The 46,352-nt window shown below is 65.6% G+C and carries 38 protein-coding genes; 21 read left to right on the top strand and 17 right to left on the bottom strand.

The genetic code is table 11. The features are described 5' to 3' along the window. The first annotated feature begins 163 nt into the window (after positions 1–163). Positions 164–2,413 (top strand): Orn/Lys/Arg decarboxylase N-terminal domain-containing protein, encoded by a 2,250-nt coding sequence (locus F6X61_RS20315; RefSeq protein ID WP_153788153.1) that lies wholly within the window; start codon positions 164–166, stop codon positions 2,411–2,413. Here F6X61_RS20315 and F6X61_RS20310 read toward each other — a convergent pair. After that, positions 2,397–2,615 carry a hypothetical protein gene (locus tag F6X61_RS20310; RefSeq protein WP_110994558.1) on the bottom strand — a complete coding sequence of 73 codons (219 nt, stop codon included), beginning with the start codon at positions 2,613–2,615 and terminating at the stop codon, positions 2,397–2,399. The genes F6X61_RS20315 and F6X61_RS20310 overlap by 17 nt on opposite strands. A gap of 158 nt (positions 2,616–2,773) precedes the next feature. On the opposite strand from F6X61_RS20310, the gene F6X61_RS20305 reads away from it, so the two are divergent. Then, a complete protein-coding gene (locus F6X61_RS20305; protein ID WP_153788151.1) occupies positions 2,774–3,334 on the top strand; it encodes an NADPH-dependent FMN reductase in 561 nt (186 codons plus the stop codon). A gap of 104 nt (positions 3,335–3,438) precedes the next feature. Here F6X61_RS20305 and phnX read toward each other — a convergent pair whose 3' ends face one another. Next, positions 3,439–4,266 (bottom strand): phosphonoacetaldehyde hydrolase, encoded by an 828-nt coding sequence (phnX, locus tag F6X61_RS20300; RefSeq protein ID WP_153788149.1) that lies wholly within the window; start codon positions 4,264–4,266, stop codon positions 3,439–3,441. A gap of 34 nt (positions 4,267–4,300) precedes the next feature. Further along, positions 4,301–5,407: a 2-aminoethylphosphonate--pyruvate transaminase gene (locus F6X61_RS20295; RefSeq protein WP_153788147.1), complete on the bottom strand. Its 1,107-nt coding sequence runs from the start codon at positions 5,405–5,407 to the stop codon at positions 4,301–4,303. Positions 5,408–5,521: 114 nt separating this feature from the next. Between F6X61_RS20295 and F6X61_RS20290 the strand changes: the two genes are divergently transcribed. The 10 genes from F6X61_RS20290 (at position 5,522) to F6X61_RS20250 (ending at position 22,395) form a co-directional block, all read left to right on the top strand. Next, positions 5,522–6,385: a LysR substrate-binding domain-containing protein gene (locus F6X61_RS20290; RefSeq protein WP_153788145.1), complete on the top strand. Its 864-nt coding sequence runs from the start codon at positions 5,522–5,524 to the stop codon at positions 6,383–6,385. A gap of 41 nt (positions 6,386–6,426) precedes the next feature. Continuing rightward, positions 6,427–7,449 carry an AraC family transcriptional regulator gene (locus F6X61_RS20285; RefSeq protein WP_153788144.1) on the top strand — a complete coding sequence of 341 codons (1,023 nt, stop codon included), beginning with the start codon at positions 6,427–6,429 and terminating at the stop codon, positions 7,447–7,449. A 76-nt stretch (positions 7,450–7,525) separates the two neighbouring features. Then, positions 7,526–9,406, top strand: a complete 1,881-nt coding sequence (locus tag F6X61_RS27315) for a dermonecrotic toxin domain-containing protein (RefSeq protein WP_256671391.1) — start codon at positions 7,526–7,528, stop codon at positions 9,404–9,406. Further along, the gene (locus F6X61_RS27410; RefSeq protein WP_306109302.1) at positions 9,289–12,096 is read left to right on the top strand and encodes an NEL-type E3 ubiquitin ligase domain-containing protein; all 2,808 of its coding nucleotides are present in this window, start codon (positions 9,289–9,291) and stop codon (positions 12,094–12,096) included. The genes F6X61_RS27315 and F6X61_RS27410 overlap by 118 nt, the downstream gene beginning before the upstream one ends. Positions 12,097–12,218: 122 nt before the next feature. After that, on the top strand, positions 12,219–16,715 hold the full coding sequence (locus tag F6X61_RS20275) for an NEL-type E3 ubiquitin ligase domain-containing protein (protein WP_153788142.1): 4,497 nt from the start codon (positions 12,219–12,221) through the stop codon (positions 16,713–16,715). A 124-nt stretch (positions 16,716–16,839) separates the two neighbouring features. Further along, entirely contained in the window at positions 16,840–18,486 is a 1,647-nt protein-coding gene (locus tag F6X61_RS20270) for an AMP-binding protein (protein ID WP_153788141.1), read from the top strand. Positions 18,487–18,498: 12 nt separating this feature from the next. Then, positions 18,499–19,266, top strand: coding sequence for an SDR family NAD(P)-dependent oxidoreductase (locus F6X61_RS20265; protein WP_153788140.1), 768 nt, complete (start codon positions 18,499–18,501; stop codon positions 19,264–19,266). A 12-nt stretch (positions 19,267–19,278) separates the two neighbouring features. Beyond that, on the top strand, positions 19,279–20,472 hold the full coding sequence (locus tag F6X61_RS20260) for an acetyl-CoA C-acyltransferase (protein ID WP_153788139.1): 1,194 nt from the start codon (positions 19,279–19,281) through the stop codon (positions 20,470–20,472). Positions 20,473–20,480: 8 nt separating this feature from the next. After that, on the top strand, positions 20,481–21,608 hold the full coding sequence (locus F6X61_RS20255; RefSeq protein ID WP_153788138.1) for an acyl-CoA dehydrogenase: 1,128 nt from the start codon (positions 20,481–20,483) through the stop codon (positions 21,606–21,608). A 13-nt stretch (positions 21,609–21,621) separates the two neighbouring features. Beyond that, positions 21,622–22,395: an enoyl-CoA hydratase gene (locus F6X61_RS20250; RefSeq protein WP_153788137.1), complete on the top strand. Its 774-nt coding sequence runs from the start codon at positions 21,622–21,624 to the stop codon at positions 22,393–22,395. 34 nt (positions 22,396–22,429) lie between these two features. On the opposite strand, the gene F6X61_RS20245 is transcribed toward F6X61_RS20250, so the two are convergent. Then, positions 22,430–26,218 carry a DUF6543 domain-containing protein gene (locus F6X61_RS20245; RefSeq protein WP_153788136.1) on the bottom strand — a complete coding sequence of 1,263 codons (3,789 nt, stop codon included), beginning with the start codon at positions 26,216–26,218 and terminating at the stop codon, positions 22,430–22,432. Between the two features lie 1,101 nt (positions 26,219–27,319). Here F6X61_RS20245 and F6X61_RS20240 point away from each other — a divergent pair. From F6X61_RS20240 to F6X61_RS20230, 3 genes are all read left to right on the top strand, one after another. Beyond that, entirely contained in the window at positions 27,320–27,724 is a 405-nt protein-coding gene (locus F6X61_RS20240; protein WP_110994572.1) for a TraR/DksA family transcriptional regulator, read from the top strand. 97 nt (positions 27,725–27,821) lie between these two features. Next, entirely contained in the window at positions 27,822–29,450 is a 1,629-nt protein-coding gene (locus F6X61_RS20235) for a methyl-accepting chemotaxis protein (protein ID WP_371923736.1), read from the top strand. A 115-nt stretch (positions 29,451–29,565) separates the two neighbouring features. Further along, positions 29,566–29,760 carry a hypothetical protein gene (locus F6X61_RS20230; protein WP_153788134.1) on the top strand — a complete coding sequence of 65 codons (195 nt, stop codon included), beginning with the start codon at positions 29,566–29,568 and terminating at the stop codon, positions 29,758–29,760. Between the two features lie 5 nt (positions 29,761–29,765). Here the strand turns inward: F6X61_RS20230 and F6X61_RS20225 are convergent, their stop codons facing one another. Continuing rightward, entirely contained in the window at positions 29,766–29,963 is a 198-nt protein-coding gene (locus F6X61_RS20225) for a hypothetical protein (protein WP_153788133.1), read from the bottom strand. Positions 29,964–30,277: 314 nt separating this feature from the next. Between F6X61_RS20225 and F6X61_RS20220 the strand changes: the two genes are divergently transcribed. Continuing rightward, a complete protein-coding gene (locus F6X61_RS20220) occupies positions 30,278–30,748 on the top strand; it encodes a hypothetical protein (RefSeq protein WP_153788132.1) in 471 nt (156 codons plus the stop codon). Next, complete coding sequence (locus F6X61_RS20215) at positions 30,745–30,954, top strand: hypothetical protein (RefSeq protein ID WP_110994577.1); 210 nt, start codon at positions 30,745–30,747, stop codon at positions 30,952–30,954. The genes F6X61_RS20220 and F6X61_RS20215 overlap by 4 nt, the downstream gene beginning before the upstream one ends. A 13-nt stretch (positions 30,955–30,967) precedes the next feature. Here F6X61_RS20215 and F6X61_RS20210 read toward each other — a convergent pair whose 3' ends face one another. From F6X61_RS20210 to F6X61_RS20180, 7 genes are all read right to left on the bottom strand, one after another. After that, entirely contained in the window at positions 30,968–31,333 is a 366-nt protein-coding gene (locus tag F6X61_RS20210; protein WP_153788131.1) for a Na+/H+ antiporter subunit G, read from the bottom strand. Continuing rightward, positions 31,330–31,608: a K+/H+ antiporter subunit F gene (locus F6X61_RS20205; protein ID WP_110994579.1), complete on the bottom strand. Its 279-nt coding sequence runs from the start codon at positions 31,606–31,608 to the stop codon at positions 31,330–31,332. The genes F6X61_RS20210 and F6X61_RS20205 overlap by 4 nt, the downstream gene beginning before the upstream one ends. Then, positions 31,605–32,093: a Na+/H+ antiporter subunit E gene (locus F6X61_RS20200; RefSeq protein WP_110994580.1), complete on the bottom strand. Its 489-nt coding sequence runs from the start codon at positions 32,091–32,093 to the stop codon at positions 31,605–31,607. The genes F6X61_RS20205 and F6X61_RS20200 overlap by 4 nt, the downstream gene beginning before the upstream one ends. After that, positions 32,090–33,769 (bottom strand): monovalent cation/H+ antiporter subunit D, encoded by a 1,680-nt coding sequence (locus F6X61_RS20195; RefSeq protein ID WP_153788130.1) that lies wholly within the window; start codon positions 33,767–33,769, stop codon positions 32,090–32,092. Before F6X61_RS20195 ends, F6X61_RS20200 begins: the two co-directional genes overlap by 4 nt. Further along, positions 33,766–34,110 (bottom strand): Na+/H+ antiporter subunit C, encoded by a 345-nt coding sequence (locus F6X61_RS20190; RefSeq protein ID WP_003250128.1) that lies wholly within the window; start codon positions 34,108–34,110, stop codon positions 33,766–33,768. The genes F6X61_RS20195 and F6X61_RS20190 overlap by 4 nt, the downstream gene beginning before the upstream one ends. Then, on the bottom strand, positions 34,110–37,025 hold the full coding sequence (locus F6X61_RS20185) for a monovalent cation/H+ antiporter subunit A (protein ID WP_153788129.1): 2,916 nt from the start codon (positions 37,023–37,025) through the stop codon (positions 34,110–34,112). Before F6X61_RS20185 ends, F6X61_RS20190 begins: the two co-directional genes overlap by 1 nt. 149 nt (positions 37,026–37,174) lie before the next feature. Continuing rightward, the gene (locus F6X61_RS20180) at positions 37,175–38,119 is read right to left on the bottom strand and encodes a DMT family transporter (protein ID WP_153788128.1); all 945 of its coding nucleotides are present in this window, start codon (positions 38,117–38,119) and stop codon (positions 37,175–37,177) included. 84 nt (positions 38,120–38,203) lie between these two features. On the opposite strand from F6X61_RS20180, the gene F6X61_RS20175 reads away from it, so the two are divergent. Next, the gene (locus F6X61_RS20175) at positions 38,204–38,767 is read left to right on the top strand and encodes a helix-turn-helix domain-containing protein (protein ID WP_153788127.1); all 564 of its coding nucleotides are present in this window, start codon (positions 38,204–38,206) and stop codon (positions 38,765–38,767) included. A 4-nt stretch (positions 38,768–38,771) separates the two neighbouring features. On the opposite strand, the gene F6X61_RS20170 is transcribed toward F6X61_RS20175, so the two are convergent. Beyond that, positions 38,772–39,320 (bottom strand): cysteine hydrolase family protein, encoded by a 549-nt coding sequence (locus F6X61_RS20170; RefSeq protein ID WP_153788126.1) that lies wholly within the window; start codon positions 39,318–39,320, stop codon positions 38,772–38,774. Between the two features lie 82 nt (positions 39,321–39,402). Between F6X61_RS20170 and F6X61_RS20165 the strand changes: the two genes are divergently transcribed. Together F6X61_RS20165 and F6X61_RS20160 are read left to right on the top strand one after the other, a co-directional pair. Then, positions 39,403–40,380 carry a GlxA family transcriptional regulator gene (locus tag F6X61_RS20165; protein WP_153788125.1) on the top strand — a complete coding sequence of 326 codons (978 nt, stop codon included), beginning with the start codon at positions 39,403–39,405 and terminating at the stop codon, positions 40,378–40,380. A 133-nt stretch (positions 40,381–40,513) separates the two neighbouring features. Further along, positions 40,514–40,894 (top strand): antibiotic biosynthesis monooxygenase, encoded by a 381-nt coding sequence (locus F6X61_RS20160; RefSeq protein WP_153788124.1) that lies wholly within the window; start codon positions 40,514–40,516, stop codon positions 40,892–40,894. Here F6X61_RS20160 and F6X61_RS20155 read toward each other — a convergent pair. Next, positions 40,873–41,643 (bottom strand): S9 family peptidase, encoded by a 771-nt coding sequence (locus F6X61_RS20155; protein ID WP_153788123.1) that lies wholly within the window; start codon positions 41,641–41,643, stop codon positions 40,873–40,875. The genes F6X61_RS20160 and F6X61_RS20155 overlap by 22 nt on opposite strands. Continuing rightward, positions 41,627–42,739 carry a DUF3182 family protein gene (locus F6X61_RS20150; RefSeq protein ID WP_153788122.1) on the bottom strand — a complete coding sequence of 371 codons (1,113 nt, stop codon included), beginning with the start codon at positions 42,737–42,739 and terminating at the stop codon, positions 41,627–41,629. Before F6X61_RS20150 ends, F6X61_RS20155 begins: the two co-directional genes overlap by 17 nt. Before the next feature lie 195 nt (positions 42,740–42,934). Here F6X61_RS20150 and F6X61_RS20145 point away from each other — a divergent pair, with 195 nt between their 5' ends. Next, on the top strand, positions 42,935–44,737 hold the full coding sequence (locus tag F6X61_RS20145) for an aminopeptidase P family protein (protein ID WP_153788121.1): 1,803 nt from the start codon (positions 42,935–42,937) through the stop codon (positions 44,735–44,737). Positions 44,738–44,778: 41 nt separating this feature from the next. Here F6X61_RS20145 and F6X61_RS20140 read toward each other — a convergent pair whose 3' ends face one another. Further along, on the bottom strand, positions 44,779–45,060 hold the full coding sequence (locus F6X61_RS20140; RefSeq protein WP_153788120.1) for a hypothetical protein: 282 nt from the start codon (positions 45,058–45,060) through the stop codon (positions 44,779–44,781). A 187-nt stretch (positions 45,061–45,247) separates the two neighbouring features. After that, positions 45,248–46,135, bottom strand: coding sequence for a threonine/homoserine exporter RhtA (gene rhtA / locus F6X61_RS20135; RefSeq protein WP_153788119.1), 888 nt, complete (start codon positions 46,133–46,135; stop codon positions 45,248–45,250). Between the last annotated feature and the right edge of the window lie 217 nt (positions 46,136–46,352).

Genomic DNA, 46,352 nt, shown 5'->3' with positions numbered 1-46,352 from the left:
AACTGAACGGCCTGAGCCCTGTCGAGTACAGGGCCCAGGCCGCCAGCTAATCTGTCCAACTTTTTGGGGGCAGTCCATTACGTGGGAGCGGGCTTGCCCCGCGATAGTGTCAGCACCTCTACTACCCTGAGAGGACAATCTGTCCTTCGGAGGTAGCCGCCTGATGTACAAGGACCTCAAGTTCCCCATCCTCATCGTCCACCGGGCGATCAAGGCCGACAGCGTTGCCGGCGAACGGGTGCGTGGCATCGCCGCCGAGCTGGCCCAGGACGGCTTCAGCATCCTCGCCGCCGCCGACTACACCGAAGCGCGTCTGGTCGCCGCCACCCACCACGGGCTGGCCTGCATGCTGATCGGCGCCGAGGGGGCCGGCGACAACAACCACCTGCTGCAACACATGGCCGAGCTGATCCGCCTGGCCCGCCTGCGTGCGCCGCACCTGCCGATCTTCGCCCTGGGCGAGCAGGTCACCCTGGAAAACGCACCCGCCGAGGCCATGAGCGAGCTCAACCAGCTGCGCGGCATTCTCTACCTGTTCGAAGACACCGTGCCCTTTCTTGCCCGCCAGGTGGCACGGGCCGCACACAACTACCTCGATGGCCTGCTGCCGCCGTTCTTCAAGGCGCTGGTGCAGCACACCGCGCAATCGAACTATTCCTGGCACACGCCGGGCCACGGCGGTGGCGTGGCTTACCGCAAGAGCCCGGTGGGGCAGGCCTTCCACCAGTTCTTCGGCGAGAACACCCTACGTTCGGACCTGTCGGTCTCGGTGCCCGAGCTCGGCTCGCTGCTCGACCACACCGGCCCCCTGGCCGAAGCCGAGGCCCGCGCGGCGCGCAACTTCGGCGCCGACCATACCTTTTTCGTGATCAACGGCACCTCCACCGCCAACAAGATCGTCTGGCACGCCATGGTCGGGCGCGATGACCTGGTGCTGGTGGACCGCAACTGCCACAAGTCGGTGGTGCACGCGATCATCATGACCGGCGCCATCCCCATCTACCTGTGCCCGGAGCGCAACGAACAGGGCATCATCGGGCCGATCCCGCTCAGCGAGTTCAGCGCCGAATCGATCCAGGCGAAGATCCAGGCCCACCCGCTGGCCCAGGGCCGGGCGGCAAAGATCAAGCTGGCGGTGGTGACCAACTCGACCTACGACGGGCTGTGCTACCACGCGGGGCTGATCAAGCAGGCCCTCGGCGCCAGTGTCGAGGTGCTGCATTTCGACGAGGCCTGGTTCGCCTACGCCGCCTTCCACGATTTCTTCACCGGCCGCTATGCCATGGGCACGCCCAAGGCCGACGATGGCCCTTTGCTGTTCAGCACCCATTCCACCCACAAGCTGCTGGCCGCCTTCAGCCAGGCGTCGATGATCCATGTGCAGGATGGCGCCAGCCGTGCGCTTGACCGCGACCGCTTCAACGAAGCGTTCATGATGCATATCTCCACCTCGCCGCAGTACAGCATCCTGGCCTCGCTGGACGTGGCCTCGGCGATGATGGAAGGCCCGGCCGGTCGTTCGCTTTTGCAGGAGATGTTCGACGAGGCGCTGAGCTTTCGCCGGGCCCTGGCCAACCTGCGCGAGCACATTGCCGCCGAGGATTGGTGGTTCAGCATCTGGCAGCCGCCGGCTACCGAGGGCACCCAGCGCCTGGCGGCAGCGGACTGGCTGTTACAGCCGGGGGCCGAGTGGCATGGCTTTGGCGAGGTGACGGACGACTATGTGCTGCTCGACCCGCTCAAGGTCACCCTGGTCATGCCCGGGCTCAATGCCGGTGGTGTGCTGGGTGAGCACGGCATTCCGGCGGCAGTGGTCAGCAAGTTTCTCTGGGAGCGCGGCCTAGTGGTGGAAAAGACCGGGTTGTACAGTTTCCTGGTGCTGTTCTCGATGGGCATCACCAAGGGCAAGTGGAGCACCCTGCTCACCGAGCTGCTGGAGTTCAAGCGCCATTACGATGGCAATACGCCGCTGGTGCAATGCCTGCCGAGTGTGGTCAGTGAGCAGCCTGTACGCTACCAGGGGCTGGGCCTGCGTGAGTTGTGCCAGCAGTTGCACGACTGCTACCGCGCCAATGCCACCGCCAAGCAGCTGAAGCGGCTGTTCACCAAACTGCCGGAGGTGGCCATGAGCCCGGCCCAGGCGTATGACCGGATGGTGAAGGGGGAGGTGGAAGCGGTGCCGATCGAACAGTTGCTGGGCCGCGTTGCGGCGGTGATGCTGGTGCCGTACCCACCGGGTATCCCGCTGATCATGCCGGGCGAGCGGTTCACCGAGGCGACCCGCTCGATCCTCGATTACCTGGCGTTCGCCCGGGCCTTCGACCAGGGCTTCCCGGGCTTCGTCGCCGATGTGCACGGCCTGCAGCACGAGCACGGGGCGTACACGGTCGACTGCATCAAGGAATGCGAATGATCTCGACGCCGGTCTGGGCCAGCTCGAAACGGTCCTCGCCCAGGTAGTTGACCCGGTCGCCAATGGCCAGGCGGTAGGTGGTGATCGGTGCACCAAGGGTGCTGCCGTCGGCCTGGAGCGTCGACTCCTGGAACTCGTGCACGGGATAGATACGGCCTTCGGCGTCGCGGGCGTGGAACTGGCCGACCATTACTGCTGCCATTTTGGGTGGAACCCTCTGAATCATGTGGGAAATGTCTGAGCTCATAGACCAGCGAAACGGCTGGGAGTTTTTCTGCGGATGGAAAAAAACCCAGGTGGCCGAGGAACGGTCATCTATAACTAACTGGTCCCATTTTCCAGCAGAGGAAGCACATCGCCATGAGCCAGGTCTATTCGGTAGCGGTCGTCGTCGGCAGCTTGCGCAAGGACTCCTACAACCGCAAGGTGGCCCGCGCGCTGTCTGAGCTGGCGCCGTCCAGCCTTGCCCTGCGGATCGTCGAGATCGGCGATTTGCCGTTGTACAACGAGGATGTCGAGGCCGAGGCGCCGCCTGAGGCGTGGAAGCGTTTTCGTGACGAGATCCGCCGTAGCGACGCGGTGCTGTTCGTCACCCCCGAGTACAACCGTTCGGTGCCCGGTGGCTTGAAGAACGCCATCGACGTGGGCTCGCGGCCCTATGGGCAGAGCGCCTGGAGTGGCAAGCCGACGGCGGTGGTGAGTGTGTCGCCAGGGGCCATCGGTGGCTTTGGTGCCAACCACGCTGTGCGCCAGTCGCTGGTGTTTCTCGACATGCCCTGCCTGCAGATGCCCGAGGCGTATCTGGGCGGGGCGGCGACGCTGTTCGATGACAGTGGCAAGTTGAGTGACAAGACCCGGCCGTTCTTGCAGGGCTTCATCGACAAGTTTGCCTCGTGGGTGAAGTTGAATCGGGCGGTTTGAGCCGAAAACCATCGCGGGGCAAGCCCGCTCCCACGTGCAAGGTATGCGTGGGAGCGGCGGTGCGCCGCTGCGACTTGCCCCGCGAAGAATGCGACACCGACCTGTCAGAACGCCTGCGGCATCTCACCCTTGGCCAGCCGCCGGTTGATATCGGCAATCACCTCTGGCAACTCATTGATCGTGTCGACCAGGTAGTGCGGGCGCGAGCAGGCAAACAGTTGGTGAATCCGCTTGCGCTCGCTCTCCAGTTTCTCCGCGCTCAGCGCCTGGTAGCCTTCCCAGGTCAAGCCCAGGGCATTGCCGGAGCACACCAGTGCCACGGTCCACATCCCGGCGCGGCGGCCTTCGAGGATGCCCGGCACGGTGTCGTCCACCTTCACGCACGCCGCCACATCGTCGATGCCCAGGGCAATCACGTTGGCCAGGGCCTGGGCCGGCCACGGGCGGCCGTTCGGGGTTTCGTCGGTGGCCACCACATGGTCGGCGACATAGCCGTTCTGCGCCGCCAGCTCGACCACCTTGTCCATCACCACTTTCGGGTAGCCCGAGCACGAACCGATCTTCAGCCCACCCTTGCGCAGGCCGGTCAAGGTGTCCAGCGCACCGGGGATCAGCGCCGAGTGCACGGCGATCTTCTCGATCTGCAGGGGCATGAAGCGTTCGTAGATGGCGGTGACGTCATCGTCGGTGGGCGTGCGGCCAAACACCTTGCGGTAGCGCTCGGCGATTTCCGGCACGTCGCACAGGGTGCGGATGTGGTCCCACTTGCCCATGCCCATCGGGCCGCGAGCCTCTTCGATGGACACTTGTACGTCGAACTCGGCGAAGGCCTCGACGAAGATCTGGGTAGGGGCGAAGGAGCCGAAGTCGACCACGGTGCCGGCCCAGTCGAGGATGGCGGCTTGCAGCTGGGTAGGGTTGCTGTAGTTCATGTGCGCGTTTTCCTGAAGTTGGGTAGGCGGAGGGTCAAATGTCCAGCACTTCCATTTCCCGCAGCACTTCGGCCACGGCGTTGACGGCGGCTTGCATGCCGTCCGGGCCGACCACGCCGATGCAGCCGACGCGGAAGGTTTCGACCTGGGTCAGCTTGCCCGGGTAGAGGATGAAACCCTTGGCCTTGACCCGCTCGTAGAAGTCCTTGAACTGGTAGCGCGGGTCTTTCGGGGCGTGGAAGGTGACGATGATCGGCGCCTGAATGGCGGCGGGCAGGAAGCTCTGCAGGCCGATCTTCGCCATGCCGTCGAGCAGGGTCTTGCAGTTGTCGGCGTAGCGCTGGTGGCGGGCGGGCAGGCCACCCTCCTCAACGTATTGCTGCAGTGCTTCATGCAGCGCGGCGACCACGTGGGTCGGCGGGGTGAAGCGCCACTGGCCGGTCTTGGCCATGTAGGCGTGCTGGTCCTGCAGGTCCATGGCCAGGGAATGGGCGTTGCCTTCGGCGGCGGCCAGCGCGTTTTTCTCGGCGAAGACGAAGCCCATCCCCGGTACGCCCTCAAGGCATTTGCCGGACGCTGCGATCAGCGCCTCGAACGGCACTTCACGGGCATCGATGGGCAGCGCGCCGAACGAGCTCATGGCGTCGATGATCAGGCGTTTGCCGTGGCGCTTGATCACCTGGGCGATCTCGGGCAGCGGGTTGAGGATGCCGGTGCTGGTCTCGCAGTGGATCAGCGCCACGTGGGTAACGCTCGGGTCGGCGGCCAGCAGACGGTCGACGTCCTCGGCGGTGGTCGGCTGGTCCTCGGCGGTTTCGAAGGTGCTGTACTGGCGGCCCAGCACCTTGCAGATCTTCGCCAGGCGCTGGCCATAAGCGCCGTTGATCAGCACCAGCACCTTGCCGTCACGCGGTACCAGGGTGCCGATGGCTGCTTCGACGGCGAAGGTGCCGCTGCCTTGCAGGGGCACGCAGTGGTGGCTGGCGGCACCGTCGATGATCGCCAGCAGCTGTTCGCACACGCTGGCGGTCAGCTGGTTGAAGTCGCGGTCCCAGGAGCCCCAGTCCACCAGCATGGCTTGGCGGGTGCGGATCGAGGTGGTCAGGGGGCCGGGGGTCAGCAGGATCGGGGCGTTGCTCATTCCGTGGTTCCTCACATGCGGTGGGCTGGAAACTTATGGGGGCTAGGTTGCAATTCGCCGGTCCATCATTCAAATTGTTTGTTGTTATGCCAGCCATAAGTCAGGCCGATAGATATGAACCTGTTCCAGCTCCGCGCCTTCGATGCCGTGGCCCGTGAGGGCAGCTTCACCCGCGCCGCCGAGCGCCTGTTCATCAGCCAGCCGGCGGTCACCGGGCACGTCAAGGCGCTGGAGGAGCACTACCAGATCACCTTGCTGCGGCGCACCGCGCGGCGGGTCGAGCTGACCGAGGAGGGCACTCGGCTGGCGGCCATCACCCGGGCCATGTTCGGCCTGGCCGAGGAAGCCCAGGCGATGCTCGAGGCCAACCGCCAGTTGCTGACCGGGCGCTTGGAGGTGGCCGCCGACGGGCCGCACCGGGTCATGCCGATGCTGGCGCTGCTGCGCGAGCGCTACCCCGGCATCACCGTCAACCTGCGCCTGGGCAACGCCCAGGAGACGCTGGCGGCGTTGCTGTCCGAACATGCCGATGTCGCAGTGCTGACCGAGATCGAGCCGCGCAAGGGCCTGCACCTGCAGAGCCTGTGCGAGTCGCGCCTGTGTGCCTTGCTGCCGGCCGGCCACGCTTGGGCGAACGCTGCCCAGGACCTGCCGCTGGCCGAGCTGGACAAACAGATCATGGTGCTGCGCGAACCCAGTTCGACCACCCGGCGTACTTTCGACCGGGCCTGCAGCGATGCCGGGGTGCAGCCGCGGGTGCTGCTGGAGCTGGACAGCCGCGAGGCGGTCACCGAGGCAGTGGCGGCCGAGCTTGGCATCGGCGTGGTGTCGTCCACCGAGGTGGCCCATGACCCGCGCGTGGTGGCGCGGCCCTTGAGCGGCCAGGGCCTGGTCAACCAACACATGATCGGCTGCCTGGAGCGGCGCCGCGAACTGCGCCTGATCCAGGCGTTCCTCGGCCTGGCCGCCAGCGTCTGACAGGCTTTAAGATGGCCGGCACAGAGCACGACGGACACTCGATGAGCGAGAAAGACACCATCTCCATGCAACTGGTGCGCGAGGCACTGCTGCAGACTTGCCCGGCCGGCGAACCGGACGCTGCCCTGCTGGCCCGCGCCGGGATCGACGCGACGCAGCTGGACCTGCCGCAGGCGCGGGTCAGCGCCGAGTCCTATGCGCAGCTGTGGCGCCTGCTGGCGCGACGCTGCAACGACGAATTCTTCGCCATGGACCCGCGCGGCCTGCGCAGCGGCAGCCTGGCGTTCGTGTGCCGGGCGGCCATGGCCCAGCCGACCCTGGCCGAAGGCCTGCGCACCGCCCTGGATTTCCTCGGCCTGATGCTCGAAGACTTGCAGCCGGGGCTGGTGCGTCAGCAGAGCCTGGCAGAGATCGTCATCAACGAACCCCGTGACGAGCCCCGCCGCGCCTTCACCTACTTCACCTTCTGGATGATCGTCCACGGCGTGGCCTGCTGGCTGGCCGGGCGGCGCATCCCGATCCTGGCCATCGACCTGCGCTGCCCCGAGCCGCCGTTCTGCGACGACTATCGGGTGATGTTCTCCGAGAACCTGCAGTTCGACCGCCCGCGCACGCGCATGATCATCGCCGCCGACTGCCTGGGCCTGCCGCTCAAGCGCAATGACGATGAGCTGCGGCGCTTTCTCGCCGAGGCTCCGGGCAACATTCTGGTCAGGTACCGCGATCCCGAGAGCCTGGGGCGGCGCGTGCGTGCGCATTTGCGCAGCCTCGACCCCGCCACCTGGCCGGATGCCGAGCGGCTGGCGGCCAGCCTCTGCGTGTCGGCTTCCACCTTGCGCCGGCGCCTGGCCGAGGAGGGGCAGACCTACCAGGGGCTCAAGGACAGCGTGCGCCGTGAGCTGGCAATCACCTGGCTGGCCGAGGCCGACCTGGGGCTGGCGCAGGTTGCCGAGCGTCTGGGGTTCGCCGATAGCAGCTCGTTCTACAAGGCCTTTCGCAAGTGGTTCGGCTGCAACCCCGGGCATTACCGGGCACTGGCGCAGCAGGGCGGCGCCCTGGGCTGAGCGGACGGGTTTCCCGCTGCCCGATCGCGCGCCGAACGGGCAGCGTGGTCGCTTCCATCACACAGGGAGTGACCCCATGCCAGACAGGCAACTCACCCGTATCGACTCGGCCATCGATGACTTCATCGCGTCGCAACTGCCCGATTGGCTGAAAAACGCCAGCCCGGAGCAAGTCCGCGTATTACGTCGACGCTTCCAGGCGCACCGGCGCAGCCAGGAGTACCTGGAGGCGGCCTGGCGCGGCATCGAGTCGCTCGACGTCTTCGCCACGCAGCTGTTCGAGCACCAGTTGGCGACCCAGCTTGGTGTGTCGCAGCCGCTGCGCAACCTGCAGTGGGAAGAGGTTTTTCAGCGCTACGAGCGAGACCCGTCGCCATTTCCCGACCTGGGCATGGCGGGTGGGCGTATCACCCGCAGCAGCATGCGTGAACCGGCCTTGCAGCGCTTGCTGCAGAACTTCGAGGCATCCCAGCGCTTCTTCGAGGGCACCCAGCTGGTGCAGGTTGCAAATGACGGTGGCGCAGGGCCGGAGCGCCCATTGTCGGTATCCCTCGAGGCGCTGGTGGCACGATGCCGGGTGCTGGATGTCGGCCAGCGTTACCAGGCGCATCTGCAAGCAAGGCTCGACGCCGATTTCGTCGCCCGGTTGGCTGACGACCTGCGCCTCGGGCTGGGTGTCGAGGCGGAGATCGCCGCACTCCGGCAGCTGCTGTCCGAAGCCGACCTGAACCTGGTGCGCCAGGCTTGTGAGGGCGAGACGATCAGCGATGAACGCAGCCGGTATGTGAGCGTGCAGCGGCTCAGCCTGTTGGGGTGCCCGATCGATGGAGCACTGCTGTTCGTGCTCCAGGACGACCAGGCGGGCAGCGAAGTGGTGGGGCTGCTTGCCTACCTGCCGCAGGCGCCGGACAGGGCCTTCGAATGGCACGCATCCTGGGCGCAGTTCAACCAGCGTCTGGGTGAGCAGGCGAAACGGCCGGTCCTGCGCGCTTATCTGGCCGCACGCGTCGGTTTGATGGCACGCGCTTCCTTCGTCACCACGCTGCGCACGCGCGCTGGCGACACGCGCCCGGACCTGGAACCCAAGGGATTGGTCAGTGGGATCGATCCGTTCAGGGCCTTGGCCCAGCAGCATGTCCAGCGCATCAGGCAAGATGCGCGATTGCTGGCGGTGCCGACGGCGGACGTTGACGTCGCGGCTTCCAGGCGGCGACGCGAAGCGTTCGAGGCGGCGGGCATGGCCGCCCTGAACCTGGCGGCGTTCTTCGTGCCAGGCATCGGCGAGCTGCTGTTGGCGAAGATGGTTCAGGAAACCTTGAGCGAGGTCTACGAAGGCTTCGCGGACTGGGCCAAGGGGCGGGATCATGAAGCGTTGGAGCACATGCTCAATGTTGCCGAGACCGTCAGCGTCAATGCGTTGGTGGTCGGTGGTGCCGTGACCGCGCGACGATTTACCGGCAGCGCCTTCGTCGACGGCCTGAAACCCGTCGCGGTCGAGGAGGGGAGCACCGCTTGTGGGCCGATGACCTGGCGCCGTATCGGGTCGAGGTGCTGCCCGCAGGCGCCCGCCTGGCCAGCAATGGCCTGTTCAGCGATGGCCTGGGCCAGTGGTGGCGGCATGAAGGGCACTTCTACCAGGTTCACCAGCTGCGCCCAGAAGGGCCGTGGCGGCTGCGTCACCCCTCGCGCGCGCAGGCCCATGGGCCGGAGCTGGAGTTCAACGGTGAACAGGCCTGGCGCCTGCGCAGCGCCAGGCCGTTGGAGTGGCAAGGGGCTGCTCGAATGCTCGAGGTGCTGTGGCCCAAGGCGGTCGGGTACGACGCCCAGCGCATCGACGCCATGCTCAAGGTGGCGGGTGTCGACGAGGACGGTTTGCGAGGCTTGCTGGTGGAGGGCCGCGCGTTGCCGGTTACCTTGCGTGACACGCTGGAGCGCTTCGAGGTGGATGCCCGTGTAGACGCGTTGTTCGTCCAGCTGCACCAGGGCCAGGTGTCTGCCTCGGGTAACCTTTATTTCGACTGGTGCCTGACGCAGTTGGACAGTCACGGGATGGACGAGGGCGGGCAGCGCCAGGCGGTGCTGGACGATGAGTCGCTGCTGCGCGAACTACTGCTAGAGCATTTCTCCACCCGTTACCTGGCCCCGGACCCGCTGTGCAACCTGATAAAACGCGATTTTCCCGGCCTGCCCGATGCCTATGCCAGTGCCGTGCTTAGGCAGGCGAGCGAGGCCGAGCGTGTGCGTATGGCCGATGAGCAGAGGATCCCACTGGACCTGGCCGAGAAAGCTCGCGCGTTGCTTCAGGAAGCACGGCTCACGCGTGCGCTGGAGGGCTTCTACCTGCACAACGGTTATCGGGCCGAAACCCTCGACCTGGTGTTCGGCCTGCTCTCGTCCAGGGCTGGCTGGCCCAACCGTGTCAACCTGGAGCTGCGCGAAGGCAGCGAACACGGGCGGCGACTGGCGATGATCCACCCTGAAGACCGACAGCTGGGTGTCACCACGCTGGTCCGGCGCAATGGCCAGTTCCGGCTGTACAACGATGGGCGTGCCTCGACGGTCGAGGTGCCTGCGCCGCATAGTTGGGAGCAGGCGTTGCTGGCGGTGTTGCCACTGGCCGACCGCGAGCGCCTGGGCTGGGATGGCGCGCAGGGCTGGCTCACGCTGCGCGCCGACCTGCGCGCCTGGCTGCCCGATTCGCGGCGCCGTATCGCCAGCCAGTTGGGCCTGCGTCAGCACGATGCCTGGTTCAATCCCGGCCGCAGGCTGCCGGATGGGCGGGTGGGCTACCTGCTGTGCGGCCAAGACCTGGCGTCCTCGGCCGAAACCTTGTTCCGTGATCGGGTGCGTGCCCTGTACCCTGGTTTCGACCAGGCCGAAGTCGAGACTTACCTGGCGCAGTTCCGCCAGTCGACCGAGGCGGCGCTCACCCGCCTGCTGCGCGAGGAGGCGACTTACCAGCGCCTGGCCCAGGCACTGCGTGAGTGGGAGGCGCAAGTGCCGGCGCAGGAGGTCGCGCGGCGACAAGTCGGCGATGAGCTGCGCCGTTGCTGGCGCCACCAGGGCGAGCGCCTGGTCAATCGGCGCGGTGTCGACTATGGCATGCGCCTGAGCATCATCGGCGTCCCTGTGCAGACGTTGCCCGAACTGCCTGAGGGCGTGAGTTTCCCCCATGTCACCGACCTGGTGCTGACTCATCTGGGGCTCGAAGCGCTGCCCCAGGTGTTCCTGCAGCGATTCCCTTATGCCCGCTGGTGCAACCTGAGCAACAATCACCTGACCCGCTTTCCCGAGCAACTTGGCAGCATGACGCGGCTCTTCGAACTGCGCCTGAATGACAACCGCATTCGCATGGGCGGCTTGACCGGGCCGCTGTTCAGCACGCTGGGGCAGTTGCGGGTGGTGGACTTGAGCCGCAACCCGCTGGGCAATGTCACGCTGGACGTCGACCATCTGCATCGCCTGCGCGAGCTGATCATGCGCCGCTGCCAACTGCATCGCCTGCCGCGACGGCTGTTGTGGTGTCCGTTCCTGGAGATGGCCGACCTGCGCGACAACCTGATCGCCGGCCTTGAGCCCGAGATCTTCGAGGCGACCCACGAGTTCAGGCAGACCTTGCTGCTGGCGGGCAATCCGCTGTCCGCCGAAACGCAGATGCGCCTGTTGCAACTCGATGGGCAGCGCCAGCCCATGGTCCTTCCGGTCATTCCCGAGCAAGGCGCCACGGCGCACCCTTCACGGACCATCAGCGTCGAACAGGCCAGGGATATCTGGGTGGGCGGCGAGGACGAGACGTTGCGCGACGAGCGGGCAGGGCAGTGGGACAACCTGGCGGCGGAGCCGGGCAGCGAAGCGCTGTTCCAGCTGTTCGCCGAGCTGGTCGGCACCAGCGACTACCGTGAGACCCGCGAAGACCTCGGGCACCGGGTGTGGAACATGATCGAAGCCGCGCTAGCCCACGGTGAGGTGCGCCGCGAGCTGTTCGACCTGTCGGCGTCCGGGCGCACCTGTGTTGACAGCGTGATCGCCTGCTTCAGCAATCTTGAGGTCCGGGTGTTCATGACCCAGGAATTGGTCGGCGCTACGGCCGCCCAGGCGCAGGAGCGGCGGCTGGGCATGGCCCGCCGGCTGTATCGCCTGGATCAGCTCAATGCCTATGCCAGGGCCGACCTGCCGCGCGTCGAGCGTCAGCTGCACCAGGATTACCCTGCCGAATCGGTCGATGAAGTGGAAGTCAACCTGGCCTACCGCATCGGCCTGGCCGATCGACTGGGGCTGCCGGGCCAGCCCCGGACCATGCAGTTCAGGGCCATGGCCTATGTGGGCGAGCCGCAACTCGATGATGCCGAGCGCGTCGTGCGCGCGGCCGAGACTGACGTCGAGGCGTTGGCGCTGTACATCAGCCAGCGCGACTTCTGGGAGGCCTACCTGCGCCAGACTCACGCCGACAGCTTCGAGTCAGCGTTGGAGCCATTGCAGGAGCAGATGACGCGGCTGGACGAGCGTTACCATGCCGAGGAGGTCACTGAAGCGCAGTACGTGCAAGCCGCCAATACGTTGAGGACGCGCCACGCCGAAGGGGAAGAGGCACTGATGTTGCGTCTGACCCGCGAAGCACTGCAGGCGCATCTGCCCGGTACTGACTGACAAGCAATCCGCCCCGGGGTCGGCGGTGCCGGCTTGCGGGGCTGATCGGCGTGTCTTTCCCTCTGCTGTCGCGCGCCGCCGGGCGGCAGTCTGGTGGCTTCCATAACCAGCAAGGGACTGCCATGACTTCCTCTGAAAGCCTTCTCCAAGCGCCATCGGCCCTGGCGAAAATCACCCATGCGACCGATGACTTGATCGGTGCGCAGTTGCCCGCCTGGCTGAGACAGGCCTCACCCGCGCAGATCAACCGCCTGCGTGACCGATTCAACGCCCACCGCCAGCAACTGGACCGATTGCGCGCGGCCACCGTGGAGCTGATCCCATTGCAGCGCTTCGCCCAGGAGCGCATGAACACGCTGCTGGTCGATCGCCTGCCAGCCGGCGAGGGCATCGAGCGTCTGCAATGGCTGGAGGTGACACCCCGCATCGAGCGGATGCCCGGCACTGGCTGGCCCATCTACGGCCCGCACTATCGACGCCAGGCAGGGTTGCTGAGGCTGATGCAGAACTTCCCTAAGGACGCTTCGTTCTTCGACGGCAGCGGGCTGGTGGCCCAGGGCACCTTCCAGGTGTTGTCCGGTGATACCCAGCGGTTGGTCGCCGACTGCCGTGAGCTGGATGCTGGCCGCCATTACCAGGCACTGCTCGAGCGTGTCTTCAACCCGCCGACCCTGGCCTTGCTCAGCGATGGCAAGCGTGCCGGGCTCAGGTTGTCCATCGAGATCGCCGCGCTCAAGGGAGATATCACGGCGTTCGAGCAGATCGCCCTGAGCGAAGTGGCCGACAGCAATAAGGCACTGGACACGTTGGGGCTGCGCCATGGGCGCGGGCTGCTGAATGTGCTGGGGCGTTCGATCGCCGATGCCTTGATTGTCGAGTTCAGCGCTGACCAGGGCGAAGAACGTGGGCTGATGCTCTACCTGCCCAGCGACCCGCGCCGGGCATTGCGTAAATATACGTCATGGGCGCACCTGAACAGCGCGCTGGCCGAGGAGCTGCGCCAACCGGGATTCGCTCAGTACTTCTGCCAGTTGGTCAGCCTGGACGAGCGCGCCGCTTTCGTGAGGCAGCTCGCCGGCCGTCTGCAGGATCCGGCCCCCGACCTGCAGCCGACGCGCAGCGACCCGGCGGGCGATGTGTTCAACGGCCTGGTCGAGCAACAGGTGCGCCGGATCAAGGACGATGCCCGGCGCCTGCTGGTACCCAGCGTCGAGGCCGACCGCGCGGCGGCCAAGGCGCGACTGGACGCCTGGCAAACGGCGGGCTGGACCTTGCTCAACCTGGCTGGCCTGTTCATTCCCGGGGTTGGCGAATTGTTGCTTGGGCAGTTGGTGGTGCAGGTCCTGTCCGAAGTGTATGAAGGGGCAGCCGACTGGTATCACGGCCATCAGCATGAAGCGTTGGAGCATCTGCTGGGCGTGGCCGAGACCACTGCGGTGGCCGCGGCGGTGGCGGGCGGTGCCGGCATCGTCGCCCGGGGCTTCACCCGCAGCGCCTTCGTCGACGGGCTGGAGCCGGTCCGGGCAGAAGCCGGTGATCGGCTGTGGTCCAGCGATCTGAGCGTGTATCGGGACTACCCCGAAGACACCCAGCTGCTGGACGACGGGATGCACGGCGCCGGATCGCGGCGCTGGCTACGGATCGACGGTCACTACTACCAAGTGCATCGTCCCATGGCGCATGGGCCATGGCGTCTGCGCCACCCGCGCCGGCAACAGGCGTTTGCTCCGGCGGTGTTTCACGATGGTGGACGTGGATGGCGGTTGAGCCACGAGCGTGCGCTCGAATGGGACGACAACGCACGCATGCTCGACAGATTGTGGCCGCAAGAGCAGCCGCTGGATGCCCGGCGGGCCGCGCAAGTTCTGCAGGTGGCCGGGATGGATGGCGACGAACTGCGCGGGTTGCTGGTGGAGGGCCGAACCCCTCCGGTCAACTTGCGCGACACCGTTCGACGCTTCGCTGCCGAGGCGCGGATCGAGCGGTTCTTCGCCAGCCTGCGCGGTGAAACGGTATCGATTGAAGACCCGGCCATCGAGGGCTGGTGCCTGAGCCAGCCCGCGTTTGCCGGGCTGGATGAGCAGGCGCTGCGGCAGATACTACTGCTTCGCGAGCCCGAGTTGCGCGGCCCCTTGCTGAAGCACCTGAGCGCCGTGCAATCGCCGGACGATGCCTTGCAAACGGTGATCCGACGCGATTTCCCTGGCTTGCCCGACGCTTATGTCGACACCCTGGCACAGCAGGCCGAGCCACCACAGCGGGCCTTGGCAGAAGCCGAATCGCGCCTGCCCCTGAGCTTGGCGCTCAAGGCTCGCTCGCTGTTGCAGTCGGCCAACCTCAGTCGGGCAGTCGAAGGACTGTTTCTGGACAGCAGTTACAGTGACGGCTGTGGCGAACTGGTGTTCAGCCTGTTGTCGCGCCTGCCGCAATGGCCGGGTTCGGTGAACATCGAACTGCGCCAAGGTTCGGAAAGCGGTCGCCTGATTGCCATCATTGACCCTCAGGCCGCACCTCAGACCCGCACGACCCTGGTGTACGGCCATGGCCGGTTCCGTCTCTTCGATAGCCAGGGACGTGAACTGGAGCGGCCCGTCGAAGCGCCCGGCGGCATTTTCCAGGCCATCGTGGCGCTGCTGACACCCACCGAGCAGGCCCGGCTGGGCCTGACTGCCGATGATCCGTCGCGCCAGCTGCGTGAAGCGTTGCAACGCCAGTTGCCCACGACGCCACGCGGGCGCCTGCGGCTGTTGGGTTGGCGTGAGGAAGCTGCGTGGTTCAACCCAGGGCGGCGCCTGCCGGACGGACGGGTGGGTTATGCGCTCAGTGGTCGCGGCGAACCCGCCGCCGCACCGGGGGGGATCCTGCGCAGTCGGTTGCGCGCGCTCTACCAAGGACTCAATGACCGGCAGCTGGATGAAGAGCTTGCGCGCCTGCTACAGCAAGAGGGATCTGCCTTTCAGTTGCTGACGCAGCTCGAGGATGACTATGCCCAGCTCGATCTCTATCTGGAACGCTGGATCAGCGCCGAGCTCAGTGACGCCGCCAAGGTCGTGCGCCGTCGTTTCGCCGAGCGTATTAGGCGGGCCTGGCGCCTGCAGGGCGAGCCGGTGATGAGCGAGGACGGCCAGCTCCTTGGTCAGCGCCTGGACCTGAGCAACCTGCGCGTGCACACCTTGCCCGCGTTGCCGCCCCAGGTGGATTTTTCTCGAATCGTGGCATTGACGCTGTGCGAGACACCGGTCTCGGTGGTGCCAGTGGATTTCCTGCGCTGCTTCAGCGAGCTGCGCGAGTTGAACATGAGCAACAACAACCTGCTCGGTGTCCCGCCGGGTATCGACTACCTGCCGGCACTGCGCAGGTTGCGCCTGGCCCACAACAACATCCGCCTCGATCTCGACGCCGTCGAAGCGCTGGCGGGTCGGCCCACGCTCGAACACCTCGACTTGAGCTACAACCCCATCGGAACGCTGGTGATGCATTATCACCAGTTGCCGCAGCTCAAGGTCCTGAACCTGCGAGACTGCCGGCTCACTGCGTGGCCGGAGAGGATCGAACTGTGTGGTTTCCTCGAGCGCGCCGACTTGCGCAACAACCGGATCGAAAGCATCCCGGCGGTGGTGTTGCAGATGCCGCTGGCCTATCGCCGTGCCTACCTGGTGCAGGGCAATCCGCTGCGCAGGGCGGATGTGCAGGCGTTGTTTGCCCTCGACCAGATGCAGGAGCACTTGCACCCGCCTGAACCGACGTACCGGGTGGAACCGGCGCGAACCCGCGCGCTGTGGCTGGCAGGTGCTGGCGACAGCGCCGCGCAGGCCGCGCAATGGGACCGCCTCGCGGTGATGCCGGGCAGCGATGGGCTGTTCGAACTGCTGGGCCGCCTGGAATACACCGCCGACCATGCCCAGGCCAAGGTACATCTGGGCGAGCAGGTGTCGGCGCTGCTCGACAGCCTGGCGCAACTACCGGAACTGCGCCAGGACGTCTTCGCCAGGGCCGCTCAGCCACTGACCTGCGAAAACAGCGTTGCCGGGCGTTTCAGCGAGCTGATGGTGCAGGCGGCGATCGCCCGTGCCGAGGGCGCCGGCGGCGCCGAGCGTGGCGCCCAGCTGTTCAGCCTGGGGCGTGGCCTGTACCGTCTGGAGTGTCTAGATCTACTGGTTCGCCGCGACATTACCCGGCGCTTGAGCATCGGTCGGCGTGTCGACCAGGTGGCGGTGGACCTGGCCTACCGCGTGCGCTTGCGTCAGCGCCTGGGCCTGCCCTACCAGCCCGGGCACATGCTCTATGCCGAGGTGGCGCAAGTCAGCGATGCGCAAGTGGACGAGATGGGACGGCGGATACTCGACGAAGAGACTCCGGCCCGGCTGGCCGAACACCTGAGCCAGCGAACGTTCTGGCAACGCTACCTGCGAGGCAGCCGCCCCCAGGCCTTCGAGTTGCTCGACCAGGTCTACACCGCCCGCGAAGCGGTGCTCGAGCAGCGCCGCGCGGAGCTGACCAGCGAGGCATTCGCGTTGAACCTGGACACCTTGCGGATCGAAAAGGCATCGGATGTGCAGGCGCTGATGCTGCAGTTGAGCCGCGAGTTCCTGCTGGGCTGGGAGCGCGGCCACGGTTGAGTCTGGCTGCGGCCAAACCGGTCATCCAGATTGACAGCTTTGGCCATTGCCGCCTTGCCGGGGCGGCGCGAACATCGTCGGACCGATGGTGCCACTCCAACAACAAAAAACCAGGAGTCCGACGATGCGCGATTACGCCGAGGCCATTCGTTCGTTCGACCATGCCCAGGCCGCCAGCGCGGCGCTGCATGGCGACCTCGCTGCCCTCAATGCTTGTGTCGAATGCTGTGACCGCCACACTGGCAGCGAGCGGCCCGCGCTGATCTGGGAAGACCGCGACGGCAACGGCGCGCGCTACAGCTTCGACCAGTTGCGTGATCTGGCCGCACGCTTTGCCAATGTGCTCAAGGCCCAGGGCGTGGTGCCCGGGGACCGGGTCGCCGGGCTGCTGCCGCGTACCCCGGAGCTGCTGGTGACCGTGCTGGCCACCTGGCGCCTTGGCGCGGTCTACCAACCACTGTTCACCGCGTTCGGGCCCAAGGCCATCGAGCATCGCCTTGAGCAGTCCCACGCCCGCGTGGTGGTCACCGATCGCCTCAACCGCGCCAAGCTGGACGAAGTGGCGGACTGCCCGACGCTCATCACCGTCGGCGCGCGCGCCGGCGAGGTGGATTTTCATGAGGCGCTGGCGGCGACGCAAAGCTTCTGCGAGCCGGTGATGCGCAGCGGCGACGACCCTTTCCTGCTGATGTTCACCTCGGGCACCACCGGCCCGGCGAAACCGCTGGAGGTGCCGCTGCGGGCCATCGTCGCGTTCCAGGGCTACATGCGCGACGCCATCGACTTGCGCCCCAGCGACAATTTCTGGAACCTGGCCGACCCAGGCTGGGCCTATGGCCTGTATTACGCCGTCACTGGCCCGCTGTCGCTCGGCCATGCCACCACCTTCTACGATGGGCCGTTCAGCGTCGAAAGCTGTGCGCGGCTCATCGACAAGCTTGGTATCACCAACCTCGCCGGCTCGCCCACCGCGTACCGCCTGCTGATTGCGGCGGGCAAGGCGTTCGCCGACCCGATCAAGGGCCGCCTGCGGGTGGTCAGCAGCGCCGGCGAGCCGCTCAATCCGGAAGTGATCCGCTGGTTCGCCGACGAGCTGGGCGTGACCATTCACGACCATTACGGCCAGACCGAACTGGGCATGGTGCTGTGCAATCACCACGCGCTGGAGCACCCGGTGCACCTGGGGTCGGCTGGCTTCGCCATCCCCGGCCACCGCATCGTGGTGCTGGACGAGCAGGGCGTTGAGCTGCCCGCCGGCCAGCCAGGCATCCTCGCGGTGGACCGCGAGCAGTCGCCGCTGTGCTGGTTCGCCGGCTATCACGGCTTGCCGACCAAGGCATTCGTCGGCAAGTACTACCTGTCCGGCGACACCGTCGAGCTCAACCAGGACGGCAGCATCAGTTTCGTCGGCCGCAGCGACGATGTGATTACCACCTCCGGTTACCGAGTCGGCCCGTTCGACGTGGAGAGCGCGCTGATCGAACACCCGGCGGTGATTGAAGCTGCGGTGATCGGCAAGCCCGACCCCGAGCGCACCGAGCTGATCAAGGCGTTCGTGGTGCTGGCCAAGGGCTTCGATGCCGGCCCGGAGCTGGAAGACACCCTACGCCAGCATGTGCGCCAACGTCTGTACGCCCACGCCTACCCGCGTGAAATCGAATTCGTCGGCGAGCTGCCCAAGACCCCGAGCGGCAAGCTGCAACGCTTCATCCTGCGCAACCAGGAAATCGCCAAACAACAAGCCGCGCAGCCGATCGCTGCGGGCGCCTGAAGGAAACCCGACATGCATATCCAGAACAAGCACTTCATCGTCAGCGGCGCGGCCTCGGGCCTGGGCGCCGCCACCGCGCAGATGCTCATCGAAGCCGGCGCCAAAGTGATGCTGGTCGACCTGAACGCCGCCGCCGTCGAGACCAAGGCTCGTGAGCTGGGCGACAACGCCCGCTTCGCGGTGGCCGACATCAGCGACGAGCAGGCCGCCCAGGCGGCGGTCGAGGCTGCCGTCAGCGCTTTCGGCAGCCTGCACGGGCTGGTCAACTGCGCGGGCATCGTCGGCGCCGAGAAAGTGCTGGGCAAGAACGGCCCCCACACCCTGGGCAGCTTCGCCAAGGTCATCAACGTCAACCTGATCGGCAGCTTCAACCTGCTGCGCCTGGCTGCCGCGGCCATGGCCGAGGGCCAGGCCGACGAAGGCGGTGAGCGTGGGGTGATCATCAACACCGCCTCGATTGCCGCCTACGACGGCCAGATCGGCCAGGCCGCCTATGCCGCGTCCAAAGGCGCGATCGCCAGCCTGACCCTGCCGGCTGCCCGTGAACTGGCGCGCTTTGGCATCCGCGTGATGACCATCGCCCCGGGCATCTTCGAAACCCCGATGATGGCCGGCATGAGCGAGGAAGTGCGCGCGTCCCTGGCTGCCGGGGTGCCATTCCCGCCGCGCCTGGGCCGCCCGCAGGAATACGCCGCGCTGGCCCGCCACATCATCGAGAACAGCATGCTCAACGGCGAGGTGATCCGCCTCGACGGCGCGCTGCGCATGGCTGCCAAATAAGGAGCAATGAACATGACCCTCGCCAATGACCCGATCGTAATCGTCAGCGCCGTGCGCACGCCCATGGGCGGCCTGCAGGGCGACCTCAAGAGCCTGACCGCGGCGCAGCTGGGCAGCGCGGCGATCCGCGCCGCCGTGGAGCGCGCCGGTATCGATGCCGCCAGTGTCCAGGAGGTGTTGTTCGGCTGCGTGCTGCCCGCCGGGCAAGGCCAGGCCCCGGCACGCCAGGCCGCCCTGGGCGCCGGCCTGGACAAGCACACCACCTGCACCACCCTGAACAAGATGTGCGGCTCGGGCATGCAGGCGGCGATCCTGGCCCATGACCAACTGCTGGCCGGCAGCGCCGAGGTGATCGTCGCCGGTGGCATGGAGAGCATGACCAATGCGCCCTACCTGCTGGACAAGGCCCGTGGCGGCTACCGCATGGGCCACGGCAAGATCATCGACCACATGTTCATGGACGGCCTGGAAGACGCCTACGACAAGGGCCGGCTGATGGGCACCTTCGCCGAGGACTGCGCGCAGAACGGCGCATTCAGCCGCGAGGCACAGGACAACTTCGCCATCGCCTCGCTGACCCGGGCGCAGGACGCCATCAACAACGGCCGCTTCGCTGCCGAGATCGTGCCGGTGGAAGTCACCGAGGGCAGGGAAAAACGCATCATCAAGGATGACGAACAGCCGCCCAAGGCGCGCCTAGACAAGATCCCGCAGCTCAAGCCGGCCTTCCGCGAAGGCGGCAGCGTGACCGCTGCCAACTCAAGCTCGATCTCCGACGGCGCCGCGGCCATGGTGCTGATGCGTCGCTCGGAGGCCGAGAAACGCGGCCTCAAGCCGCTGGCGGTGATCCACGGTCACGCGGCTTTCGCCGACACCCCGGCGCTGTTCCCCACCGCCCCCATCGGCGCCATCGACAAGCTGATGAAACGCACCGGCTGGGACCTGGCGGAGGTTGACCTGTTCGAGATCAACGAGGCCTTCGCCGTGGTCACCCTGGCCGCCATGAAGCACCTCGACCTGCCCCACGACAAGGTCAACATCCACGGCGGCGCCTGTGCCCTGGGCCACCCGATCGGCGCTTCGGGCGCACGCATCCTGGTGACCCTGTTGTCGGCTCTGCGCCAGAACAACCTGCGCCGTGGCGTGGCGGCCATCTGCATCGGCGGTGGCGAGGCCACGGCCATGGCCGTCGAATGCCTGTACTGAGGTGAGCCATGTTGGTAACTGACGAGCAACAACAGATCGCCGACGCCGTGCGTGCTTTCGCCCAGGAGCGCTTGAAACCGTTCGCCGAGCAATGGGACAAGGAGCATCGCTTCCCCAAGGAGGCGATCGAGGAAATGGCCGAGCTTGGCCTGTTCGGCATGCTGGTGCCGGAGCAGTACGGTGGTAGCGATACGGGCTATGTGGCCTACGCCATGGCCCTGGAAGAAATCGCCGCAGGTGACGGTGCCTGCTCGACCATCATGAGCGTGCACAACTCGGTGGGTTGCGTGCCGATCCTCAAGTTCGGCAGCGAGGCGCAAAAGCAGCAGTTCCTCATGCCGCTGGCCACGGGTGCGATGCTGGGCGCGTTCGCCCTGACCGAACCCCAGGCCGGCTCCGACGCCAGCAGCCTGAAAACCCGCGCGCGCCTGGAGGGCGACCACTACGTGCTCAACGGCAGCAAGCAGTTCATCACCTCCGGGCAGAACGCCGGGGTGGTGATCGTCTTCGCCGTCACCGACCCTGACGCCGGCAAGCGTGGCATCAGCGCCTTCATCGTCCCCACCGATGCCCCCGGCTACCAGGTGGCGCGGGTCGAGGACAAACTCGGCCAGCACGCCTCCGACACCTGCCAGATCGTCTTCGACAATGTGCGGGTGCCGGTGGCCAACCGCCTGGGCGAAGAAGGGCAGGGCTACAAGATCGCCCTCGCCAACCTCGAGGGCGGGCGCATCGGCATCGCCTCGCAGGCGGTGGGCATGGCCCGCGCCGCCTTCGAGGTGGCCCGCGACTACGCCAACGAACGCCAGAGCTTCGGCAAGCCGCTGATCGAGCACCAGGCCGTGGCCTTCCGCCTGGCCGACATGGCGACGAAAATCGCCGTGGCCCGGCAGATGGTGCTGCATGCCGCTGCCCTGCGCGATGCCGGGCGCCCGGCGCTGGTGGAAGCTTCGATGGCCAAGCTTTTCGCCTCGGAAATGGCCGAAAAGGTCTGTTCGGATGCCTTGCAGACGCTCGGTGGTTATGGCTATCTGAGCGACTTCCCGCTGGAGCGCATCTACCGCGATGTGCGGGTCTGCCAGATCTACGAAGGCACCAGCGACATTCAGCGCATGGTCATTGCGCGCAATCTTTGAAGGAGCAGTCTGCATGGCATTCGAAACCATCCTGTTGGACATCCATGGCAAGGTCGGCCTGATCACCCTCAACCGCCCGCAGGCGCTCAACGCCCTGAACGCGCAGATCGTCGGCGAGATCAACCAGGCCCTGGACCAGCTCGAGCGTGACCCGAACATCGGCTGCGTGGTGCTCACCGGCTCCGCCAAGGCCTTCGCCGCCGGCGCCGACATCAAGGAAATGGCCGACCTGAAGTACCCGCAGATCTACGTCGAAGACCTGTTCAGCGACGCCGACCGCGTCGCCAACCGGCGCAAGCCGATCATCGCCGCGGTGTCCGGCTTCGCCCTGGGCGGTGGCTGCGAGCTGGCGATGATGTGTGATTTCATCCTGGCCGCCGACAACGCCAAGTTCGGCCAGCCGGAAATCAACCTCGGCGTGTTGCCGGGCATGGGCGGCACCCAGCGCCTGACCCGCGCGGTGGGCAAGGCCAAGGCCATGGAGCTGTGCCTGACCGGCCGCCTGATGGGGGCCGAGGAAGCCGAACGTGCGGGCCTGGTGGCGCGCATCGTGCCGCAGGCCGAGTTGCTGGAGGAGGCGCTGAAGGTGGCCGCGACCATTGCCAGCAAGTCGATCCCGGTCAGCATGATGGTCAAGGAGAGCGTCAACCGCGCCTTCGAAGTGACCCTGAGCGAGGGCGTGCGTTTCGAGCGCCGGGTGTTCCATGCGGCGTTCGCCACCGAGGACCAGAAGGAAGGCATGGCGGCGTTCATTGCCAAGCGCGAGGCGCAGTTCAAGGACCGTTGAGGGCAGGGCGCTCTGCTGGGCGCCCCGCCTTTTTTCAGCGGTTGAAGAAGTACCTGGTCGCAGCGGCTACGGACACGGGGGCGCGGTAGACCTCCACAGCGCGGCCGCTGGCTGGGTCTGGCACGCTCTGGCCCCGTGCATGGCGTTGGCTGACCGTTTTCAGGTGGCCGGCGAGAAACTGCTCGCGCGGGGTGTCCAGCGCCGGGTAGTGGAAGTGGGCGTACCAGAGATCCTGCCCCTGGTGGCGGATGCTGTATTCGTCCAGGTAGTCGGCCGGGCGTCCCTTTACTTTCGCCAACAGCGTGCGGTTGCCGATGGCATGGATTGTCGCCTCGCCGCTGTCCACCAGGAATTGCACCTCGCCCATCCTTGGCCGCTGGCGCAAGGCGGCCTGGATACGCAGGCTCCTGGCTTGGTCGCCCAGGCTCAGGCTCAGGTCGTTCAGAGCCTTGGTGACCTGCGCCGCGTCCCGATCGCCGGCGGCTTCGTCACTCTGGTTGTCGGCGGTCAAGTGCCGCTCGATGGCATCCGCCTGCTCTATCAAGCGCTGTTGCTGGCTGCTCAGCAGGTCGTGGATTTCCACGGGCAGGTAACTGTCGCTGCGGGTGCCTTGCAACTGCGTGAGTTCGGCGCGGGCGCGGGACATCAGCTTGTCGCTGGCCTTGAGCAGTTTCTTCAAGCTGTCGCCATTGGGTTTTTGCGGGGATGGCGCGGGTGGGATCTCGACCCAACCGTCCTGTTCCTGGCGATAGGACCGTGTGCTGCCCTGGCCGTCAGCCTCGGGTATGTCGATGATCGAGGCGTCGCCCTCGTGGGGCACCCCGAGCAGCAAGCCGTGTTCGCTGGTCTCGATCAGGCCCGGTGTCCGCTGACGCAATTGCGACAAGGTGGTGGTGGCGGGGTAAGCCGGGTACTCGCTCAGTTCCAGGTGCACTTTTGCCTGGAGGTAGTCCAGGTCTTCATCGATCAGCGTCAGCAGCGGGAGCGAGTCTTCGTCCTGGGCCAGTGCCTTGAAGTTACCCAGTTGTCGCCTGGCCTGGTTGAGCAGCTCGCCGATGGCCCTGAGCAAGCGCGAGGCAAGCTCGTCGCTGGGCTGATCGAGGCTGGCCAGGCGCTTGAGCTGGGCTACGACCAGGGCAACGTTGGCGTTGGCGCGCTTGAGCCAGAAACCTCGGGGCCTGAGCTCGCCATCCTTGAACGGGTGCAGCACGAACAGGCGGTTGAACCGATTCTCCAGGCGCCGGTAGCGACTGTTGATCCGGTACTCGGGGCTCGGCCATGACTGGTTGATTCGATCGAACATGGCCTGGATGCTGTCCTGGCCGCGGTTGGTCAACTTGTTCATTTCCTGATGCAGCTCATGCATGGCATCGGCGTTGGCCACCATCTGGTCGATCAGGGGCGACAGGCTGGCCAGGCGCGTGCTGTAGATGTTCAGGTCTGTCGGCGACATGTGCGCCTGGTGTTCTTCGAGAAACCGTGCCAGTTGCGTGCGCGCGGGGGCGTACAGGCGGTGCAGCGTCAGGTTGACGAGGCGCTCGCTGAATGTGCGCTGGGACAGGGCGTTGGCACGCTCGATCTTGAAGTTGGGCCGAGGCTGCAGGGCGTTGTACTGGTTAAGGCGCTGCAACTGCAGCGCCCAATGCGCGGATACACGCTGACAGCTTTGCAGGTAGCTTTGCAGCACCTCAGGGTCGCTGTCGTCGCTCAAGGTTCGGGCGCTGGCATTGATGGCCCGCAGTTGCTCGAGACCCTCTCGGGTCGCCTGGCCGATGCTTTCGTCCAGGGTGGCGAGGGTCTGCTTCTTTTCTTCGCGCAGTCTGGCGATACGTGACCCCGATGGCATGCCGCCGAGCAGGCGCAGGCGCAGGTCGAGCTGCCAGCGTCCCGCTTCGTCACGCATGAGCCATGGCCCGAGTATCTCCTCGGCGGTGTCGCTGACAATCCGTGGCTGTTCGGTGGAATCATCCAGCACCACGCGATAGACCGCGCCCTCGAGCTGTACCCAGAACTTGTCCCGTGCCAGGTACAGGCCGGCCAGCGGGCCATACGGAATCGGGGTGCCGAGGGTATGCAGCGGCTCTTTGCCACGCAGCTGGGTCAAGGTGGCGCGTTGCGTGGCGCTAAGGCTGCGGCTGGCGTGCGACCAGTGGAAGTTCAGGGTGGTCTCGGGCGTGTCGATCTCGACCAACGGTGCCATCGGTATGGGTGTCGACTGGGCCGGCAGCGAGGCTTCCTGGCCTTCCTCGAGCCGCGACTGCAAGGCGGTGTGGGAAAGCAGCAGCAGGGCAATATTCACCAGCAGGTTGACCATGGCCAGGCGATGCCCGCTGGGGTCGCGGGTACTGTCGGATTCGAAGAGCTGGGCGAGGGCGATCTCCATCTGGGCCAGCCATGCCACTTTACCCAAGGTGCTCCCGGCCAGTGGCAGCACAGTGTTGAACAGTAGCCAGCCTAGTTGCAGGCGGCTGTTCCAGCGGGTTTCGGCGGTGGTTGCCGAATGGGCCGCGAAGCGCTGGATCGATTCCTCGACGCTCGCCAGGTAGATGGCCTGGCCAATGTCGACGACGGCGGGGGCGACGTTCAGCGAGGCCGGCGCAGGGCGGCCGAAGGGTACGGCGAAGGTATCGTCCAGCGGGTAGAACAGGTGCGGCTCGGTGATCCCTCCATGGTCGTAGACTCGGCGTGCCTCGGCGGGCAGACGGGCCAGCAGGTCGTCCTGCAGCTCGCCAGGCGTGCCCATCGCCACCAGCAGTGCCAGTCGATCGTCGAATTGTTGCAGCGGTTGGGCATGCAGCGGACGGTAGAGCAGGCAGGGGCCTTTCTCGGGGCTTGCCGCTTCGATCAACCAGGTGTTGAGCAGCATGTCGGGGGCTGCGTCTGTGCGCCGGAGCAGTCCCAGGGGGCGCAAAACCCAGTGGTCGGCGTCGTCCTCGACGGCGGGCGTGAAGATGTCGCCTACCCGCTCGACGCAGTCCTTGCTGATACCTTGGTCACGCAGGTGCAGCTCCATGGCCAGCGCCGGCAGCTGGTTGCGCAGCTGGGCGCCGAGCAGTGCCTGGCGCTCCCGCTTGCCTGCCGCGTCATCGAGCAACTTGTCGCGCAACATGGCCGGGTAGCTGCTGCCGATGTCCAGCTCGCTGACGATCCGCTCAATGTAGCTGCGGCTCAGCCAAGCTGGCAGGGAGGCGCCATCGCTGGCGCTCAGCTCCACGCGCCCGGGCTTGAGCAGGCCGAGGTTGCCGATGGCCAGGTCGGCCAGGCTGAACTCGACCCGGTGGGGGGTGCCGGTGATTATCAGGTTGTCCTGGCCGGCCAAGGCGCCGGCGTGGGTCTGCAGGTTGACCACCCGGATGGCCTGCGGGTCGATGTTGTTGTCGGGGTGGTCGGTGTTCAGGCGCAGGGCCAGCTGCCGATTGGCATACGCCTGGGCGGTATCGATGCCGTCGAGCCAGAACCTGCCCTGGGCATCCTTGTAGCCTTGCGCGACGTCGACCAGCATGCGCGCATAGTGCAACTGGTTGCCGTCGGAGGCGTTCTGCAGCCAGTCCGGCAGGCGCTGGGCGAGGGTCTTGCGCTGCCTGCGCTCGTCGCGGTTGCACAGCTCTACCATCGAGGTCAGGCGATCCAGGTTGTGGCTGAGCGCCAAGGCATGGCCTTGGCTGAAGTACTGTTGCGAGCGGCTGTGCAGTACTTGCAACTGCTGGTGCAACAGGCCCAGCGCCTGGATTTCGAAGGGGACGTCGGCGGTGGGCGCGAGCTGAACCTTGTGCGGGCCCGGTATCGGGCTCTCGGGCCACAGGCGAGCGATGATATCGAGCATCGCCCGCCGCGAGGGAAGGCCAGGAGCTTGCCGACCAGGGTGTAGAGCAGGGTGACCGGTGTGTCGCCGCCGTGTTCGAGCAACAGGGCGCTGCCCAGATCGAGGTCGATCTTGCCGTTGTCCGACAGGTCGGTCTGCAGGTGGGTGATGGTCGAGCTGTTGTGCTGTCCGGCCTCGCCGGGCACGTTGCGCAGTTGGTTGGCGAGATCTATCCCGCTGCTGGTCAGGCGGCCATCGTCCTTGCGACTGTCGATGGCATGGCCGAGCTGCTGTTCCAGGTAACGGGCGTACCACTGCCAGGGCGTCTGTCCGCTGCTGTCGAATGTGCTCCAGTACTGCACCAGCTCCTCGCGGTGGCGTTCGACGACGAACGGCCCACATTCGTTGATCAATAGCTCGACCGGATGCAGGTCGATATCCAGCGCATGAGCCGGATCGTCGAGTGGGTGGCTGCTGATGAAGTCCTCGCCTTCGGTCAGATTGAGCGTTGCGCGCCGGCAGAAGCGCTCGATCAATACCATCGACAGCGGCCTTATCCAGGCATTGGCGCCACGCACAGGTCGGCTGATCAGGTAGAGGGCAAGGGGGTCGTGGCCATGACCGAGCTGGCGTTGCTGCCATTGCTCGACCAGCAGACGGCCAGCAACCGCGTGCAACACGGGGCGGTCCTGGAAGCGGCGGGCGACGGCGCAGTCCAGCGTGCTCAGTGCAACGATCCGTTGGTGCAGATCCATTAAGTGTGCTCCTTGATGATGTAACACACAGTTGGCCGCGGGTTGGCAAGGGCCAGGTGGTATTGGTTTGCCACCCTGTTCGAGCGCAGGCGGCATTCATGGGGGCGCGCGCCGGCATTTGTTGCGGCATATTGCGTAATCGAGCGCCGCAGCGGCGCCAGCCATAAAAAACACGGCACCAATGGGCGGATTCCTCGGTGTTTCGGTCAAATCCGCCGTCATTTCTGTTGCCCCTTGCCGCTTGGCACCTTAGACTTCCGCCCCCTGTAAAAGAGTGCCGGTTGGCGCTTGAAGAATTCCGCTGCCGATGAGCCATCATCGGCGGCACTCGAATCGCCCAAATGCACATTTTTTCATAGAGAAATCGATGACCAAGGAACAGTTGCTGGCCATGTCGGCCGATGACTACATGAATGCCGACCAACTGGTGTTCTTTACCAAGCTGCTGCAAGCGATGAAAGTCGAGACGCATGAGCGCATCGAACTCAACCGCACTGCCATCGAAGGCCTGGATACCCCGTCGGATCCGGCTGACGTGGCTTCGGTCGAGGAAGAGCGCACTTGGCTGGTCAACGCCATCGACCGCGATCAGCGCCTGCTGCCGCAGCTGGAGATGGCCCTGGACCGTATCGGTGACGACAGCTTCGGCTGGTGCGACGACAGCGGCGAGCCAATCGGCCTCAAGCGCCTGCTGATCAGCCCGACCACCAAGTACTGCATCGAAGCCCAGGAGCGTCACGAGCAGCTCGACCGCCACCAGCGGCAGATCTGACACTCGGCGCACTGCGCAAGGCCCCACGGAGCGATCCCTGGGGCCTTTGTGTTTTCTTGCCTTGCATCAAGCGTGATCGTCATACATCCAAGGGACTATGGATAGTGGCGTTATGGTGGCGTTTAATGGCGTCACAATAACGACACGCGGACGGACCACGAAGATGATGCGAGAAGGAACTCGGCTGGCTGTTGCCATCGCCTTGCTGCAGGGTGGCGTACTGTGCGCGCTGCTGACGGCCCAGGCTTACGCCGGGCTGGCGCTGTACCTGGCCTTGCCGTCGGCGCTGCTGGTGCTGTGGCTGCCGCATCTGCGGCGGGCACCGGTGACGACGCAGGTGCAGGCGGCTGCGCAGGACAATGACCTGATTGCGCAACTGGCCCGGGGCACCAGCCACAATGCGCTGTCGGCTGCGGCGGTGGCTTACTCGGTGCAGCAGCTGGCTGCGCGGGTGCAGTCGCAGCTGGGCGCCGCCGAGGAGATCGTCGGCAGCGCCGAGATCATGATCGCCACCGAACAGGCCAGTGCCCAGCTCAGCCACCAGGCCCTGGAAGCCGCGCGCTCGGCCCATGGCAGCAGTGTCGCCGGCAGCGCGGTGCTGGCCGAGTCGATCCAGTGCATGCACGACCTGAGCCAGCGCGCCACCGCCAGCCGCGAGCTGATCGAGGCGCTGCACCTGCGCAGCGAGGACATTGCCCGGGTGACTCTGGTGATCCAGGCCATCGCCAGCCAGACCAACCTGCTGGCGCTCAACGCCGCCATCGAGGCGGCGCGGGCGGGTGAGCACGGCCGCGGTTTTGCCGTGGTCGCCGATGAAGTGCGCGGCCTGGCCGGGCGTACCGCCACCGCCACCCAGGACGTGGGGCAGATGGTGGCCGATATCCAGGAACGCACCGCCCAGGTGGTCACGCAGATCCGTGCGTTGGCCGATGACCTGGGCAGTGGTGTGGCGCAGGTGGAGCAGACCGGCGGGCAACTGGCGCAGATCGCCGGCCTGGCCGCCAGCGTTGAAGGGCAGGTCGGCGCCATTGCCGCGGGCACCCAGACCAATCGTACCCAGCTTGACACCCTGTTCCAGGCGGTGGCGCAGGTGCGCAGCGACCTGGCGGTGAGCGACCAGCAAACACGGCGCCTGGCCCAGGCCGCGGTGCAGATGGAAGGGCAGGTCGAGCACCTTAGCGAGCGCCTGGCCGAGGTCGGGCTGGACGCCTATCACCAACGGGTGTTCGAGCTGGCGCAAGGTGGGGCACGGCATATTGGCGAACGTTTCGAGGCTGACATCGATCAGGGGCGGGTGACGCTGGAGGATTTGTTCGACCGCCAGTACCGGCCGATTGCCGGCATGCAGCCGCCACGTTTCAGCACGCGCTTCGACCACTACACCGACACGGTATTGCCGCAGATCCAGGAACCGCTGCTGCTGCATGAGGGGCTGGTCTATGCCATCGCCTGTACCCAGCAGGGCTATGTACCGACCCACAACAACGCCTTCAATCAGCCACTGACCGGCGACCCGGTACAGGACACGGCGCATAACCGCAGCAAGCGTACCTTCGACGACCGGACCGGCATCCGCTGCGGCAGCCATCAGCAGCGGGTATTGCTGCAGACCTATACCCGCGACACCGGTGAGCTGATGCATGACCTGTCGGTGCCGATCTACGTCAAGGGGCGCCACTGGGGGGGCCTGCGCCTGGGCTACCGCCCCGAACCCGGGCTTGATTGAGCCGATTTGTTGCCTTTGATGCAACACAGCTCTACCTGCATGGGCTTTTTCCTGGAGCCAGCAGGACGTATCATGGTCATATCGTTAGGTTGCTAATTAAATTCCGGAGGGAATTATGAATAGCCAAGTCGATGTGGCAGTGATGATCGGCACAGGTGTTCCAGCCTCTTTGCAGGCGTTGGGCAAGCGGGTGTGCTGGGTGGTACTGGTCAATGGCGAACGGCGTGGCACCGCCTTTGCCAGCCGTGGCGAAGCGCTGGAGTGCCAGGCCGCCTGGTTGGCGCAGTTGGCGCGGGGCGAGGTGGCCTGAGGGCGTCAACCTTCCAGTTGGCGGGCCAGCTCGCAGGCGTCCTGATGGCGTTGGCGAAAGCCCCTGACCCTGCCTGTGGTGCTTTCGGTGATATGAAAGAATGCGACACCGGCAGGCACGACGATGAAGCGCGCCTGGTTTGGCGGGGTGAACTTGAAGGAAATGTGCTGCGCCTCTCGACGGATTTCAGTGTTTTCGGGCATATTCGTTCTCCTGTAATGCGCGACCGAAGGCCAGGCCTGTTTCCTTGAGGGACCTGTCGCTGGCTGTCGCATCTTTTCTGGCAGTTTTGATGTCAGACATTACGGTTCCCATTATGGAATCACGCCAAAGCTTACCCCGCGCGCCCGAACGATGGCTGAGTGAAGAATTTCCTGCTTATCGCTTGGCCCGTCTCGCGTGGATAATCGGTGGTGTGGTTGCTAAGTCCTGTGGACGTTGACTTGAAAAGGCTGGCACCTGGCGCGATAACGCGGCCGGGTGATGGCCTGTAGTAATTGATGTGAGGAGCTCTTCATTGGCAGTCAGTACTCTGGATACCCATGCGTTGTTTGCCCTGGGCGATTTGCGCGCCAAGCTGGTCAAGTTGTTCAACGGGCGGTTCATCTACGTTACCGAGCAAAACCCTGAAGGCCTGTACATGGCCGAGATCGACCCCGACGGTGCCATGGTGGTCGACGACAAACAGCGCCTGGAGCTGAAAGTGGGCGACCACTTCCGCGCGGCGGTGCTGCCCAGCCGTGAAGGCGGCAAGCTGGAACTGCGTTTTCGTGAGATCAAGTTGAATGTCTACGGGCAAGGCGACTATGCCTTTGTCCGCGTGCCCGAGGGTGAGGGCATCGTGTTTCGCGAGGGGCAGGGCGTGATGTTGGTGTTCGCCGCGGAACAACAGGTACAGGAAGGCCTGGGCAAGCTGCTCAAGGCTGTGACCGGCAAGGTCGCCAAATGGCGCAAGGGCGAACTGACCACCTTCAAGGCCAGCGAATGAGTGACCTGGCGGCGCCAGGCTCGCGTGCCGACTTTCACCGCCGTCACCAGGCCCAGGCCATTGCCCAGGCCGAGCAATTGCTGGCGCGTCGCGAAGCACTGCAGGGCGCCTGGCTGGCCTGGGTAGCCGGCGAGCTCTACCAGCTCAGCCCACCGCCCTATGCGGCGATGGTGCGGCGTGAACTGCAGCGTCTGGCTGGCGGCTGAGCCGGCTACCCGTTCAGTTGCCCCGGTCGCGCCCGCTGCTGACTTCCTCCGGTACATCCTCGCCCGAGGTGCGCTTGCGAAACAGCGCCGCCCGGGCCAGCAGCAGGGTGGTGACCGGCACGGTGATCGACAGCAGGATCGGGATCAGCCAGGCATGCAGCACCGGGCTCTGCTTGAGCGCTGAGAAGTACAGGATCGACGCCAGTGCCACGCACCAGGCGCCGATGGTCGAGGCCAGCGCGGGCGGGTGCATGCGCTGGAAGTAATCTTTCAGCCGCACCAGGCCGATCGCGCCGATCAGGGCGAACAGGCTGCCGAAAAGCAGCAACGCCGAAACCGTCAGCTCCAGCCAGAACGGCAATACCAGGGTTTCACTCATTCGATCACCTCGCCTCGCAGCAGGAATTTGGCCAGAGCGAACGAGCCGACGAAGCCGAACAGGGCGATCAGCAGGGCGCCTTCGAAGTAGGTGTCGCTGGCGTAGCGGATGCCCAGCACCAACATCATCAGCATGGCCAGGATGTACAGGTAGTCCAGCGCCAGCACCCGGTCCTGGGCGGAGGGGCCGCGGAACAGCCGGATCAGTGCCAGGCCCATGGCCAGGGCAAAGATGAACAGGCTGGCGAGGACGGCGTTGGCAAGCAGGCCGCTCATTCGAAAATCTCCATCAGCGGGCGTTCGTAGGTGTGCTTGAAGTGCTCGATGAACGCCGCTTCGTCGTCCAGGTCGAACACGTGCAGCAGCAGCACGCTGCGGTCCAGGGCCAGTTCCGACCAGACCGTGCCCGGCACCACCGTGGTGATCATCGACAGTGCCGCCAGGCCATGGGCATCGCGCAGCGCCAGCGGGATGTGGACGAAGGCCGAGCGTGGTGGGGTGCTGCCGGCGCGCAGCACGCCACGGGCCACCAGCAGGTTGGAGACGATCACATCGATGCCCACCCGGCCGATCAGCCGGGCGACCACCAGTGGCCGGCGGATGTGGGCATGCTGCGGGCGCAGGGGCGCCATCAGGATCGGCGCGAGGATGCCCAGGGCGGCGCCCAGCAGCAGGTTGCCTGGGCTGATCGACAGGTTCAACAGCAGCCACAGGACGAACAGCGAAAGCGACAGTAGCGGCGCGGGGAACAGGCGGTTCATGGTTGCACCTGCGCATTCAGGGTAGTCGGGCCAGGCACTGGCCGGGTGGCCATGACGGCCTGGATGTAGGCGTCGGGTGCTTGCAGGCTGGCTGCGGTGTCCTGGGTGTAGCGCAGCAGCGGTTCGGCCTTGAAGCTGAGGAAAATGCTCAGGCCCAGCAGGATGACGATGGGCAGGCATTCATAGCGGCGCAGCAAGGGTGACTGGCGCTCCTCGGGCTTCCAGAAGCGCTGGATGCCGACCCGGCCAAAAGCAATCAGCGAAGCCATGCCGGACAGGATCAACAGGGTGACCAGCGTCCAGCCGGCGGTGCCCAACGGCTGCCCCGGTGCGACACCCAGCCCTTGCGGATTGAACAGCGCGCTGATCAGGTTGAGCTTGCCGATAAACCCCGACAGTGGCGGCATGCCGATGATCAGCAGGGCGCAGGCGATGAAGCACAGGCCAAGGAAGGCCATGGTCCAGGGGATGATCTGGCCGATCACTGCCTTCTGTTCGTCGTCCAGGTTGATGCCCTTGGGCGGGTGCAGCGACTCCAGCGGCGATGGCATCGCATCCTCCTCTTCGTCCAGCGGCGCCTCGTTGGCCGAACGCGAACGCTCGACCAGTTCGGCCAGCAGGAACAGCGTGCACAGTGCCAGGGTGGAGCTGGCCAGGTAGAACAGCGCGGCGCCGGTCAGTACCGGTTGACCGAAGCCGATGGCGGCCATCAGTGTGCCGGCTGACACCAGGATGCTCAGCGCCGCCAGCCGCTCAAGGCGCTGGGCGGCCAGGATGGAGGCTGCGGCCACTGCCAACGTCGCCAGGCCGCCATACACCAGCCACTCGCCGCCGAAGTTCGCCGATGCGCCGGCCTGCCCGGAGAACAGCAGGCTCCACAGGCGCAGCACGGCATACAGCCCGACCTTGGTCATGATCGCGAACAGCGCCGCCACGGGTGCGCTGGCCGAGGAGTAGGCCGGTACCAGCCAGAAGTTCAACGGCCAGATCCCGGCCTTGGCCAGGAAGGCAATGGCGAGAATTGCAGCGCCCGCATGCAGCAGGCCACGGTCGGCTTCCGGTACCAGCGGCACCTTCAGCGCCAGATCGGCCATGTTCAGTGTGCCGGTCACGCCATAGAGCATGGCCGCGCCTACCAGGAACAGCGACGAGGCGAACAGGTTGATGGCGATGTAGTGCAGCCCGGCCTTGACCCGCGCGCGGCCCGACCCATGCAGCAGCAGGCCGTAGGAGGCCGCCAGCAGCACCTCGAAGAACACGAACAGGTTGAACAGGTCGGCGGTGAGGAAGGCGCCGTACAGGCCCATCAGCTGGATCTGGAACAGCGCGTGGAAGCTGGCCCCGGCGCCGTCCCAGCGGGCCCGGGCGAACAGCAGCGCGCAGCTGCCGACGATGCCGGTCAGTACCAGCAGCAGCGCCGAAAGGTGGTCCACCACCAGGGCAATGCCGAACGGTGCTGGCCAGTTGCCCGGCAGATACACGCCGATGGACTCGGCCTGACCCTGGGTACGCACCCACATCAGCAGGGTGACGGCGATAGCCAGGCCGGTGAAGGTCGACAACAGGTTCAGCCGCGCCTTCAGCCAGCGGTGCTTCTCGCCGATCAGCAGCATCAGCGCCGCAGTCACCAGCGGCAGCAGGATCGGCGCGATGATCAGTTGGTTCATCCCACTCATTCGTCACGCTCCCGGCCGTCCACATGGTCGGTGCCGGTCAGGCCACGGGAGGCCAGCAGTACCACCAGGAACAGTGCGGTCATGGCGAAGCTGATGACGATGGCGGTGAGCACCAGCGCCTGGGGCAGCGGGTCGGTGTAGTGCAGCAGATCCTGGGTGACGCCGTCCTTGATGATCGGCTCTTTGCCGATGAACAGGCTGCCCATGCTGAAGATGAACAGGTTGACCCCGTAGGACAGCAGGCACAGGCCCATGATCACCTGGTAGGTACGCGGGCGCAGGATCAACCACACCCCCGAGGCGGCCAGCACGCCGATGGCGACTGCAATGACTTCTTCCATCAGGCGGCTCCTGCTTGGCTGGATTTGCCGGGATTGCCCGGGCGATAGGCACGCACCGACTGGTGCGCCAGCGCGGTGAGGATGAGCAGTGTCGAGCCGACCACCACGGTGAATACGCCGATGTCGAAGAACAGCGCGCTGGCCACGTGCACGTCACCCAGCAGCGGCAGGTGCAGGTGGGCGGTATGGGTGGTCAGGAACGGGTAGCCCAGGCCGATGGCGCCAGCCCCGGTGAGGGTGGCGCAGAGCAGGCCGGTGCCCATCCAGCGCAACGGACGCAGGCTCATCTGCGCCTCGACCCACTGGGTGCCGGCGACCATGTACTGCAGGATGAACGCCACGGACATGACCAGGCCGGCGACAAAACCGCCCCCCGGCTGGTTGTGGCCACGCATGAACAGGTACATCGACACCAGCAGGGCGATCGGCAGCAACAGACGCACCAGGGCGGCCGGCACCATCATGAAGCCCAGCGCGGTGTCGGTGGCGTGGCGCGGGTTGACCAGGTCGGTGACCACGTCCGGCGCCAGCTGGCGCTGCTGGGCAGGCAGCTGCATGCTCTCCTTGGGCGGGCGGAAGCGGCGCAGCAGGGCAAATACGGTGAGTGCCACGGCCACCAGCACGGTGACTTCGCCGAGGGTGTCGAAGCCGCGGAAGTCCACCAGCATCACGTTGACCACGTTGGTGCCGCCGCCTTGCGGCAGGGCCCGGCTGAGGTAGAACGACGAGATGTCATTGGGCGTGGGGCGGGTGAGCATGGCGTACGACAACAGCGCCATGCCGCCACCGACCAGCACCGCCAGCACCAGGTCGCGCAGGCGACGCAGGCGTGCGCGGTCCTGGCTGCCGGGCAGTGGCGATACGCCTTCGATACGCCGGGGCAGCCAGCGCAGGCCGAGCAGCAGCAGGACGGTGGTCACCACTTCGACCGCGAGCTGCGTGAGGGCAAGGTCGGGGGCGGAGAACCAGACGAAGGTGATGCAGGTCATCAGGCCGCAGACGCTGACCATGATCAGCGCCGCGAGGCGGTGGTACTTGGCTTGGTAGGCGGCGCCGATGGCGCAGGCGATGGCGATCAGCCACAGCGCGACGAACACCCCCGAGCCTGGGATTTTCGGCCGGTCGCCCCAGCTCAGGCCGTTGTACAGCAGCGGCATGAGACCGGCGATGAAGGCAGCCAGCACCAGCATGAACAGTTGTGTCTGCAGGCGGCGGGTGGTCAGCAACCGCTCGATGTGCCGAGCCAGCAACATCAGGTGCACCAGGCCCTGCTCGAACAGGCGCTTGCCGTTGACGCGCCCGATCAGCGGTGGGTTGGCGAAGCGGCCGCGTTGCAACTGCTTGCGCAGCAGCAGGTAGAGGAGGATGCCGCCGCACATGGCGATCAGGCTCATCATCAGCGGTGCATTCCAGCCGTGCCAGACGGCCAGGCTGTATTCCGGCAGGGTGCCGCCGACCACCGGCAGGGCGGCCGCGGCCAGCAGCGGGCCGACCGATTGCGCCGGGAAAATGCCGACCACCAGGCAGGTGAGCACCAGCAGCTCGACCGGTGCGCGCATCCAGCGCGGTGGCTCGTGGGGCGTGTGCGGCAAGTCCTGGGCCGGCGGGCCGAAGAACACGTCGACGGTGAAGCGCAGCGCATAGGCCACGCTGAAGGTGCCGGCCAGGGTGGCGATCACGGGCAGGGCGGCCTCGACCCAGGCGGTGGAACTGATGAACACGGTCTCGGCGAAGAACATTTCCTTGGACAGGAAGCCGTTCATCAGCGGCACGCCGGCCATCGAGGCGCTGGCGACCATGGCCAGGGTGGCGGTGAACGGCACCAGGCGGAACAGGCCGCTCAAGCGGCGGATGTCACGGGTGCCGCTTTCGTGGTCGATGATCCCGGCGGCCATGAACAGCGAGGCTTTGAAGGTGGCGTGGTTGAGAATATGGAACACCGCGGCCACGGCGGCCAGCGGGCTGTTCAGGCCCAGCAGCAGGGTGATCAGGCCCAGGTGGCTGATGGTCGAGTAGGCCAGCAGGCCCTTGAGGTCGTTCTGGAACATCGCGGCGAAGGCGCCGAGCAACAGAGTGGCGGCACCAGCACCGCCAACGATCCAGAACCATTCCTCGCTGCCCGACAGCACCGGCCAGAGCCGGGCCAGCAGGAACACCCCGGCCTTGACCATGGTTGCCGAGTGCAGGTAAGCCGAGACCGGGGTGGGCGCCGCCATGGCGTGGGGCAGCCAGAACTGGAAGGGAAATTGCGCGCTCTTGCTCAGGGCGCCGATCAGGATCAGGGGCAGCAGCACCGGGTACAGCGCATGCTGGCGGATGGTATCGCCGGCAGCCAGGACCTTGTCCAAGTCGTAGCTGCCGACCACATGGCCGAGCAGCAGGGCCCCGACCAGCAGGCACAAACCGCCGGCACCGGTGACCATCAGCGCCATGTAGGCGCCACGGCGGGCGTCGGCGCGGTGGTGCCAGTAGCCGATCAGCAGGAAGGAGAACAGGCTGGTGAGTTCCCAGAAGAACACCAGCTGGATCAGGTTGCCGGAAATCACCAGGCCGAGCATGGCGCCCATGAACGCCAGGAAGAAGGCGAAGAAGCGCGGCACCGGGTCCTGGGGCGACATGTAGTAGCGCGCATACAGCGACACCAGGGTGCCAATGCCCAGCACCAGCAGGCTGAACAGCCAGGCGAAGCCGTCCATGCGCAGCACCAGGTTCATGCCCAGGCTGGGCAGCCACAGCAGCTCCTCGCGAATGACGCCACCGTCGGCGACCTGGGGGTACAGCAACGCCACCTGGACGGTGCCGACCAGGGCGACGAGCCCGGCGAGAATGGACTCTGCGTTGCGTGCGTTGTGCGGCAGGACAGCCGCCAGGCAACTGCCGATGAAGGGCAGAAGCAATAGCACAATCAATGACATAGCGTTCTGTTCTGAGAAGTTTGCCAAGGATCATACGTGCCGGGGTGTGTATCACCAACACGCAAGCGGTTGCAGGATCCTACAAATGTGCTGTGACAAGCTGTTTTTTTATAACAGTTTCTTACAAAGCATAGCGGGTGTTGGCCGTATCACAGCCCGGCTTCACGTTGACGCTGGTCTTCGTCCTGCAAGGCGGCGGCCTCGGCACCGCGACGGATCTTCAGCTCGCTGACCACCACCGCCAGCACGATCAGCAGCCCGCCGATCAGGGCTACCCCCGGTAGGCGTTCGCCGGCAATGCGCCCGACAACCCCGGCCCACACCGGCTCGCCGGCATAGATCAAGGTGGCGCGGGTGGGCGAAACCGACTGCTGCGCCCAGTTCATCGCCACCTGGATCACCGCGCTCATGGCGCCCAGGCCTACGGCGCTGACCAGCAGCAACCAGGAGAAGTCGGGGAGCGGCTCCTGGGTCGGCACTATCATCAGGAACGCCAGCGCCGAGGCAGTCGCCAGTTGCACCACGGTGACCCGGCGCACATCGACCTTGCCGGCATAACGGCTGATCAGGATGATCTCGCCGGCAATCGCCACGGCGCTGACCAGCGTCACCAGCTCACCTTCGCTGAAGTGCAGGCTGCCGCCTTCGGGGCCGGCCAGCAGCATCAGGCCGGCAAAGGCCAGGCAGATGCCCAGGCTTGGCATCAGCCCAGGACGACGGCCCAGTACCAGCCATTGCAGCAGTGGCACGAACGGCACGTAGAGCGCAGTGATGAACGCCGACTGGCTGCTGCTGATGGTCTGCAGGCCCATGGTCTGCAAGCCGTAGCCGAGCATGATCGACACGCCGATGAGCATGCCGGCCTTGAGTTCGGTGAAGGTCAGCCCAGGCAGCGAACGCGCCGACACCAGGCCGACGAACAATGCGGCGGCGGCGAAGCGCAGGCCGACGAAGAACATCGGCCCGCTGACGCTCATGACCGTGTGCACGATCAGGAAGGTGCCGCCCCAGAGCATGGTGATGAACACCAGCACCAGCTCGGCCTTGCTCAGGCGGAAGGAGACGGCGGGCTTGCTGTGGGTGGCTTGGCTCATGGGCTTGCGTGCTCGGCAGGGGCGGCGCACAATCCGCCGCAAAGTGGGCAGTATACTGCGCAACCCCTGTTAGTGAGCAATATAGTGCACAAAGAAACCGAACACCGTGCCTCGGTGTTGCAGCATGTCAGTCAGAATGTTCGTCGCCTGCGTGGCGACGCCGGCCTCAGCCAGGCGGCCCTGGCCGAGCGTTCCGGGGTCAGCCGGCGAATGCTGGTGGCTATCGAGGCAGGTGAGAAGAATGTCAGCCTGACTACTCTCGACTTGATTGCCGAGGCGTTGGGTGTGGCCTTCAGCACGCTGATCCAGGCGCCCGAGCAACGCGACCCGAGCCGCATCGACGAGCTGGCCTGGGCCGGTGAGCATCCAGGCAGCCGGGCGGTGCTGCTGGGCAGCAGCCCGGCCCGGCGCGAGGCAGAGCTGTGGGAGTGGACCCTGGCGCCCGGCGAGTGCTACGCCAGCGAGGCCGATGCGGCGGGTTGGAGCGAGCAGATCTACGTCGCCGAAGGGCAATTGACGCTGGTCATCGAAGGCGTCGAGCACCACTTGATGACCGGTCAGTTTCATGTGTTCCCCAGCAACTGCCGCTATGCCTATCGCAATGATGGCCAGCAGGCCGTGCGCTTCGTGCGCAATGTGGTGATCTGAGCGGTCAACCCTTGAGCAGTTCTTCGGTGCTGACCACCTTGGCGTAGGCGAAGGCCAGTGCGGCCATTGCCGAGGCGTGCACTTCGGCGGCTGGCACCTGCTTGCCGTCGAAGGCCAGCGGCAGGGTGGCGCAGGCGTCATGGGCCACGGTGACGTCATAGCCGTAGTCTGCGGCCGCCCGGGTGGCGGCATCGACGCACATATGGCTCATGCTGCCGGCGATGGTCAGCGCCTTGACAGCGTGCTGGTCGAGCAGCGCCTTCAGGTTGGTGTCGCGAAAGCTGTTGACCTTGTGCTTGAGCACCACGGCCTCGCTACTGGCAGGTTCGACCTTGTGGTGAATGCGGGCACCGGCCGAGCCTGGGGTGAAGAAGGGCGCGTCGCTGCTCTCGAACTCGTGACGCACGTGGACCACCAGGTCGCCTCGTTGACGTGCAGCGTCGAGCAGCCGGGCGGCGTTGTCGGCGGCAGCCTCGGCGCCGTCGAGGGCCCATTTGCCGCCAGGGAAGTAGTCGTTCTGGATGTCGATGATGATCAGTGCCTGCTTGCTCATGGTGCCTCCTGCGGCAGTAGTGATGAACTGCTGATAGTTATAGGCTTGAACGATCGGATCGAGGATTGGCGCGAGCGACACAATGACGGCAAAAACTGACAGCCTGGAAATCGGCGTGCTGGTGTACCCGGGTGCACAGAGTGCGGCGGTGCATGGTTTGACCGACCTGTTCGCGGTGGCCAACCGGGTTGCGGCTGAACTGGGTGAGCACCAGTTGCCGCTGCTGCGTGTCAGCCACTGGCAGCTCGATGCCGCCGGGCAACTGCAGGTGATTCACGACAGCCTGCCGCAGGCCGGGCATGCGCCACGGGCCATGTTGATTCCCCCCAGCCTGGCCGCCACGCCTTCCGGCGAGCTGCTGGCCGCTCATCGTCCCGCACTTTGCGACTTGCATGGCCAAGGGACTGTACTGGCCTCGGTGTGCATCGGGGTGTTCCTGATAGCGGGCAGCGGCCTGCTCGACGGGCGTTCGGCCTGCACTCACTGGAACTACGCCCAGGCCTTGAGCGAGCGCTTCCCCAAAGTGCGTGTGGCAACCAGCCAGCCACTGCTGGACGATGGCGATATCGTCACCTCCGCCGGCCTGATGGCCTGGACCGACCTGGGGCTGCACCTGATCGAGCGCTTCCTTGGCCATACCCTGGCCCGTGAGACCGCACGCTACCTGGCGGTGGAGCCGGCACCGGCACCCGTGCCGGGGGCGTTGTTCACCCCGCGCCTGGAGCATGGCGACGAGGCGGTGCTGCGGGTGCAGCATTGGTTGCAGGGTGAACAGGCCCGTGACGCCGGCCTGGCCGATATGGCCCGCTGTGCCGGGCTTGAACCGCGCACGTTCCTGCGGCGCTTTCGCGCCGCCACCGGCCTGCGTCCCACCGAGTATGCCCAGCAAGTGCGGGTTGGCCGCGCCTGCCGGTTGCTGGAGTTCACTCGGCGCAGCGTCGACCAGATCGCCTGGGGTGTCGGCTATCAGGACCCCGGCGCCTTTCGCAAGGTGTTCCAGCGCCTCACCGGCATGACCCCCAGTGACTACCGGCGGCGGTTCGCGGTTGGCAGCGAGTGAGTGCTGGTTGTGCGGTGGACACGCCGTTACTGGGGAGGGCGCCTTCAAGGAGAAAGTCCTTGACCTTGAGTTAACTTGAGGTTTTAACCTGCGCGCCAATGGGCTGCATGTGGCCCAAGCTAGGAGACAGTCCATGGTGGTCAATGCCCATTCCCTGTGGTTCACCCAGATGATCGAGTACGACGTCCCGCCTGGGCATCAGCAGGCGCTGGCGCAGGCACTGGTCGCGCGCAGCGAGCACTTGGCGCAGTGCTGTGAAGGTTTGCAGGGCGTCAGCATCCAGGCCAGTGACGACGGCTGTCGGGTGCTCCAATACCTGCAATGGCAGTCGCGCCTTGTATGGGAGGCCGCCGTCAGCCGCTTCGTCGAGGAGCCGTTCCTCGAAATGTTGCGCCAACACCAGGCCCGAGGCGTCAACTTCGCGGCCTACCAGACCTTGCGTAGCCTGGTGCGGGGTGCCGATGGCGGCCTGCACTGCCAGGTCGGCGAGGCTCAGGCGTACCAAGGCGCGTAGTGCGGGTAGCGGTCCAGGCGTGCACCGATGACCATCTCGCTGACCCATGCGCTCAGCATCGCGCTGTAGGCTTTCTGGCTTTCTTCGCTCGATAGCGCGTGATCGGCGCCATCGACGGTGCGGTGGGTCAGCGAGTGTGCGCTGACGAACGCCGAGCGGTAGCTCATCAGGGTGCTGTGCGGCACATAGTCGTCCTGTTCGGACTCCACCAGCAGCACGTCGCCGGCAAACTCCGCGCAGGCGGCGAGGGCGCTGTTGTCGGCCGGGCTCAAGGCGCGCAGGCGATAGGCGTTGAGGCGTTGACGGTCCAGCGCCTGCTTGGGGCTGTTCCATTCATCGTCCCAATACAGGGCCGGCACCCTCAGCGCCAACCATTTCACCGCGCGGCGGCGGGTGAGCAGGGTGGCCAGGTAACCGCCATAACTGCTGCCGATGACGGCCATGGCGGCGGGGTCGACGGCGGGATGGCTGGCGAGGCGGTCGTAGGCGGCCAGCAGGTCGGCGAGGTTCTGCTCGCGGGTGACGGTCAGGCGTTGGCTTTGCGTCTTCTCGTGGCCGCGCAGGTCGAAGGTCATGCACACGCAACCCAGCCCGGTGATCTGTCGGGCCCGCGCCAGGTCGCGCTGCTGGCTGCCGCCCCAGCCGTGGACGAAGAGGATGCCCGGCATCTTGCTGCCGGGGCTGACCAGGGTGCCGGCGATGCTTTCGCCTTCGACGGCCAGCTCGATGGTTTCACTTTCGATGGTCATGGTCGCGGATCCGTGCATATTTGCTGAGTTGTCCCAGTTCACTGTCATGCCCCTGATAGAAAAGGGTGGCGTCGGCCGGGAGTTGGGCTTCGCCGAACACTTCGTGGGTGGATGCGCGCACTTGCTGCAGGGCCGGGTCGTCGGCAAAGGCCAGCAACGCGAGGATCTCGGCGCTGCTGGCTCCGCCCGGGCGCCACGACTGCTCCAGCACGCCGCTGCGCATGTGGCCGCGCGGGTCGGTGCCGCGGGCGATGTCGTAGTTGCGTCGGGAGGCGATGAAGCCAGGGAAGTGGCGTTCGGCAGCCTGCTCGTAGGCCATGGCCTGGGTGATGGCCAGCCGCAGAGGGTCTTCCAGCGGCAGCTGCAGCAGTTGTTGGTAGTCGCCGCGCACCACGTGCAGGTCGGACCCGCCGTACACCTCGGTGCCGGCGTGGTCGTGGGTGAGCTGCTGGGTGCCGTGGTAGCTAAGGGTGAGCCCGGCGACACGAACCTGACCGACGCTGAAGGTTTCGACGTCGCTCAGGTCTTCTTCCAGCACCAGGCCCCATACGGCGAGCTGTTGGTCGTCCATTGGCTGCAGCAGTGTTTCCAATGCTTCGAGCCGGGTGATGACCTGTTGGCCGCGACCGGCGCAGGCCAGCACGGGCTTGATGCGAATTCGGCCTTCGTCCAGTAGCAACGCGGCGGCACGGCGCGCGTCATCCTTGCTGAAGACGGTGTAGCCCCGCAGCAGGGCGTTGCTGGCATCCTGGGCGAACGCATCCGTCCAGCCCGGCGGGAAGCTTGCCCCGGCGGGCAGCGGATGGGAGATGGCCTTGGTGGCCATATAGGGGTGGCTGACCAATCCGCCGAACAGGTCGCGTTCGCTGTGGATGCCCAGCGGTGCGTAGCGTGCCGGGTCGATCAGGGTATCGGTGGCCAGGTAATAGTAGTGGGCATCGCCGGTTGGTGGTTGGCCAGGTTGGGCTCGCGGCAGGTTCAGCAACTGTGCAAGGCAGTCGGCCAGCTTGAGCTGGACGGCGTGTTCGTGCTCCGAAGTGTGCTCGCGGGTGTCGAGCAGTGCTACAGCGGTTTTCGGCTCGCGGGAGTGGGGCATGGGGGCCTCGCGTGCGCTGAAGTATGTATGGGCTGTGAAGGCATCAGCGGGGTAAAGTTCAGTGGGATTGATCGGCGGTTTGCAGGGGGCATGGGGCAAACCTGGCGCTGTTCCCGTCGTGAAGATTGCGGGCGGTGGCCGCCTGTTCCATTATCGACGGCCTGGATCAGTCGAGATGTGTCCGCAGGAGTGCGCATGAACAGTCAGTCCCCCCTTCAGGAAACCGTACCGGCGCGTCTGGCCCGTGTGCGTCAGGTCATGGCCCGCGAGGGGGTCGATGCCCTGTTGGTACCTTCCGCCGACCCGCATTTGTCCGAGTACCTGCCGGGCCATTGGCAGGGGCGGCAATGGTTGTCCGGTTTCCACGGTTCGGTGGGCACGCTGGTGGTGACGGCGGACTTCGCCGGGGTGTGGGCTGACAGCCGTTATTGGGAACAGGCGGATAAAGAGCTGGCGGGTAGCGGTATTGAACTGATGAAGCTGCGGCCCGGGCAGCCGGGGGCACTTGAGTGGTTGGGCGAGCATGTCCAGGGCACGGTCGCCGTGGACGGTGCGGTGATGGCTTTGGCTTCGGCGCGTCAACTGGACGAGCGCTTGCAGGCCCGGGGTGTGAGCTTGCGTACCGATCTTGATCTGTTTGAACAGGTCTGGACTGATCGACCGCCCCTGCCGGGTAATCCGGTGTATCAGCACCTGGCGCCGCACGCCACGGTCAATCGCGCGCAAAAGCTTGCCGAACTGCGTAGCACGCTGCAGGACAAGGGCGCCGACTGGCATTTCATTGCCACGCTCGATGACATTGCCTGGCTGTTCAACCTGCGGGGCAGTGATGTGTCCTACAACCCGGTGTTCGTCTCCTTCGCCCTGATCAGCCAGAGCAAAGCCTGCCTGTTCGTGGGCCGCGACAAAGTCGACGACCATTTGCGCCAGGTGCTGGCCGCCGATGGCATCGAAGTGCGCGATTACACCGAGGTGGGCAGCGCGCTGGCGGCAATCCCCGCGCAAAGCAGCTTGATGGTGGACCCGGCGCGGGTCACTCGCGGCTTGCTTGACCATCTTGCGCGCCAAGTAAGGCTGATTGAAGCCATCAACCCCACGACCTTGAGCAAGTCACGCAAGGGGGAGGGGGATTTGGCTCACATCCGCAAGGCCATGGAGCAGGACGGCGCGGCGCTGTGTGAATTCTTTGCCTGGTTCGAAGCCCACCAGGGGCAGCAGGTGATCACCGAACTGACCATCGACGAGCAGCTGAGTGCGGCGCGTGCCCGGCGGCCTGGCTTCGTATCCTTGAGCTTCTCGACCATCGCGGCCTACAACGCCAACGGTGCCATGCCCCATTACCATGCCACTGAGCAGTCCCACGCAGTGATCGACGGCAATGGCCTGTTGTTGATCGATTCGGGCGGCCAATACCTGGGGGGCACCACCGACATCACGCGCATGGTGCCCATCGGTGAGCCCAGCCATGAGCAGAAGGCCGATTGCACGCGGGTGCTCAAGGGCATGATCGCGCTGTCACGGGCGAAGTTCCCGCGCGGCATTCTTTCACCTTTGCTCGATGCCATCGCGCGGGCGCCGATCTGGGCCGACCAGGTCGATTACGGGCATGGCACCGGCCATGGTGTGGGCTACTTCATGAATGTGCACGAAGGGCCGCAGGTGATTGCCTATCAGGCGGCAGCCACGCCACAGACGGCGATGCAGTCGGGGATGATCAGCTCGATCGAGCCTGGCACCTACCGGCCAGGGCAGTGGGGGGTGCGGATCGAGAACCTGGTGGTCAATCGCGAGGCGGGCAGCAGTGCGTTTGGCGATTTCCTCGAGTTCGAAACCCTGACCTTGTGCCCGATTGATACTCGCTGCCTGCTGCGCGAGGGGCTGGGCAGCGAGGATATCGCCTGGCTCGATCGCTATCACCAGACTGTGCGGGAGCGGCTATCGCCGCTGCTCCAGGGTGATGCGCTGGCGTGGCTGGAGCAACGCACGGCACCGATCTGACAGCAACGAAAAGGGCAGCCCGGAGGCTGCCCTTTTCATATCTACTTGCAGATCACGATCATGCTGCGGCTGGTATAGCCGGCGGGGTTGATGCCGAAGATATAGTCACCGGGCTCTTCATCGCTGTCGCCAGAGCGGGCGATGACTTTATAGCCTTTGCTGCTACAGGAGCTTGCGGCTTTGCTGTAGCACTTGTCCCACGACGAAGAGAGGCCCGAGCAGTTGATGTGCAGGCCCTTCTTCCCCCGCTTCACCTCGGTCTTGGCAGTCGCGGCACATCCAGCAATGGCCAAGATGGCCAGGATGAGAAAAATACGTTTCATTCCTGTCCTTATGCGGGCCCGGTTACATGCCTGGGCCTGTCGTCAGCGCTTCGAGTCTTCCCTGAGATTTCCCTGCGTCCTTTTGCAGCCAAGTAGATAGCGTCTTGATTATGATTTTGTGACAGCTTAATCAGCCCGCGGGAGCGGTACAAGGCCAGGCATGTTTTAAATGCAAATATTTCTCAAATCAGTCGGCGGCCACGGCGGGTGCTGTTTCGCGTCTCATCGACAGTGTTGCGCCGACCGATGCGGTGATGATGGCGAGGATGGCCAGCCATTGCCAGGTGGTGAGTTTCTCGCCCAGGAACAGCAAGCCTGAAAGGGCCCCGAATGCCGGTTCGATGCTCATCAGGGTGCCGAATGTGCGTGCGGGCATGCGGGTCAGGGCGACCATTTCCAGGCTATAGGGGAGCGCTGTCGACAGAATCGCGACGCCCAGTGCCACAGGTAGCAACGCCGGTGTGAGCAGTGCGCTGCCGGCATGGACGATGCCGATGGGGGCAACGAATAGCGCGGCGATCACCACCCCCAGTGCGGCAGTCTGGATGCCGTTTTCGGCGCCCGCGCGTTGGCCATATAGAATGTAGAGCGCCCAACATACACCTGCCCCCAGTGCATAGCCGGCACCCAACGGGTCGAGGCTGGCGCCGGACTGGCCGACGGGGATCAGGAGCAGCAGGCCGATTACCGCCAGGCCGATCCAGACAAAGTCCAGCGCCCGGCGCGAGGCCCAGAGTGCTACGGCCAGTGGGCCGGTGAATTCGAGTGCCACGGCGATCCCCAAGGGCACGCTGCGTAGCGACATATAGAAGAGGAAATTCATTCCACCCAGGGCCATGCCGTAGATGATCACGCTGCGCAGGGTGCTGGCGTCCAGCCGTGCCCGCCAAGGGCGCAGCAGCAACAGCATGATGATGCTGGCGAAGATCAGACGCAGGGTGGTGGTGCCTTGTGCGCCTACGACAGGGAACATGCTTTTTGCCAGTGAGGCGCCGGACTGGATGGAAGCCATGGCGATCAACAGCAGGCCGATGGGGAACAGGGTGGCGGCCAGGCTGCGTTGGGGGGTGTTCATTATAGGGGGAGGGTCCATGGTTGCGCGGCGGGGTGAGCAATATAGTGCGCAATTTGCGGTGCGGTGTGCAAGGGATGGTTATGGTTCGTGCGAACAGCGGGCGTTGCTGGTTTGGTGTTTCCTCTATATTTCAATTTCCTGAAATTAAAGGTTGACGGGGTTTCAGATCCCCTTATAATGCGCCCCACTTCCAGCGACAACGGAACGCAAAACTCCT

Source organism: Pseudomonas sp. EMN2 (genome assembly GCF_009650555.1).
In the GTDB taxonomy this organism is placed as follows: domain Bacteria; phylum Pseudomonadota; class Gammaproteobacteria; order Pseudomonadales; family Pseudomonadaceae; genus Aquipseudomonas; species Aquipseudomonas sichuanensis.
Note: the sequence above shows the minus strand (reverse complement) of the source record. Positions and strands in the feature narration are given on the sequence as shown.

Excerpts from the sequence above, each read along its gene's own strand:
- F6X61_RS20190 (WP_003250128.1), bottom strand. The coding sequence starts at position 34,110 with ATGGAAGAAGTCATTGCAGTCGCCATCGGCGTGCTGGCCGCCTCGGGG.
- F6X61_RS20200 (WP_110994580.1), bottom strand. The coding sequence starts at position 32,093 with ATGAACCGCCTGTTCCCCGCGCCGCTACTGTCGCTTTCGCTGTTCGTC.
- F6X61_RS20140 (WP_153788120.1), bottom strand. The coding sequence starts at position 45,060 with ATGAAACGTATTTTTCTCATCCTGGCCATCTTGGCCATTGCTGGATGT.
- F6X61_RS20195 (WP_153788130.1), bottom strand. The coding sequence starts at position 33,769 with ATGAGTGGGATGAACCAACTGATCATCGCGCCGATCCTGCTGCCGCTG.
- F6X61_RS20245 (WP_153788136.1), bottom strand. The coding sequence starts at position 26,218 with ATGCTCGATATCATCGCTCGCCTGTGGCCCGAGAGCCCGATACCGGGC.
- F6X61_RS20205 (WP_110994579.1), bottom strand. The coding sequence starts at position 31,608 with ATGAGCGGCCTGCTTGCCAACGCCGTCCTCGCCAGCCTGTTCATCTTT.
- F6X61_RS20275 (WP_153788142.1), top strand. The coding sequence starts at position 12,219 with ATGACTTCCTCTGAAAGCCTTCTCCAAGCGCCATCGGCCCTGGCGAAA.
- F6X61_RS20315 (WP_153788153.1), top strand. The coding sequence starts at position 164 with ATGTACAAGGACCTCAAGTTCCCCATCCTCATCGTCCACCGGGCGATC.
- F6X61_RS20180 (WP_153788128.1), bottom strand. The coding sequence starts at position 38,119 with ATGAGCCAAGCCACCCACAGCAAGCCCGCCGTCTCCTTCCGCCTGAGC.
- F6X61_RS20310 (WP_110994558.1), bottom strand. The coding sequence starts at position 2,615 with ATGGCAGCAGTAATGGTCGGCCAGTTCCACGCCCGCGACGCCGAAGGC.
- rhtA (WP_153788119.1), bottom strand. The coding sequence starts at position 46,135 with ATGAACACCCCCCAACGCAGCCTGGCCGCCACCCTGTTCCCCATCGGC.
- F6X61_RS20305 (WP_153788151.1), top strand. The coding sequence starts at position 2,774 with ATGAGCCAGGTCTATTCGGTAGCGGTCGTCGTCGGCAGCTTGCGCAAG.
- F6X61_RS20215 (WP_110994577.1), top strand. The coding sequence starts at position 30,745 with ATGAGTGACCTGGCGGCGCCAGGCTCGCGTGCCGACTTTCACCGCCGT.
- F6X61_RS20160 (WP_153788124.1), top strand. The coding sequence starts at position 40,514 with ATGGTGGTCAATGCCCATTCCCTGTGGTTCACCCAGATGATCGAGTAC.
- F6X61_RS20165 (WP_153788125.1), top strand. The coding sequence starts at position 39,403 with ATGACGGCAAAAACTGACAGCCTGGAAATCGGCGTGCTGGTGTACCCG.
- F6X61_RS27315 (WP_256671391.1), top strand. The coding sequence starts at position 7,526 with ATGCCAGACAGGCAACTCACCCGTATCGACTCGGCCATCGATGACTTC.
- F6X61_RS20260 (WP_153788139.1), top strand. The coding sequence starts at position 19,279 with ATGACCCTCGCCAATGACCCGATCGTAATCGTCAGCGCCGTGCGCACG.
- F6X61_RS20265 (WP_153788140.1), top strand. The coding sequence starts at position 18,499 with ATGCATATCCAGAACAAGCACTTCATCGTCAGCGGCGCGGCCTCGGGC.
- F6X61_RS20285 (WP_153788144.1), top strand. The coding sequence starts at position 6,427 with ATGAGCGAGAAAGACACCATCTCCATGCAACTGGTGCGCGAGGCACTG.
- F6X61_RS20225 (WP_153788133.1), bottom strand. The coding sequence starts at position 29,963 with ATGCCCGAAAACACTGAAATCCGTCGAGAGGCGCAGCACATTTCCTTC.
- phnX (WP_153788149.1), bottom strand. The coding sequence starts at position 4,266 with ATGAACTACAGCAACCCTACCCAGCTGCAAGCCGCCATCCTCGACTGG.
- F6X61_RS20270 (WP_153788141.1), top strand. The coding sequence starts at position 16,840 with ATGCGCGATTACGCCGAGGCCATTCGTTCGTTCGACCATGCCCAGGCC.
- F6X61_RS20240 (WP_110994572.1), top strand. The coding sequence starts at position 27,320 with ATGACCAAGGAACAGTTGCTGGCCATGTCGGCCGATGACTACATGAAT.
- F6X61_RS20235 (WP_371923736.1), top strand. The coding sequence starts at position 27,822 with ATGGATAGTGGCGTTATGGTGGCGTTTAATGGCGTCACAATAACGACA.
- F6X61_RS20170 (WP_153788126.1), bottom strand. The coding sequence starts at position 39,320 with ATGAGCAAGCAGGCACTGATCATCATCGACATCCAGAACGACTACTTC.
- F6X61_RS27410 (WP_306109302.1), top strand. The coding sequence starts at position 9,289 with ATGCTCAAGGTGGCGGGTGTCGACGAGGACGGTTTGCGAGGCTTGCTG.
- F6X61_RS20150 (WP_153788122.1), bottom strand. The coding sequence starts at position 42,739 with ATGCCCCACTCCCGCGAGCCGAAAACCGCTGTAGCACTGCTCGACACC.
- F6X61_RS20210 (WP_153788131.1), bottom strand. The coding sequence starts at position 31,333 with ATGAGTGAAACCCTGGTATTGCCGTTCTGGCTGGAGCTGACGGTTTCG.
- F6X61_RS20155 (WP_153788123.1), bottom strand. The coding sequence starts at position 41,643 with ATGACCATCGAAAGTGAAACCATCGAGCTGGCCGTCGAAGGCGAAAGC.
- F6X61_RS20145 (WP_153788121.1), top strand. The coding sequence starts at position 42,935 with ATGAACAGTCAGTCCCCCCTTCAGGAAACCGTACCGGCGCGTCTGGCC.
- F6X61_RS20185 (WP_153788129.1), bottom strand. The coding sequence starts at position 37,025 with ATGTCATTGATTGTGCTATTGCTTCTGCCCTTCATCGGCAGTTGCCTG.
- F6X61_RS20295 (WP_153788147.1), bottom strand. The coding sequence starts at position 5,407 with ATGAGCAACGCCCCGATCCTGCTGACCCCCGGCCCCCTGACCACCTCG.
- F6X61_RS20290 (WP_153788145.1), top strand. The coding sequence starts at position 5,522 with ATGAACCTGTTCCAGCTCCGCGCCTTCGATGCCGTGGCCCGTGAGGGC.
- F6X61_RS20230 (WP_153788134.1), top strand. The coding sequence starts at position 29,566 with ATGAATAGCCAAGTCGATGTGGCAGTGATGATCGGCACAGGTGTTCCA.
- F6X61_RS20255 (WP_153788138.1), top strand. The coding sequence starts at position 20,481 with ATGTTGGTAACTGACGAGCAACAACAGATCGCCGACGCCGTGCGTGCT.
- F6X61_RS20250 (WP_153788137.1), top strand. The coding sequence starts at position 21,622 with ATGGCATTCGAAACCATCCTGTTGGACATCCATGGCAAGGTCGGCCTG.